Consider the following 56,174-nt stretch of genomic DNA (forward strand, 5'->3'; position numbering starts at 1 on the left):
CCGAGGAGTACTCCCACCCCGGGGACAACATCCCGCCGCTGCTCGCCGTCGCGCAGCACGCCGCCGCTCGCGGCCTCAGCGGCGCGGACCTGCTCCACGGCCTCGTCACCGGGTACGAGATCCAGATCGACCTCGTGAAGGCGATCAGCCTGCATCGCCACAAGATCGACCACGTCGCTCACCTGGGGCCCAGCGCGGCGGCGGGCATCGGCACGATGCTCGGCCTTCCGACCGAGGTGATCTTCCAGGCGATCGGCCAGGCACTGCACACCACGACCGCGACCCGACAGTCCCGCAAGGGCGAGATCTCGTCGTGGAAGGCGCACGCGCCGGCACTCGCGGGCAAGCTCGCGGTGGAGGCGATCGACCGCGCGATGCGCGGGCAGACCTCGCCGACTCCCATCTACGAGGGCGAGGACGGAGTCATCGCGTGGTTGCTCGGCGGCTTCGACGCCCGCTACGAGGTGCCGCTGCCCGAGCGCGGCGAGACCCGCCGGGCGATCCTCGACTCGTACACCAAGGAGCACTCGGCGGAGTACCAGTCGCAGGCGTGGATCGACCTGGCGCGCAAGCTGCACCGCGAACGCCCCGACGTCGCCGACCCCGCCAACGTCGAGCGGATCGTGCTCGCGACGTCGCACCACACCCACTACGTGATCGGCAACGGCTCGGAGGACCCGGAGAAGTTCGACCCTCGCGCCTCGCGGGAGACGCTCGACCACTCGCTGCCGTACATCTTCACCGTCGCGCTTCAGGACGGCGGCTTCGACCACGACAGGTCCTACCTCCCCGAGCGCGCAGCGCGGCAGGACACCGTCGACCTGTGGCAGCGCATCAGCACCGTCGAGGACCCCGAGTGGACCCGCCGATACCACTCGAACGACCCGGCGGAGAAGGCGTTCGGCGGCTCCATCGAGATCCACCTGTCCGACGGATCCGTCGTGCGCGACGAGATCGCGGTGGCAGACGCGCACCCGCTCGGCGCGCGGCCCTTCGGCCGCGAGCAGTACATCGCCAAGTTCCGCACCCTCGCCGACGGCATCGTCGAGCCCGGTGAGGCCGAGCGCTTCCTCGACGCCGTGCAGCGTCTGCCCGAGCTCGCCGGCGGCGAGCTCGTCGGTCTCGGCGTCGCGGTGAGCGCCGAGGCTCGCGCTGCCGCCCCCCGCCCCGCCGGACTGCTCTAGGAGGCGCACGTGCTGTACTCGACCGCGACCCCCGCCGACAAGCGCGCCGCGTTTCGCGCGCGCCTCGCCTCGGGCGAGCTGCTGCGCTTCCCGGGCGCGTTCAACCCGCTCAGCGCACGCATCATCGAGCGCCACGGCTTCGAGGGGGTCTACATCTCGGGAGCGGTGCTCTCGGCGGACCTGGGCCTGCCGGACATCGGCCTCACGACGTTGTCGGAGGTCGCGGGCCGTTCGCGGCAGATCGCGCGGATGACCGAGCTGCCGGCGATCGTGGACGCGGACACGGGGTTCGGCGAACCGATGAACGTCGCCCGCACGGTCCAGGAGATGGAGGACGCCGGTCTCGCCGGGCTCCACATCGAGGACCAGGTCAACCCCAAGCGATGCGGTCACCTCGACGGCAAGGACGTGGTCGACGAGGCCACGGCCGCGCGACGCATCCGCGCGGCCGTCGACGGCCGGCGCGACCCCAACTTCCTCATCATGGCCCGCACCGACGTGCGCGGCGTGGAGGGCTTCGACGCCGCAGCGGACCGCGCGAGGGCGCTGGTCGACGCCGGCGCTGACGCGATCTTCCCCGAGGCGATGGCGACCCTCGAGGAGTTCGCCGCGATCCGTGCGGCGGTCGACGTCCCGATCCTCGCGAACATGACCGAGTTCGGGAAGTCCGAGCTGTTCACGGTCGACCAGCTGCGTGACGTCGGCGTGAGCATCGTCATCTGGCCGGTGTCGCTGCTGCGCCTGGCGATGGGAGCCGCCGAGCGTGGGCTCCAGGAGCTCACCGGGGAGGGAAGGCTCACCGCGAAGCTGGGCGAGATGCAGCACCGTGCGGACCTCTACGACCTCATCGACTACGAGGGCTACGCCCACTTCGACAGCGACATCTTCACGTTCGACGTCACCAAGGACTGACGACCCCACCACAGGAACGACCACCACCGCACCATCACAAGGGAGTGATCATGAGCGAGGACACCGAGATCAAGAAGGGCCTGGCAGGCGTCAAGGTCGACTACACCGCCGTCTCGAAGGTGAACGCCGAGACGAACTCGCTGCTGTACCGCGGCTACCCGGTCCAGGAGCTCGCGGCGACCAAGGACTTCGAGGAGGTCGCGTACCTCCTGTGGCATGGGGAGCTGCCCACGCCCGAGCAGCTGGCGAGGTTCGTCGCCCTCGAGCGGGCGCATCGGGCCCTCGACCCGGGAGCGAAGCGCCTCATCGACGGGCTGCCCAGCACGACGCACCCCATGGACATGGTGCGCACGGCCGTCAGCATCTTGGGTGCCGAGGACGCGACGGCCTGGAGCTCCGACCCCGACGACATCCTCGACAAGGCGTTGATCCTGTTCGCGAAGCTGCCGGCGATCGTCGCCTACAGCCAGCGCCGCAGCCGCGGTCTCGGGCTCGTCGAGCCCCGCCGTGACCTCGGCTACGCCGCGAACTTCCTGTGGATGACGTTCGAGGAGGAGCAGCCCGAGGTGGTGCGCAAGGCCTTCGACGTGTCGATGACTCTCTACGCCGAGCACTCGTTCAACGCCTCGACGTTCACCGCGCGCGTGGTGACCTCGACGCTGTCGGACTACTACAGCGCGATCGTGGCGGCGATCGGCGCGCTCAAGGGGCCCCTCCACGGCGGCGCCAACGAGGCCGTGATGCGCACCTTCGAGGAGATCGGCTCCGCCGAGGCCGTCGCGCCGTGGCTGGACGAGGCTCTCGCCGACAAGCGCAAGATCATGGGCTTCGGCCACCGCGTGTACAAGCGCGGCGACTCTCGCGTTCCCACCATGAAGGCCGCGCTCGACACCCTCGTCGACCACTACGAGCGGCCCGACCTCGCGGCGCTGTACGACACGCTCGAGTCCGAGTTCGTGTCGCGCAAGGGCATCTACCCGAACCTCGACTACCCCTCCGGACCGGCGTACCACCTCATCGGCTTCGACACGGAGATCTTCACGCCGCTGTTCGTCGCAGCGCGCGTCACCGGGTGGACCGCGCATATTCGCGAGCAGCTGGCGTCGAACGCGCTGATCCGCCCGCTGAGCGTCTACGACGGACCCGCCGAGCGACACATCGAGGGCTACGTGCCCGACGAGGCGCACCTCGCCGCCGCGGCACGGGAGGCCGAGAGCGTGCACTGACGCCGCAGTGAGGGGTGGGCGGAGGGTGTCGACCCCAAGGGAGCGTGCACACGGCCGATGCGCGCTCAGTCGTCGTCGACGTCCGCCTCCGCGGCTGGGACCGACGACAGCAGGGCGAGCACGCCGGCGTCCGTCGCGGGCGGCCGCTCCTCGTCGTACCAGGCACCCTCGAAGGTGGTCCCGGTGAGGTCGGCGTCGGTCAGGACGGCGTCCGACAGGTCCACCCCGGCGAGCGTGGCCTCGGTCAGGTCGGCGCCCGTGAGATCCGCGGCGGTGAGGTCAGCGCCGGTGAGGTCGGCCTCGGCGAGCGAGGCGGTCACGAGGCTCGAGCGCTTGAGCTCGGCGCCGCGCAGAGAGGCGTCCGCGAAGTCGGCATCGTCGAGCGGCAGCCCGCTCAGCTGCGCCCCGTCGAGCAAGAGCCCCGAGAACGGCAGGGTGGAAGTCTCGGCCATCACCGCCTGACGCACGAACAGCGAGTTCGACAGGGCCTCGCTGTGAGCGTTCTGGGCGTCCGTGCGGCGTGCGTCGAGCCCGAACATCACGCCGGAGACCGCGAACGCGAGCACCACGCCGCCGATGACCTCCAGCCACAGATCGTCGCGATTGCGGGCGATGAAGCCTCGCACCCCTCGCGTGGTCGTCGGCTCTGCCATGCCCACCCCCATGGACGTTCGCGCCGGTGCTGAGGCAGCGGCATGTGCCAGGCACGATACAGCACCGCGGCCGCACTCACCAGGGTGCTCCCGTGACCAAGGAGCGCTGACCTGGGAGCGCGTGCCAGCCCGCGCATCGGCCCTCCGCGTGCTTCGCCGGCGACGCGCCGCGCCCCTCGCGCGGGGGCGCGCGAGGAGGCCGCGAACTCTCAGAAAGTCTCATAGAACGCGAGTCAGGCTGGGAGATGCATACCGGCCGCAGTCGCCCGATTGCGGGTGGCCGGCCACGACCACGAGGACAGGAGACAGCATGCTGAAGAAGTCCATCGGCGCGGTCGCACTCGCGTGCGGCGCCATCGCGCTGACTGCGCCGGTCGCAGCCGCCGGCCAGGATCATGGCGGCAAGGACCGTGAGGGCCGCGGTGGCTCGTCCATCGAGCGGCTCCTCGACCGCGTCGACGCCGAGGGCGCCTACGAGCACCTCGAAGCCTTCCAGGAGATCGCCGAGGCCAACGGCGGCAACCGCGCGTCGGGCTTCGCCGGCTACGACGCGTCCGCCGACTACGTCGCCGAGCGCATGCGCAAGGCGGGCTACCGCGTGAGCGTCGAGGAGTTCACCTTCGACTCCTTCGAGGAGCTCTCGGAGGCCGAGCTCGAGCAGGTCTCGCCGGTGCCCACCGTCTACGAGAACCTGGGCGAGCCGGGCTTCGCGACCATGGAGTACTCGGGCTCGGGCGACGTCACCGCGACCGCCGAGGCCGTCGACATCATCGACCCCGCGGGCACCGAGGCGAACACGTCGTCCTCCGGGTGCGAGGCCGAGGACTTCGCTGGCTTCACCGCGGGCAACATCGCCGTCGTCCAGCGCGGCACCTGCGGCTTCGCCGACAAGGCCGCCAACGCCGAGGCGGCGGGCGCCGTGGGCGTCGTCATCTTCAACGAGGGCCAGGAGGGCCGCACGGACAACTTCGCCGGCACCCTGGGCGGCACCGGCATCACCATCCCGGTCGTAGGCGCGTCCTACGCCGTGGGAGCCGAGCTCGCCGCGGGCGGCGTCGAGGTCCGCGTGTCCGTCGACGCCCAGACCGAGACCCGCGAGACGTCCAACGTCATCGCCGAGTCGCGCTGGGGCGACGAGGACAACGTCGTCATGGCCGGCGCCCACCTCGACTCCGTGGCGGAAGGGTCCGGCATCAACGACAACGGCTCTGGCTCTGCGGCGCTGCTCGAGGTCGCGGAGGCCCTGGGCAAGTCCAAGAAGGGCAACAACCAGGTGCGCTTCGCCTGGTGGGGTGCCGAGGAGTCGGGCCTCATCGGCTCCTACGAGTACACCGGCGCCCTGACGGAGGAGGAGATCGACCAGATCGCTCTGTACCTCAACTTCGACATGGTCGCCTCGCCCAACCACATCTTCGGCATCTACGACGGCGACGGGTCGGACTTCGGCCTGACCGGTCCCGAGGGCTCGGCGGACGTCGAGGCCACCTTCGAGGAGTTCTACGAGTCCGCGGGCGAGCCGTTCCAGGGCACCGAGTTCTCCGGACGCTCCGACTACGCCGGGTTCATCGACGTCGGCATCCCCGCCGGCGGTCTGTTCACCGGAGCCGAGGGCATCAAGACCGAGGAGGAGGCCGCGCTGTACGGCGGCACCGCTGGCGAGGCGTACGACCCGTGCTACCACTCGGCGTGCGACGACCTCAGCAACCTCAACCTCGAGGCACTCGACACCAACGTCGACGCGATCGCCTACGCGCTGGCCACCTACGCGCACAGCACGGAGGACGTCAACGGCGTGGTGCCCGACAAGGGCCACGGCTGGGGCCACGGCAAGGACAAGGACGGCAAGGACAAGGGCCGCGACGACTGGAAGCGCAAGGGTCACGGCAAGGGCGACCAGCGCCCCGGCCGCAGCGGCTGGGACGACTGAGCGCGAGCATCGGCGCACGGTAGAACTGGTGCGCTGACCGATCGGCGCAGTGTGTGATCGGCGCAGTGTGTGATCGGCGCTGAGCAAGGGGAGGGCGCGGTCCTGCGGGGCCGCGCCCTTCCGCGCGCCTCATGCCCGCGCCAGGAGGTGCTGAGCGCACGTGCGCGCTCGCAACGTGAGCTCAGCACCTCGTGGGGCCCGTGAGCGCGACGCACGTGGTCATGAGGGCCGCCTGCGCTGACGTACCCTTGGGCGGTCCCACGGGCGCCACCCGGCGCCCAACCCTCACACGACGCGGTGTGAGCCGGCGCTGACGGCCTCCCGCGTGACTGGAGCTGCCACCGCATGCCGCGCAAGCGCACCATCGCCCTTCTGTCGGTCGTCATCCTCGGCGCCGGAGTCGCCGCCGCGTACATCTACGCGCGGCCGCTCCTCATCACAGGCACCGGCTACGCCGCACACAACGCATGCGCCGTCGAGTCGATCGCGGGACGCACGGATCCCGAGACGGACCTGCCGGCGAACCCGCTGGTGCCGGTGCTGCGCGTGAGCACGACACCCGACAGCGATGGCGCTCGGGCATCGATCCTTGGCGTCGCGGCGAGCCAGACCGCGTGGCAGATCCCAGGGTTCGGCTGCACCCTCGCACCCGACCGTCCCGACGCTTGGGGTGAGGCCACCGCCGTCAGCACGGAGGCGAACCCCTACGCGGCGCTCCCGCTGACGCCGGGCGACGACGAGGCCGTCACGGACGCGCTCGCGCACGGGTTCGGAGACGACCTGGGCGAGGAGGACCGCCAGGCGCTGGGCACGCGAGGCATCGTCGTGCTCAAGGGCGGCGAGCTCGTCGCCGAGCGCTACGCGGAGGGCTTCGACCGGGCCACTGCGCAGCTGGGCTGGTCGATGAGCAAGAGCGTCACGGACCTGCTCGTGGGCCGCTACGTCGCCCAAGGTGAGGTGTCGCTCGACGACGATCACCTGCGCGAGGAGTGGACCGATGCGCGCGCCGGCATCACCGTGCGGCACCTGCTGCAGATGACGAGCGGCCTGGAGTGGGACGAGACCTACGACCTCGGCACGCCCATCACCCAGATGCTCTACGCCGAGCCGGATATGGGCGCCTACGTGGCGTCGCAGGATCTCGCGCACGCGCCAGGGGAGTACCTCCAGTACTCGAGCGGCAGCACGACGGTGCTGTGCGACATCGTGACCGAGGGGCGCGGCGGGGCTGACGCGCCGCGTCGGGAGCTGTTCGCACCGCTGGGACTTGCGAGCGCGGTGATGGAGGCCGACGCCACGGGGACGCCGGTGTGCAGCTCCTACATGTGGGCGACCCCGCGGGAGTGGGCGTCGATCGGGCAGCTCGCGCTGCAGGACGGCGAGTGGAACGGCGAGCGGCTGCTGCCCGAGGGATGGATCGCGCAGTCGACGCTCCCCGTCGACACGGAGGTGGAGCCCGGCTCCGACGGCTACGCGACCGGCTGGTGGGCGAACACCCGAGCAGACGGCACCGTCATCGATCCCGCGCTTCCGGCTGACGCGTTCCGCGCCAGCGGCCACGACGGCCAGTGGGTGCTCGTGGTGCCGTCGGAGGACCTCGTGATGGCTCGCCTGGGCTTCACCCCGGAGGCCGACGACAAGCGCCTGAGCTCGACGGCGGCGTTGCTGATCGACGCGCTGCGCTGACCTGCGCGCGTCGCTCGGCCTGCGTCCCGTGAGGCACTGAGTGCCGATTCCGAACCGAGAACGGCACTCAGTGCCTTCCAGCGCGCAGTGTGAGGAGCCAGGCGGGACTCGCGCACCATGCAAGGCGCGAGCGAACGACGAAGGGCCGCCCCCTCGCGGGAACGACGCTTCGTGCGTCTGCGCTACGACCTAGCCGCCGTAGCAGCCGGCGTCCGACAGCGCGGCGTGGATGTAGGTGAGCACCTCCGCCGTGAAGTCTCGAGTGCGGTCGTCGAGCGTCAGGTCCTGATCGAGGGCAGCATCCGCGTAGAGGTCGAAGGCCTTCTGGAGCGACTTGCAGTCACGCTCGGCGGCGGCCTGGTCGATGGAGTCCTTGAGGACTTCGCCGTCGCGAGTGGGGGCGTCGTCCCAGAATGTTGCTTCGCCGTTCTCGCGTGTCGCGTCGGCTGAGCACCCTGCCACAGCGATGGCCAGGATTGCGATGGCGATTGCGCGCTTCACGATTCCCCTTCGTGCCTCGTGCCTCGCGCTCGGGCGTCGCGAATGGAGACACGGTACCGAACGTGGCGCGACTCCCAGGAGGAAGGACGCGCCACATTCCTGACACACGGCCTGCGTCCTGTGAGGCACTGAGTGCCGATTCCGCGCCGAGAACGGCACTCAGTGCCTTCCAGCGCGCTCTGGGAGGAGCCATGCGGGAGGCGCGCGGTTGCGTACGAACGACGAAGGGCCGCCCCCTCGCGGGGACGGCCCTTCGTGTGTCTGCGCTACGGCTTAGACGTCGTAGTACAGCTCGAACTCGTGCGGGTGCGGACGGAAGCGCAGCGGGTCGATCTCGTTGGAGCGCTTGTAGTCGATCCACTCGGCGATCAGGTCCTCGGTGAACACGCCGCCCTCGGTGAGGAACGCGTGGTCCTCCTCGAGCTTGTCGAGCACCTTGGAGAGGCTGTCCGGCACCTGCGGGATCTGGGCGTGCTCCTCGGGGGGCAGCTCGTACAGGTCCTTGTCGATCGGGGCCGGCGGCTCGATCTTGTTCTTGATGCCGTCGAGGCCCGCCATGAGCAGCGCCGCGAATGCGAGGTAGGGGTTGCCCGAGGAGTCAGGCGCGCGGAACTCGATGCGCTTGGCCTTGGGGTTGGTGCCGGTGATCGGGATGCGGACCGCGGCGGAGCGGTTGCGAGCCGAGTACACCAGGTTGACGGGGGCCTCGTAGCCGGGCACCAGGCGGTGGTACGAGTTCACCGTGGGGTTGGTGAACGCGAGCAGCGAGGGTGCGTGCTTGAGGATGCCGCCGATGTACCAGCGGGCGACGTCCGACAGGCCGCCGTAGCCGGCCTCGTCGTAGAACAGCGGCGAGCCGTCCTTCCACACCGACTGGTGCACGTGCATGCCCGAGCCGTTGTCGCCGAAGAGGGGCTTGGGCATGAAGGTCGCGGTCTTGCCCGCGTTCCAGGCCACGTTCTTGACGACGTACTTGAACTTCATGATGTCGTCCGCCGCGTGCAGCAGCGTGTTGAAGCGGTAGTTGATCTCCATCTGGCCGGCGGTGCCGACCTCGTGGTGCGCACGCTCGAGCTCGAGGCCCACCTGGCCGAGCACGGTGCAGATCTCGTCGCGCAGGTCGGCCATCTGGTCGCCGGGCGAGACGGGGAAGTAGCCGCCCTTGTAGCGGGTCTTGTAGCCGAGGTTCGGCGAGCCGTCGAGCTCGGTCTCGGCGCCGGTGTTCCACCAGCCCTCGGAGGACTCGATGTGGTAGTAGCCCTCGTGCTGGTTGGTGTCGAAGCGCACCGAGTCGAAGATGAAGAACTCGGCCTCGGGCGCGAAGAACGCGGTGTCGCCGATGCCGGTCGACTTGAGGTACTCCTGGGCCTTCATCGCGACGTTGCGCGGGTCACGGGAGTAGGGCTCGTCGGTGAACGGGTCGACCACCGAGAAGTTGATGACGAGGGTCTTCGCCTTGCGGAACGGGTCGACGTACGAGGTCGCGAGGTCCGCGATCAGCTTCATGTCGGACTCGTTGATGGCCTGGAAGCCACGGATCGAGGAGCCGTCGAACGCGGCACCGTCCTCGAGGACGGTCTCGAACTGGGCCGCGGGAACGTTGACGTGCTGCATCGCGCCAGGAAGGTCGCAGAAGCGGATGTCGATGTACTCGACCGCCTCATCCTTCACGAACGCGATTGCCTCTTCGGCAGTCTTGAACATCCGGTTGCTCCTTGCAATGTGATAGGTGCCAGGGATAGCAGTGCCCACCATAGGGGCCGGCAGTTTCACCCAGATTCAAGACGTGTTACGAAACTGTTTCATGAAGTCCGAGCGCAGCACGAGGCTGCCTCCGGCGGTCCCCAGGCGACGCAACTGACCCTAGCGGAACCGTCGTTACGATGGAACGGTGACGGACGCGACCACTCAGGGCGCACGCGCATCGGTGGGTCGAAGGCTGCTCGGCGTCGGCATCGACTGGGTGCTGTGCCTCCTCATCTCCTCAGCCTTCTTCGCCGTCCCCGGCGCCGCGGACCTGACGCCGCCCGAGCGGGTGCTCGTGGCCGGCGAGCCGATCGCGACGCTCGGCATCTGGGCCGTGCAGCACCTCATCCTGGTGGCGACGCTCGGCACGACGGTGGGGCACCGCCTCATGGGCCTGCGCGTGGTGCGGGAGGACGGCACGCCGTACGTGGGCGTCGTGAAGGCCGCGATCCGCACCGTGCTCCTCGGGCTGGTGCTGCCCGCGGTGGTGTGGGACAACGAGGGGCGCGGCCTCCACGACAGGGGAGCGGGCACGCGGGTGGTCCTCACCCGCCGAGGGGCCGATGCGTGAGCTGAGGGTCCGTGCCGTCCTGTGCGACATGGATGGCACGCTCGTGGACTCGAACGCCCTGGTCGACGAGATGTGGAACGGCTTCGCCGACGAGCTCGGGTTGGACGCTACCGAGGTGCGCGCGTTCGCGCACGGCCGGCCGTCGCGAGCCACCATCGCGCGCTACGTGTCTGACCCCAGCGAGATCGACGGATGGCTCGACCGGATCCACCAGATGGAGGCGAGCCGCTTCGACGCGGTCGTCGAGATCGCCGGCGCGGCCGCGTTCACGTCTGCGTTGCCGACGGGCCGGTGGGCGGTCGTGACGTCCGCGCTCGCGCGGCCCGCCCGCGCTCGGCTGGAGGCCGTCGGCATCACGCCCCCGTCGATCCTCATCGGCGCCGACGACGTCGCCGCCGGCAAGCCCGATCCCGAGGGCTTCGCGCGCGCGGCGCGCGAGCTGGGCGTCGAGGGCCGGGACTGCGTGGTCTTCGAGGACACCGACGCCGGCGTGCGCGCGGGTCAGGCCGCCGGCTGCACCGTCGTCGTGGTCGGGCCGAACCGCTCGGAGGCGACGGCCGGGCTGCCGCGGGTCGCCGACATGACGCAGATGCACGCGCGCACCGAGGGCGAGCGCATCGTCCTCACCCTGCCGTCGGGGGACTGAGGCGGGAAGCCGGCGCGCGCATCGGCGCTCCGAACGCGCGACGGCGCGGGAGGTCGAGCAGAGCCGAACGGCTCAGCGGCCGCGCATCGCCTTGCGGTCGGGGCGCGCACGCATGGGGTCGACGCCCTTGGGCACGGGAAGCTGCTGGCCGCCGATCGCGTCGAGGCGCGCCGTGACGGCCGCGCGCTCGCTCTTCGACAGCGCCTTCTTGTTCTTGCGGATCGCCTTGGGCACGTTCTTGAGGGGCACCTCGCCCTCGCGCGTGCCGACGTAGATCGTGTTGACCGGCACGCCGGGAACCAGCTTGTTGATGCGACGGGTCGCGGCGGTGACCTGCTTCTGGGCCGCCGTCCCGCCCTCGGCGAGCAGGACGACGCCGCCCTTGCCGACGCCGCGGAACACGATCGACTTGCCGCGCGGGTCCACCGAGATCGGGTCGTCGTGGAACTGCCAGCCCGAGCGCATGCCCTGGGCGATGGACAGCGATGCGCCCATCTGGCCCTCCATGCGGCGGTACATGACCTTCTCGAAGCGGCGCGTCAGCGTGAACATCGCGGCCAGCGCGGCGGACAGCACACCGAAGATGATCAGGTAGATCAGCACGATGGTCGAGAACTGCAGGCCGATCACGACGAACGCCGCGATGATCACCACCGGGATGCCGATCAGCAGCGGCAGCAGCCACTTGTCCTCGGGGGCGGTGAACTTGTACGCCTGCGCGATCAGCTTGTACCAGCGCGGCTTCTTCTCGGGTTCCTTAGCCATGATGGCGCCAAGTCTAGTCGCTCGGACGGGCAGCGCCGATGCGCGGGCTGGGCCCTCTCAGCAGGACGGGCGAGCGGTGCGGTTGAGCAGGTACGACGCCTCCTGGCGCGCCTCCATCGGCTCGCCCAGGTGCGCGAGCGCCTCGGGGATCGGGCGGCCCTTGCTCGTCATGGCCTGGCCCCAGAGACGGCCCGCGCGGTAGCTCGAGCGCACCAGCGGGCCCGACATGACTCCCAGGAAGCCCATCTCCTCGGCGGCCTCGGACAGCTCGACGAACTCCTCGGGCTTGACCCACCGCTCCACGGGATGGTGGCGGGGGCTGGGGCGCAGGTACTGGGTGATGGTGATGAGGTCGCAGCCCGCGTCGTGCAGGTCCTGCAGCGCCTGGACGGCCTCCTCGAACGTCTCGCCCATGCCGAGGATGATGTTCGACTTGGTGACCAGCCCATCCTTCTGGGCCTCGGTGATGACCTGCAGCGAGCGCTCGTAGCGGAACGCGGGACGGATGCGCTTGAAGATGCGCGGCACCGTCTCGACGTTGTGCGCGAGCACCTCGGGGCGGGAGGAGAACACCTCCGCGAGCTGGTCGGGCTCGGCGTTGAAGTCGGGGATCAGCAGCTCGACGCCGGTGCCGGGGTTGAGCTCGTGGATCTTGCGCGTGGTCTCCGCGTAGAGCCAGGCGCCGCCGTCGTCCAGGTCGTCGCGCGCGACGCCCGTGACGGTCGAGTACTTCAGCCCCATCTGCTTGACCGAGTTCGCCACCTTGGTGGGCTCCATGCGGTCCAGCGGCGACGGCTTGCCGGTGTCGATCTGGCAGAAGTCGCAGCGGCGCGTGCACTGAGCGCCGCCGATGAGGAACGTGGCCTCGCGGTCCTCCCAGCATTCGAAGATGTTGGGGCAGCCCGCCTCCTCGCACACCGTGTGCAGGCCCTGGCCGTGGACGCGCTCCTTCATGTCCCGGTACTCGGGGCCCATGGTCGCCTTGGTCCGGATCCACTCGGGCTTGCGCTCGATGGGCGTCTCGGCGTTGCGGGCCTCGACGCGCAGCATCCTGCGGCCCTCGGGTGCGATGGTCACACGGTCTCCTTGGGGTGATCGGGAACGCGACCGGCGTCACCTGTGGGCGACGCCGTCTCCCAGCGTACGGGGGCGAGCGCGGTTTCCAGGAATCCGACCATCGCCTCGCGCACGTCCGCGATGCCCACGGGACGGCCGAGCTCGCGCGACAGCGACGTCACGTCGGCGTCCGAGATGCCGCACGGCACGATGCGGTCGAACTCCGCGAGCGCCGGGTCGCAGTTGAGCGCGAAGCCGTGCATGGTGACGCCCTTGGCCACGCGCACGCCGATCGCGCAGATCTTGCGCTCCTGACGGTCCGCGGTGGCCGGCAGCCACACGCCGGAGCGGTCCTCGACGCGCACGGTGTCGAGGCCGTAGGTGGCGCACAGGTCCATGACGGCCTGCTCGAGCGAGCGGACGTAGCGGACCACGTCGATGGGCTCGGCGAGCCGGACGATGGGGTAGCCGACGAGCTGGCCGGGGCCGTGCCAGGTGATGCGGCCGCCGCGGTCCACGTCGACGACGGGCGTGCCGTCCACCGGGCGGTCCCAGCTCGCGGTGCGTCGGCCCGCGGTGTAGACGTCCTCGTGCTCGACCAGGAGCACGGTGTCGGAGCGCTCGCCCGCGACCCGCTGGGCGTGCAGGGAACGCTGCAGATCCCAGCCCTCCTGGTACGGCACCAGGCGCGAGCCGAGGTCGACGTCGATGATGTCCATAGGCTCCCAGGCTAACCCGGCGGAATACCGGCGCATTCCCGGCGTTAGGGCACGATATGAGAATGTCCTCACGCACGTGGCTGCGGCCGCTCATCGTCCTCGCGATCGTCGTCGCCTGGCTCGCCATCGGCGGCGCCGGCGGCCAGACCTTCGGCAAGCTCTCGGAGGTGCAGGAGAACGATGCCGCGGCGTTCCTGCCGTCGTCCGCGGAGTCCACGCAGGCGGCCGAGCTGCAAGCCGAGTTCATGCCCGCGCAGGCCGTGCCGGGCATCTTCGTGGTCGACGGGATCTCCGGGCCGGAGGACATCGCGACCGTCGAGGAGTTCGTCGCCGACGTGGTGGCGACGCCCATCGAAGGCGACGAGCAGGGGCGCACCGTGGGGGACGTCCTGTCGCCTCCCGCCAGCCAGGTCGCGCCGCAGGTGGTGCCGTCCGAGGACGGCGAGGCTGTGCTCGTCGCCTTCAGCATGGACTCCGAGCTCGTGGGCGAGACCGCCGGCGAGGACGCGCTCGGCGAGCTCGTCGCGCAGACGATCCGCGCCACCTGGGCCGAGGTCGACACGGACCTCGACGGGCACCTCACGGGAGCGCTGGGCGTGCTCGCGGACCTGCTCGAGGCGTTCGCGGGCATCGACGGCATCCTGCTGCTGGTCGCGCTCGCCGTCGTGCTCGTCATCCTGCTCATCGTCTACCGCAGCCCGGTGCTGCCGTTCCTCGTGCTGTCCACGGCGTTGATCGCGCTCACCGGCGCGATCCTCGCCGTCTTCGCCCTGGCAGACGCGGACGTCATCACGCTCAACGGCCAGTCGCAGGGCATCATGTTCATCCTCGTGGTCGGCGCCACCACCGACTACGCGCTGCTGCTCGTCGCGCGCTACCGCGAGGAGCTGCTGCGCACGCAGTCTCCGTACGACGCCCTCGCTCACGCGTGGCGGCGCTCGCTCGAGCCCATCGCCGCGTCGGCCGGCACCGTCATCCTGGGTCTGCTGGTGCTGCTGCTCAGCGACCTGAAGTCGAACGCCGCGCTCGGCCCGGCCGGAGCGATCGGCATCGCGAGCGCGCTGCTCGCCGCGCTCACGCTGCTGCCGGCGCTGCTGCTCATCGGCGGCAAGCACGCCCGCGGCGTGTTCTGGCCCGCGATGCCGCGCTACGCGGGCGACAGCGCCGAGGTGGACGCCGACCCCTCGCAGGGCAAGGGCTTCTGGCCGCGGCTCGCACGCAGGGTCGACGCGCACCCGCGGCGCACCTGGGCGCTGGCGGCTCTCGGCCTCGTCATCGCGGCCGCGTTCCTGCCCACCTTCAAGACCGGCGGCCTGGGGGAGGGCGACGTGTTCACCGGACGCGTCGACTCGGTCCAGGGCACCGCGGTGCTCGAGGACCACTTCGATGCGGGCGCGACGTCGCCCATCCGCATCTTCGTGCCCGAGGACCAGGCTGACGCGGCCGTGGAGGCCACCGCCGCGGTCGAGGGCGTCCAGGACGCCTACCTGCTGACCCCCTCCGTCGCCGAGGGCGCGCCTCCGGGCGTGGCAGGGCCCGAGGAGCCCGTCGTGATCGACGGGATGGTCGAGGTCGTCGCGATCACGCAGGTCTCGTCCAGCTCGGCGGAGGCCGCCGACATCGTGCAGGACGTCCGCGACGCGGTGCACCCGCTCGACGATTCCGTGCTCGTCGGCGGTCAGGCCGCCGAGCAGCTCGACACGCGCCTGACGACGCAGCGCGACACCCTGGTGATCATCCCGACCATCCTCGCAGTGATCTTCGTGGTGCTCGTGATGCTGCTGCGGTCGATCGTGGCTCCGGCGCTGATCGTGCTGGCGAACATCCTGTCGTACGCCGCGACCATCGGCATCTCGGCGATCCTGTTCAACTACGTCTTCGACTTCCCGGGATCGGATCCTGCGGTGCCGTTGCTCGGGTTCGTCTTCCTCGTCGCCCTCGGCGTCGACTACTCGATCTTCCTCATGTCGAGGGCGCGCGAGGAGTCGTTGCAGCACGGCACGCGCGAGGGCACGCGTCGCGCGCTCGCCGTCACGGGCGGCGTCATCACCTCGGCCGGCATCGTGCTCGCCGCGACGTTCGCGGCGCTCGGCGTGATCCCGCTGATCTTCCTCGCGCAGATCGCCGTGATCGTCGGCCTGGGCGTCCTCGTGGACACCTTCGTGGTGCGATCGCTGCTGGTGCCGGGGCTCGTCGGCGACATCGGCCGTCCCGTGTGGTGGCCGTGGGCGCGTCGCATCCCCGCGGACACCGCCGACTGACCCTGTGGAAAACGCCCACCGTGCCTCGATCCGGGGCACGGTGGACGCATGGATCTGTCAGCCCCGCGCAGCCGCCCGCCGCTTCGGCGCGTCGTCGGCACGGGACCGGAGCTCCTCGCTCGGGTAGGGCAGAGGGCCGATGCGCTCGCTGGCTTGGGCACGCCGACCGTCCTTGCGCCCTCGGCGGTGGCGGCCGATGCGCGGGGCCGGGTGGTCGTCGAGCTCCCCGCGGTCGACGGCATGGACCTCGCCGAGCTCGCGACGTCTCGCGCGCCGCTGAGCGCGGCGGAGTGCGCGTGGCTCGCGCGCCGGCTCGGCGACGCGCTGACCAGCATGCATGCCGCCGGCCTCGCCCACGGTGACATCGCGCCGGCGAACGTCGCGCTCACCGCGCACGGGGTCGCCCTGCTGGACACCATCGGCGGCTGCCTCGACGACGAGCGCGGCACGCCAGGGTTCCGAGCCCCCGAACGTGATCGCGGAGCGACCCTGCCCGGCGACGTGTACTCGCTCGGCGCGCTCCTGCGGTGGGCCGTGTGCGAGCGGGACCGGCCGTTGGTCGAGGCCTGGACGAGCCCGCTCCTCGTTCCCGACCCGGCCGAGCGCCCGCCCGCGCAGGTCGCGGCACGCGCGCTCTCTCGGCTCGCGCCCGAGGTCGCTCCGGCCCGACCGGCGTCGGCTGACGTCGCGGCCGCCGCCCGGGCGCGCGCGGCTCCGCGCACGGAGCGCATCCCGGCGGGGAGATGGTGGCGCGCGCGACGCCACGTGGAGCGCGCCGGAGCCGTGCTGGGCGTCACGGTAGGCGCGGCGGCGATCATCCTCGGCGTGCCGCGCCTGGTCGACGGGGCGCTCGCCGAGCCCGCCTCGATCGAAGCGGGGAGCTTCGCGGCGGGAGGTTCCGACGCTATGGTGTCCGACGCCATGGTGTCCGATGTCGACGGTTCCGAGGGCGCGGGCTCCGACGTCGTGAGGTCCGGTGCGCCAGCCTCCGAGAGTGCTGACGGACCCGAGCGCCCCGGGCATCTTCGGTCGGTGACCGACGGCTGGGCCGTGCCGGCGGCGGTGTCCGTCGCAGCCGACCTCGCGGTGGTGACGAGGCGCGACGACCCCATGGCGGCCGCGGTCGCGCTCACCGAGGCGCGCATCGACGCGCTGAGGCGGGCCGATGGCGATGCGCTGCGAGGACTCGTGAGCAGCTCGCCTCCGGCAGCGGAGCTGACGGCCACGATCGGTGCGTTGGCCTCCCGGCTCGACGCCGGGACGCTGCGCTACGCCGGCCTCGACCTTGAGATCCAGTCAGCACTCGTGAGGCGCCACGACGAGGGTGAGACGACCGTCGCCCTGACCTACCGCATCGGCCCCCACACCGTCGAGGAGGATGGCGCGGTCACCCGTGTCGCAGGCCGCATCGAGCGCGTGCTGATGGCGCTGAGGTGGGAGGGGAGGTGGACCGTGGCGTCCGTCACTGCGGACGCATGACCCAGCGGGCGGCGGCGTCGATGTAGGGGTGATCCCACGCGAAGCCCAGGCGAGCGAGCACCCCAGGCGTCGCCTTCTGGCTCGACAGGAGGTCCTCGGCGGCGGGGCCGATCGCGAGCCGCAGCGCCCACGCCGGAACAGGCAGGCCCGGCTTGTGGCCGGCGGCCTCCGTCATCGCGCGGATGAGGTGGGCGTCCCGCACCGAGGCGGGGGCGATCGCGTTGACGGGTCCGCGGTGGTCGCTGTCGACGAGGAAGCGCAGCACGCGGATGTGGTCGTGCAGCGTGATCCACGCGTGCCACGCATCGCCCGGCCCGAGCGACCGCAGCAGTCCGCGGCTCACGAGCGGAAGCAGCCGCTCGGCGAAGCCTCCGTGGGGTGCGAGCACGAGGCCGGTGCGCGCGAAGACCGTGCGGATCCCCGCGTCCACGGCAGGCTGAGCGGCGGCCTCCCACTGGGAGACGATCGACGCCAGCAGCGTCGTGCCGGCGCCGGAGCGCTCCGTGAGGCTCTCCTCGCCGCGGTCCCCATAGAAGCCCATAGCCGAGCCCTGGAGCAGGACGCCGTCGAAGGAGACGTCGACGAGCGCGCGCGCGAGCGTGCCGGTGGCGTCGAGGCGCGACTGGAGGACGACCTCGGCGTAGGAGTCCGTCAGCCGCTTGTCTCCGATGGATGCGCCGGCGAGGTTGACGACGACATCCGCGGATGAGAGGAGGTCTCGATCGACCGTGCCCGCGCCGGGATCCCACGAGGACTCGTGCGGTCCCTTCGCCTCGCGGCGCACCAGCGCGATGACGTCGTGGTCGTCGGCCTCAAGCGACTCCTTGAGTGCCGTGCCGATGAGGCCGGACGAGCCGGCGACCACGACGCGCATGCAGGCTCCTTAGAGACCCAGCTCGGACTCGAACTCCCCGGCCTCGATGATGCGCTTGACCGTCTGCAGGAAGCGGGCGGCGTCCGCGCCGTCCACGATGCGGTGGTCGTAGCTCAGCGGGAGGTAGCACATGGGGCGCACGGAGATGACGTCCTCGCCATCGGGACCCTTGACGACCACCGGCTTCTTGACGATCGCGCAGGTGGCGAGGATGCCGACCTGAGGCGACGGCACGATGGGCGTGTCGAACAGGGTCCCGCCCGAGCCGGTGTTGGTCACCGAGAAGGTGCCGCCGGAGATCTCGTCGGAGGACAGACCGCCGTCGCGCGCCTTCGTGGCGAGGTCGACGATGCCCTTGGCGTGGTCGACGATCGTCTTCGAGTCCGCGTCCTTGAGCGTCGGGAGCATCAGGCCCTTGGGGGTGTCCACCGCGAGCGACAGGTTGACCGACGGGTGGTAGACGATGCTGCCCTCGTCGACCGATGCGTTGAGGAACGCGTGCTCCTGCAGCGCGATCGCCGTCGCACGAGTGAAGAACGGCAGGAACGTGAGGTTCACGCCGTGCTTCTCGGAGAACGCCGCCTTCGACTTCGCGCGCAGCGCCCAGATCTTGGTGCAGTCGACCTCGATGACGGACGTCAGCTGCGCCATGCCGTGCAGCGACTCCATCATCTTGTCCGCGGTGATCTTGCGGATGCGCGTCATCTTCACGGTCTGGCCGCGCAGCTCGGAGACCTCGACCTCGTTGGCCGACGTCGCGGGTGCAGCAGCGGCGGACGGCGCCGCGGCGGGAGCGGAGGCGGCCGGGGCCGGGGCCTCCGCCGCGCTCAGCACGTCCTCCTTGCGGATGCGGCCGCCCACGCCGGTGCCGGTGACGGCGGCGAGGTCGACGCCGCGCTCACGGGCGAGCTTGCGGACGATCGGGGTGACGTAGCCCGAGCCGGTGGACGCCTCGGCGGACGTCGCGGCCGGAGCCGACGCTGCCGCGGACGCAGGCGCAGGTGCGGAGGCGGGCGCCGACTCCTGCTGCGCGGGCGCGACGGCCTCTGCGGCAGGGGAGGACGCGGGCTCGGCCTGCGGTGCGGCCTCGGCGGTGGGCTGCGGCGCAGGAGCGGACTCCTCGGCGGGCGCCGATGCCTCGGCGGGAGCGGAAGGCTCTGCAGGCGCGGAGGCGGGCTCGGGAGCCGCGGCGGACTCCGGTGCCGGCGCGGACGCGGGCGCTGCACCTGCCTCGCCGATGCGGGCGAGCACGGCGCCGACCTCGGCCTCCTCGTCCTCCTGGACGAGGATCTCGGTCAGGGTGCCGGCGAAGGGCGAGGGGATCTCGGTGTCGACCTTGTCGGTCGAGACCTCGAGCAGCGGCTCGTCGACCTCGACGGTGTCGCCGACGGACTTCAGCCAGCGGGTGACGGTGCCCTCGGTCACGGACTCGCCGAGCGCGGGGAGCGTGACGTCCTGGCCGCCGCCCGACGGGGCGGGCGCCGAAGCCTCGGCAGGAGCTGAGGCCGGCGCGGGGGCCGATGCGGGTGCCGACTCCTGAGCGGGAGCGGACTCCGGCGCAGGGGCGGAGGCCTCGGCAGGTGCGGACGCCTCAGCCGGAGCCGACGCCTCGGCGGGCGCAGACGCCTCGGCCGGAGCCGACGGCTCGGAGGAGGCCTCACCAGCCTCGCCGATGCGGGCGAGCACGGCGCCGACCTCGGCCTCCTCGTCCTCCTGGACGAGGATCTCGGTCAGGGTGCCGGCGAAGGGCGAGGGGATCTCGGTGTCGACCTTGTCGGTCGAGACCTCGAGCAGCGGCTCGTCGACCTCGACGGTGTCGCCGACGGACTTCAGCCAGCGGGTGACGGTGCCCTCGGTGACGGATTCGCCCAGGGCCGGAAGTGTGACGTCATTGCTCATGATGGGAATTGTCTCCGATGATCAGTCGTGGGCGTGAAGCGGCTTGCCGGCGAGCGCGAGGTGCGCCTCGCCCATGGCCTCGTTCTGGGTGGGGTGGGCGTGGATCAGCGGAGCCACGTCGTCGGGGTGCGCCTCCCAGTTGACGATGAGCTGCGCCTCGCCGATCTGCTCGCCGACGCGAGCACCCAGCATGTGGACGCCGACCACGGGGCCGTCCTTGACCCGGACCAGCTTGATGAAGCCCTGGGTGGCGAGGATCTGGCTCTTGCCGTTGCCGCCCAGGTTGTACTCGAGGGTCTCCACCGCATCGTCGCCGTGGAGCTCCTTCGCCTTGGCCTCCGTGACACCCACCGAGGCGACCTCGGGCTCGCAGTAGGTGACGCGCGGGATGCCGGACTCCTCGATCTGCTGGGGCGCGAGGCCCGCGATCGTCTCGGCGACGAAGATGCCCTGCTGGAAGCCGCGGTGCGCGAGCTGCAGGCCGGGGACGATGTCGCCCACGGCGTAGATGTTCGCGACGCCGGTGTGGAGCTTGTCGTCGGTCAGCACGAACCCGCGGTCGACGCGGATGCCCTGCTCCTCGTAGCCCAGGCCCGAGGTGCGCGGGCCGCGGCCGACGGCGACCAGCAGCAGGTCGGCCGAGATGGTGGTGCCGTCCTCGAGGGACACGGTCACGCCGGAGTCGTTCTGCTCGACGCCCTGGAAGCGCACGCCCAGCTTGAAGTCGATCTTGCGCTTGCGGAACGCGCGCTCGAGGCCCTTGCTCAGCGCCTCGTCCTCGTTGGGCACGAGGTGGGGGAGCGCCTCGACGATCGTGACGTCGGCGCCGAAGGACTTCCACACCGAGGCGAACTCGACGCCGATGACGCCGCCGCCGAGCACGATGGCCGACTTGGGGACGTAGTCCATCGCGAGGGCCTGGTCGGAGGTCATCACGCGACCGCCGATCTCGAGGCCCGGCAGCGAGCGGGCGTACGAGCCGGTCGCGAGGACGATGCTCTTCGCGGTGTAGCGCTCGCCGCGCACCTCGATGGCGTCGGGGCCCACGAGCGTGCCGTGGCCCTCGATGACGACCACCTTGCGCGACTTCACGAGGCCCTGGAGGCCCTTGTAGAGGCGGTCGATGACGCCCTGCTTGTAGGAGTTCACGACCGTCATGTCGATGGACTCGAGCGTCGAGTTGACGCCGAACTTCGATCCCTCGCGAGCATTGTCGGCGAGCTCGGCGGCGTGGAGGAGGGCCTTGGTGGGGATGCAGCCGTTGTGGAGGCACGTGCCACCCACCTTCGACTCCTCCACGAGGCCGACCGTGAGGCCGAGCTGGGCGGCGCGGAGCGCGGCGGCGTATCCGCCGGAGCCTCCACCGAGAACGAGCAGGTCAAACGAGCGAGGGGTGGACTCGGTCACTATGAGTTCTCCTTGTGAGGAAGTCGGTCTCTCCCATCTTGCCACCTGTCAGCGGTGACGCGAACCGGAGGGCGTGACTACCCTGGGCCCATGAGCTTCTTCTCGAAGATGTTCGGCTCCAAGGGCGCCGAGTCATCCTCCAACGGCGCCGCGTCCAAGGAGGCGCGCTCGGAGACCATCACCCACCTCAAGGAGTTCGTCCGCGGGCATCAGGGCTGCGAGGCGTTCATCGAGCCGCCCACCCGTGTCACGCAGACCACCATGGTGATCGTCGCCGACACCGGCGAGTGGACGCGACGGCGCGTGCCGGACCCCGCCACGGCGCGCAAGGTCGCGAAGCAGCTCGGGGTGCCCGCATTCGACGTGAATCTGTCGGGATACCCGTCGCGTATGCGCGAGTGGAACGAGAAGCAGCGCAAGCAGCGCTAGCAAGCCCGCGCATCGGCCCTCGCCCGGCCGCACTCGCCCTGCCGCACCCACCCTGCCGCCCCGTACCGCTCAACACACAGCGGTGACTCGTGGGGAGCGTGGGGCTCGCGTGACGCACCACGTGCCGCATCCGTCACCTGCGTCCCAGGTGTGTGGTGAGCGGTACGCCCACCGCGCCCTGACAGTGCGAACCACTCCGGCGCCGACACGCCGGCACGGCCCACGCATCGGCGCGCTTCGACCGGCGCGTCTCACCTCAGTTGGTTCACACTGTCGGAGGAGTGGGTGGTGTGACGCCCACCCGACACCTCCGAACATCTCCGGCGCGACACGCGGTGTCGTCCGCCGCATCGGCGCTCACGGCTCGGCGTGTCGCGCCGGAGATGTTCGGAACTGTCGGCGTGGGCGAGCGGACGGAGGGCCGATGCGCTGGCCGGGACAGCACGAAGGCCCGGCCCCCGCGTGGGGACCGGGCCTGCGCGGCAGCGGGGCCTAGAGGCCCGCGCGCTTCTCGAGGAAGCGGAACATGGTGCGCACCGAGGCGCCGGTGCCGCCCGCGGGGGTGAAGCCGTAGGGCTTGCCCTCGTTGAACGCGGGGCGGGCGATGTCGAGGTGCGCCCACGGCACGTCGCCGCGGAACTCCTGGAGGAACAGGCCAGCCGACAGCATGCCGCCCGCGGGCCCGGCGATGTTCTGCAGGTCCGCGATCTTGGAGTCGAGCTCCTCGCGCAGGTGCGCGGGCAGCGGCATGGGCCAGAACGCCTCGTCGACCTCGCCGGCGGCGTCCACGACCTCGGTGCGGATCGCCTCGTCGCCCATGACGCCCGAGGTGCGGGTGCCGAGCGCGACGCCCTGGGCGCCGGTGAGGGTCGCGATGTCGAGGACCACGTCGGGCTCCTCCTCGATCGCGCGGGCGAGGCCGTCGGCCATGACGAGCCGGCCCTCGGCGTCGGTGTTGAGCACCTCGACGGTCTTGCCGCCGTAGTGGCGGATGACGTCGGACGGGCGCTGCGCGGTGCCCGAGGGCATGTTCTCCGCGAGGCACAGCCAGCCGGTCACGGCGATGGGCAGCTTCGCGCGCGCCGCGGCGAACACGATGTTCATCACGGCGGCCGCGCCGGACATGTCCGACTTCATGGTCTCCATCGACTTCGGCGGCTTGAGCGAGATGCCGCCGGTGTCGAACGTGATGCCCTTGCCGACCAGCGCGACGGTCTGGGTCGCGCCCTCCGGCTTCCAGGACAGGCGCACCAGGCGCGGCAGGCGGGACGAGCCCATGCCCACCGCGAGGAGTCCGCCGAAGCCCTGCTCGGCGAGCTGCTGCGGCTCCCAGGTCAGCGCCTCGACGCCCAGCTGGCCGGCGTACTCGTGGGCGATCTCCGCGAACGAGGCGGGGAACAGGTCCAGCGGCGAGGTGTTGGTGAGGTCGCGAGTCGACGCGACGGCGGCGGCGATGATGGTCGCGCGCTCGACGGCGGCGTCCGAGGCGCCGGCGACCAGCCAGGCGGTCGAGTGCGGCTCCGCCTCGTCCTCGGAGGACTTGTAGTCGGTGAAGGTGTAGGCGCCCAGCAGCGCGCCCTCGGCGACGGCGGCGGCCTTGAGGTCCGAGTCGGCGGGGATCGCGACGACGACGGTCGACGGCTTCTTGCCGGTCGCGCGCGCGGCGGCGCCGGCGGCGAAGCGCAGGTCGCCCTCGGTCGCGTCGCCCAGGCCGACCAGGACGATGCGGGTCGCGGCCACGCCGGTGCCCGGCAGGACCACGGTCGAGCCGACCTTCGCGGACGGCTCGAGGGCCGATGCGGTCTCCGCGATGGCGGCGCGCACGTCCTCGGGAAGCTGGGGGTGGGAGGCGACGTCGCCGTCGAAGCCCAGGATCAGGGCGTCGGCGTCGAGCGTCGAGACGGTCTCGCTTGTGGCGTTCAGTGAGGTCATGAAACGAGCCTATCCCGCGCTACGTTGGTGCCGTGTACCGGCTGTTCTACGACAACCTGGTCGTGCGTGTGGACGCCGAGCGCGCCCATCGCTTCGGCATCCTGGCGTTCCGCTGGGGCGGCTGGGCGTTCCGGCTGGGGCGTGCGCTGCGCGTGATCCCGCGGCCCGCCAGCGGCGTGAGCGCGATGGGGATCGACTTCCCCGGACGGGTCGGCCTCGCGGCGGGCATGGACAAGAACGCCGAGGCGGTCGTGGGCCTTGCCGCCGCGGGCTTCGCGTTCGTCGAGGTGGGCACCATCACCGCGCAGGGTCAGCCCGGCAACGAGCGCCCGCGCTCGTGGCGCGAGCTCGACGTGCACGGGCTGCGCAACCGCATGGGCTTCAACAACGAGGGCGCCGATGCGGTCGCATCCCGCCTCGCGGGCCTGCGCGGCACGCGCCGCGGCCGCGACGTGGTGCTGGGCGTCAACATCGGCAAGACCAAGGTGACGCCGCCCGAGCAGGCCGCCGACGACTACGCGTACTCGGCCCGCACCCTGGCTCCCTTCGCGGACTACCTCGTGGTCAACGTCAGCTCGCCCAACACGCCCGGACTGCGCGACCTGCAGTCGACGGAGGCGCTGCGACCCATCCTCACGGCGGTGCGCCAGGCGGCGGACGAGGCGGTGCGCCGGCACGTGCCGCTGCTCGTGAAGATCGCTCCCGACCTGGCGGACGAGGACGTCGACGCGGTGGCCGATCTCGCCGTCGAGCTGCGCCTCGACGGCATCATCGCGACCAACACCACGATCGCCCACGACCGCGGACCCGGTGGCCTGTCCGGTCCGCCGGTGCGCAGGCGAGCCGTCGAGGTGGTCACCCGACTGCGCGCGCGGGCCGGCGACGGGCTGACGATCATCGGCGTCGGCGGCATCGAGACCGAGGCCGATGCGCGCGCCCTCCTGGACGCCGGCGCGACGCTGCTGCAGACCTACACGGGCTTCGTGTACCTGGGCCCGGGCTGGGTGGCTCGCCTGAATCGCGACCTCGCCGCCTAGCCGAGTCCGAGCAGGTCCCGCACCTCGTCGTCCGAGGTCTGCGCGAAGTCGTCGTACCACTGGCCGACCGCGGCGAACGGCTCGGCGGTGAGCGCGGCGACCGCCACGTCCGCCTCGCGACCGATGAGCGCCAGGATGTCCGGCGGGCACGCACCGACGGCGGCGACGATGCGCTCGGCACCCAGCCGCCGCGCGACGGCGACCGCGGCACGCGCCGTGGCGCCGGTGGCCGAGCCGTCGTCGACGATGACCGCCGTGCGCCCGGTGAGGTCGAGCTCGTCGCGCCCCGGACGGTAGGCGCGGCTGCGCCGGTCGAGCTCGGCGCGCTCGGTGTGCTCGACAGCGTCCACCTCGTCCTGCGTCAGGCCCGCGGCGGCGACGATCCTCGGGTCCACGACGGCGACACCGCGCTCGCCAATCGCGCCGAACGCGTACTCGGGATTGGCGGGCACGCCGAGCTTGCGCACGACGAGGACGTCGAGGTCCGCCTCGAGCGCGCGAGCCACGGACGCCGCGACGGGAACTCCGCCGCGCGGCAGCGCGAGCACCAGGGGAGAGCCGAGGTCCATCGCGCCCAGGCGGGCCGCGAGCAGCTCGCCCGCGTGACGCCGGTCCCTGAGCCGCGGCAGCGCCGCGCGGTGCGCTGCGGTGTCGGGCACCGCTGCGGCGTCCGCGCGCCCGTGCACCGGTGCGCCGGAACTGTGCACCCCCGAACTGTGCGCCCCGGAACTGTGCAGCCCGGAACCGTGCAGCCCGGCATCGTGCGCAGCGGACTGGTGCGCAGCGGCGGCAACGGTGGCGTCGGTCATCTCGCTGGACCAACGGGCGAGGGCGCCGAGGTGCTCCCGATCCTTGTCCCGGCCCAGGCGCCGCTTGTAGGCGATGAGGTCGGGAAGGGACAGCACGAGGAGCCCGTCGATGCGCCGGGCGCGCGCGAACACCTCGGAGGCCGGCGTGCCGTGCCACCCCGAGAACGCCTGGACGCCTCCGGGGAGGTCGACCACCAGGTCTCCGAGCTCGCCCGAGCGCACCTGCCCGCGTCGTGCCAGCGCGTCCCACGCGCCGCCGCGGGCGACCAGGTCGACGTCGCCCGCGGCGTCGATCGCGCCGACCGCGACCAGGGGAGCGCTGCCCGCGAGGAGGACCTCGGCGACATCCACGCCGAGGCCTTCCACCGTCGCGCGCACGGCCGCCCAGTCGAGGCTCATCTCGTCACCGTAACGCGGGAACGTCGCGGGAGCGCGGCGCGTTCTGTGAGTGTGCGCCTGTCGCAAGCGGACGCATTGTTTTCTCCTTTGATGCGCGTCGGCCCCGGAACCTCAGCGGTTCCGGGGCCGACGTGTGTCTACGGGCGGCGACGCCTCAGACGGGGCGCTCCTGCGGGTTGGTCTCGACCGTCTTCGCAGGGTCACGCTCGACGATGGTGCCGAGCGCCTCGTCGATGCGCCCCATGAGCTCCGCGGGGATCTCGACGCCGGAGGCCTTGGCGTTCTCGGTGACCTGCTCCGGGCGCGACGCGCCGATGATCGCCGCGGACACGTTGGGGTTCTGCAGCACCCACGCGATCGCGAGCTGCGCCATCGTCAGGCCCAACTCGTCGGCGATCGGCTGGAGCGCCTGGACGCGGGTGAGGACGTCGTCGTTCATGAAGCGCTTGATCATGTTCGCACCGCCCTTCTCGTCCGTGGCGCGCGAGCCGGCGGGCGGCGCCTCGCCCGGCTTGTACTTGCCGGTGAGGACGCCCTGGGCGACGGGGGACCAGACGATCTGGCTGACGCCGGACTCCTCGGAGGCGGGCACGACCTCGTCCTCGATGACCCGCCACAGCATCGAGTACTGCGGCTGGTTCGAGATGAGCTGGATGTTCCGCTCGTCGGCGAGCTTGACGCCCTCGCGGATCTGGTCTGCCGTCCACTCGCTCACGCCGATGTAGAGCGCCTTGCCCTGGCGCACGATGTCCGCGAACGCGGTCATCGTCTCCTCGAGGGGCGTCTCGTGGTCGTAGCGGTGCGCCTGGTAGAGGTCGACGTAGTCGGTCTGCAGGCGGGTCAGCGAGCCATTGATCGACTCCATGATGTGCTTGCGCGACAGGCCGGTGTCGTTGGGGCCCTTCGGGCCGGTCGGCCAGTAGACCTTGGTGAAGATCTCGAGGCTCTCGCGGCGCTCGCCCTTGAGGATGTCTCCGAGGACGGTCTCCGCGGCGGTGTTCGCGTAGACGTCGGCCGTGTCGAACGAGGTGATGCCGACGTCGAGGGCGGCCTTCACGCAGGCCGCAGCCTGCTCGTTCTCCACCTGCGAGCCGTGGGTGAGCCAGTTGCCGTAGGTGAGCTCGGTGATCTTGAGCCCGGAGTTGCCGAGATAGCGGTAGGTGATCATGCCGACCACCCTAGGGGCGCAGCGGCGCGTTGTCCTACCGAGTGGTCAGGCGGGGTACTCGCCGCGCTTGACCTTGGGCTTGGGCACGCGGAACCGGCGCATGTTGAGCGCGCGCGAGATGACGTAGAACGTCCAACCGCGGGGTAGCTTCATCTCGCCGAACTTCGCGATGAACGCCTTCTTGAGCCGGCGCACCGTGATGAAGGTCTCGATGCCCGCGGCGAGCACGATCACGTAGAAGAACAGCACCATGAGGAAGCTCGCGGGGCCCAGCTGGTTCATGAACAGCGACAGCAGGACGAACACGATCGCGAGCGGCAGCAGGAACTCGCCGACGCTCGTGCGCGCGTCCACGTAGTCGCGCAGGAAGCGACGCTCCGGGCCGCGGTGCTCGAGCGGCATGTTCCGCTCGTCGCCCTCGCGCATCGCCTTGTACTCCGCCTCGCGACGGGCCCGGTCCTTGGCCTTGCGCTCCTTGGCGTCGGCTTTCATGTCGACCACGAGCCCGCGCTTGTTGGCGGCCTCCTGGTCCTTGCGCTTGGGGGTGGGCCGGCCCTTGCCGACGGCGACCTCGTCCTCGGGGACCTCGACGGCGGGGTCCGGCGTGGCGGGGGTCTCGGGGGTGTTCTTGTTCATTGCTTCCTTGCGGCCGATGCGGTGGCCGGCTTCAGTCCTTGGCGGTGTTCTTGGCGGGCAGGGCGAGCATGCGGTCGAGGGCCACCTTGGCCTCGGCCTGGGTCTGCTCGTCGACGACGATGCGGTTGACCACCTCGCCCGCGGCGAGCGACTCGAGCGCCCACACGAGGTGCGGCAGGTCGATGCGGTTCATGGTCGAGCAGAAGCACACCGTGTCCTCGAGGAAGTGGATGTCCTTGTCGGGGTGCGCGTTGGCGAGGCGGCGGACGAGGTTGAGCTCGGTGCCGATGACCCAGCTCGACCCGGGCTCGGCCGCCTCGATCTGCTTGATGATGTACTCGGTCGAGCCCACGTAGTCGGCGCGGGTGACGACCTCGTGCGAGCACTCGGGGTGCACGAGCACGTTGATGCCGGGCACCTTCTCGCGTGCCGCCTCGACGTTCTCCTTGCGGAAGCGACCGTGCACCGAGCAGTGGCCCCGCCACAGGATGACGCGCGCACGCTCGAGCTCCTCGGGCGTGTTGCCGCCGAAGGGCTTGCGGGGGTCGTACAGGACGCAGTCCTCGAGCTCGAGCCCCAGCTGCAGCACCGCGGTGTTGCGTCCCAGGTGCTGGTCGGGGAGGAACAGCACCTTGCCGTCGGCCTCGAGCCCTCCCACCTGGTCGTAGGCCCAGCGCAGGGCGACCTCGGCGTTGGACGAGGTGCACACCACGCCGCCGTTGCGGCCGCAGAACGCCTTGATCGCCGCGGTGGAGTTCATGTAGGTGACCGGCACGGTGCGGTCCGCGACGCCGGCCTCGGCCAGCTGCTCCCACGCGTCCTCGACCTGGTTGATGTTCGCCATGTCCGCCATCGAGCAGCCGGCGGCCATGTCGGGCAGCACGACGGTCTGGTCGTCCGAGGTGAGGATGTCGGCGCTCTCGGCCATGAAGTGGACGCCGCAGAACACGATGAACTCCGCCTCGGGGCGAGCGGCCGCGTCGCGCGCGAGCTTGAACGAGTCACCCGTGACGTCGGCGAACTGGATGACCTCGTCGCGCTGGTAGTGGTGACCCAGGATGAAGACGCGGTCGCCCAGCGCCTCCTTCGCGCGCGTCGCGCGCTCGACGAGGTCGGGATCGGACGGCGCCGGCAGGTCGCCGGGGCAGTCGACGCCGCGCTCGGACAGCGGGTCGCGGCGCTCCCCGAGGAGGAGCAGGGCGGGCGACGCGGACGGCTCGGTGAACGTCGTGGTCATGCGGTCATTGTCGCACGGCTCGCACGGCACACTAGAGGCCATGCGCATCGCGGTCCTCGCCCAGTCCTGGCCCGGCCCGGACGGGTCGGGGCTCGCCCCGCGCGCCGTCGCGAGCGTCGTGGAGGCGGCGTGGCTGGACGCTGTGCCGGGCTCGGCGATCGCGGCCGTCCCGGTCGGCGACGGGGGGCCGCGCAGCGCCGATGCGCTCGCCGGGTCGCGCTCGCCCGTGGGCGGCGTCGAGGCTACGGAGGCGGAAGGCGCGCTGGTGCTGGCCCCGGCCGGAGGTGCCCCGCGATGGGAGTCGCACGCGCTCGCCGCGGGCCTGCTCGGCCTCGCTGCCGAGCACGCTGATGCGCGCCACCCGCGCACCGTGGTCGTGCCCGTGGGCGACGAGGCGCCGGCGGGCGATGCCGCCGACCTGTGGCTGGGCGGGCTCGCGCAGATGCGCGCGGGCCTCGCGAGCCTCGACGTCGTCGCGGCGGTGTCGTCCTCGCGACCGCTCCTCGGGCTGCGGGGGATGAGCGCGGCCGTACGCGACCGGCGGGAGTCGGACGAGGCGCTCGCCATCGCGGCGCAGCGCCAGGAGGAGCGGTGGAGCGCCATCGCGCGAGGCGCTGACCCGCTCGCGGCCTCGGCGTCATTGCTGTCGACAGGACGCCTGTCCGACCAGCCCGGCTCCGGTGCGGCGGGCGGCCTCGCGTACTGCCTGGCCGCGGCCGGCGCGCGGCTCGCTCCTGCGGGACCGTTCCTCGCGAGCCTCGCCGGCGCCGAGCGAGCCGCAGCGGACGCCGCCGTGATCCTCGCCGTCGTGCCCTCCCTGGAGCCTCGGACGCTCGACGAGGGTGCCGTCCCCGCCGCGAGCGCCCTTGCGGCGGCCACCGGCGCCCCCTGCGTGGTCCTCGCCCCCCGCTCGCGCATCGGCCGTCGTGACCTGATGAACGCCGGGGTCGCCTCCGCTCACGAGGCCGCCGCCGGTGGGGACGGACTGGCGGACGGGATCGCCCGCATCGCGCAGACGTGGGGCCCGCGCGCCTGAGACATCCCGAAGGGCATTGCGGGAATGTCCCGGGCGGGGCGTACGCTAGAGGATACGAACGAGGAAAGGAGGCGGCCTATGACGGACACTGCCACTGAGACTGTTGCTCACGGAGTCGTCATCACCGATGCTGCCGCTGGGAAGGTCAAGAGCCTGCTGGAGCAGGAGGGTCGCGATGACCTTCGACTGCGACTGGCGGTCCAGCCCGGAGGCTGCTCCGGACTGATCTACCAGCTGTACTTCGACGAGCGCATGCTCGACGGCGACGCGATCCGCGACTTCGACGGTGTCGAGGTCGTCGTGGACAAGATGTCGGTGCCGTACCTTGACGGTGCGACCATCGACTTCGCCGACACGATCGAGAAGCAGGGTTTCACCATCGACAACCCGAACGCCGCGAGCTCCTGCGCCTGCGGCGACTCGTTCAGCTGAGCGACTGACTTACGCCGACGGGCGGCCTCGCACCTTCTCGGGTGCGGTGGCCGCCCGTTCGCGCGTCTGGGGGCCTTCACCCCGTCATCGAACGGCGCACGTCCTCCATCACGCGGGGGAGGGTGGCCAGGAACCGGTCGACCTCGTCGTCGCGCACGTCCGGGGTGAGCCCCAGGCGAAGGTTGCCGTGAGTCAGCGCTCCCATGGCCGCGAGCACCTGACTCGGCTCGAAGGTGTCCGAGCCGCACGCGGAACCCGATCCCACGGCGAACCCCTCACGGTCGAGGCGGCTGACGATCGGCTCGCCGTCGAGGTACATGAACGCGGCCGTGACGAGATGGGGGAGCCGCTCCTCCGGATCGCCCACGATCGTGACGCCCTCGAGCTGCGCGAGCCGGTCCCTGATCCTCGCCGTGAGCGCGTGCAGGCGCGTGCGCGTGGCCTCCAGGCTCTCGAGGCGCTCCTGCAGCGCGACGGCCGCCGCGAGAGCCAGCGGAATCGACACGCCGCCGGGAGCGAAGGCGTCTCCCGGCCAGGCGGGCAGCCAGCGCGTGCGCGGCCGCATCGCGACGACGCCGAGCCCGAGCGGTGCCCCCCAATCTGCCGGGTCGGCGACGAGCGCGTCCCAGCGCTCCGGCGGCTCGATGTGCCCGATGGTGGCGGACGCGTCCACGACGAGCGGCACCGCAGCGGCCGCGGCGGCGTCGCCGAGGGCGTCGAGGCGCTGGAGGGTGCCGATCTCGTGGTTGCCGTGCTGCACCAGTGCGAGGGCGACGGCGGGGTCCGCCACCTCACGCGCGAAGGACTCGGCGTCCAGGTGTCCGTCGCGGTCGACGGCGATGCGGGTCACCGCGCCCGGGGCCGCGTGCTCGGCGGCGTCGAGCACCGCCTGGCGCTCGATCGCGCCGGCCACGATGCGGTCCCGGCCGCGCCGTGCGCGGGCCACGCCCGCGACGGCACGGTCGAACGCGAGGTGCGCTCCCGAGGTCAGGTGAAGGTGCGCGGGAGAGGCGCCGAGCGCATCGGCGATCGCCTCCTTGGCGCCGTCCAGGACAGCCCGCGCGCGCCGCGACTCGGACGTCAGCCGCGCCGGATCCGCCCAGCCGTCGGCGAGGCCCGCGAGGAACGCATCGGCCGTCCGGGGCGTTACCGGAGAGCGCCCTGAGGCATCGAGGAACACGCGGCGTGCTGGCATGTCGCCACGGTATCGCGCGCTAGACTGACCGCGTGTCCAAGAAGCCACGCTTTGCCATGTCCCGAAACGCCCTCATCGGCGTTGGTGCGGTAGGCGCGTCGGCCCTGCTAGCAGGCTGCTCGCAGGGTATTGAGAACGGTGCCCTCCCGTCCACGCCCGAGATCACCAACCAGACCGGTCCCATCATCACGCTGTGGAACGGTTCCTGGATCGCCGCGCTCGTCGTCGGCGTGATCACGTGGGGCCTGATCCTGTGGTGCGTGGCGGTGTACCGCAAGCGCAAGGACGACACCAAGCTGCCCGTCCAGACTCGCGTGCACCTGCCGCTCGAGCTGATGTACACGCTCGTGCCGCTGATGGCCATCGGCGTGCTGTTCAAGTACACCGCCGAGGACATCGCGTTCCTGACCGACACCTCGGCCGATGCCGACGTCGAGATCCAGGTCGTGGGCAAGCAGTGGAGCTGGGACTTCAACTACCTGACGGACGACGTGTACGACCCGGGCGTCCAGGCCAACCTCACCGGTGAGGAGGGCGTCGAGGAGACGCTCCCGACCCTGTACCTCCCGGTCGACGAGACGGTCCACTTCTACCTGGACTCGCGTGACGTCATCCACTCCTTCTGGATCCCGGCCTTCCTCTACAAGGAGGACACGGTCCCCGGCAAGACGAACGAGTGGCAGGTGACGCCCACCGAGGTCGGCACCTACCAGGGCAAGTGCGCCGAGCTGTGCGGCGAGTACCACGCCTCGATGCTGTTCAACGTCGAGGTCGTCGAGCGCGCCGAGTACGACGCCTACATGCAGGAGCTGCGCGACCGCGGCAACGAGGGAGCGCTGGGCCTCGAGTACAGCCGCGACCAGGTCGTGCGCATCGCCGACGAGCACGGGGAGACTGAGTGATGGCCACCGTCGCATACGAGGACACCCGCACCGGCGAGGCGCCCGCGCTTCCCGCGGCGCCCACGCGTTCCGGCTCGGTGGTCGTGAAGTGGATCACCTCCACCGACCACAAGACCATCGGGTACATGTACCTGATCACGTCGTTCTTCTTCTTCATCATCGGCGGCGTGATGGCGCTGCTGATCCGTGCCGAGCTCTTCGCGCCCGGCATGCAGGTGGTGCAGTCGGCGGAGCAGTACAACCAGCTGTTCACCATGCACGGCACGATCATGCTGCTGCTGTTCGCGACGCCGCTGTTCGCGGGCTTCGCCAACGTGATCACGCCGCTGCAGATCGGCGCGCCCGACGTCGCCTTCCCGCGACTGAACATGTTCGCATACTGGCTGTACCTGTTCGGCGGCCTCATCGCGTCGGCCGGCTTCTTCACGCCGCAGGGCGCGGCGTCGTTCGGCTGGTTCGCGTACGCGCCGCTGTCGAACTCCGTGTACTCACCCGGCGTCGGCGGCAACCTGTGGGTCTTCGGCCTCGCGCTCGGTGGCTTCGGCACCATCCTCGGTGCGGTCAACTTCATCACCACCATCGTGACGATGCGCGCGCCCGGCATGACCATGTTCCGCATGCCGATCTTCACCTGGAACATCCTGGTGACGTCGATGCTCGTGCTGCTCGCGTTCCCGCCGCTGGCGTCCGCGCTGTTCGCGCTCGGCTCCGACCGCGTGCTGCACTCCCAGGTCTTCAACCCGGACAACGGGGGAGCGGTGCTGTGGCAGCACCTGTTCTGGTTCTTCGGCCACCCCGAGGTCTACATCATCGCGCTGCCGTTCTTCGGCATCGTGTCCGAGATCTTCCCGGTGTTCTCGAGAAAGCCCCTGTTCGGCTATCACGGGCTCGTCTATGCCACCATCGCCATCGCGGCGCTGTCGGTGACCGTGTGGGCGCACCACATGTACGTCACCGGAGCTGTGCTCCTGCCGTTCTTCGCGTTCATGACGATGCTCATCGCGGTCCCGACAGGCGTGAAGTTCTTCAACTGGATCGGCACGATGTGGAGAGGGAAGCTCTCCTTCGAGACGCCGATGCTGTGGTCGATCGGCTTCATCATCACCTTCCTCTTCGGTGGCCTGACCGGCGTCATCCTGTCGTCGCCGCCGCTGGACTTCGCGGTGTCCGACTCGTACTTCGTGGTCGCGCACTTCCACTACGTGGTCTTCGGCACCGTGGTGTTCGCGATGTTCGCCGGCTTCTACTTCTGGTGGCCCAAGTTCACCGGCAAGATGCTCAACGAGCGCTGGGGCAAGATCCACTTCTGGCTGCTGTTCATCGGCTTCCACACCACGTTCCTCATCCAGCACTGGCTGGGTGCGTCCGGCATGCCGCGTCGCTACGTGGACTACCTGCCCGAGGACGGCTTCACGTGGATGAACCAGGTGTCGACGGTCGGTGCGGTCATCCTCGCGCTGTCGACGCTGCCGTTCCTGTGGAACGTGTACATCACGTCCAAGCGCGCGCCCAAGGTCACGGTCGACGACCCCTGGGGCTACGGCAACTCGCTCGAGTGGGCGACCAGCTGCCCGCCGCCGCGCCACAACTTCACGTCGATCCCGCGGATCCGCTCCGAGCGTCCCGCCTTCGACCTCCACCACCCCGAGGCCGCGGCGCGCGATCACCACGCTCACCACGGCACGGACAGCGACCACGCTCCCGTCACCGCGGCCAACGGCAAGGAGGGCTGACCCATGCGCCTTGAGTCCAACATCTTCTGGATGCCGTCGGTGTTCTTCTTCGTGGCGGCGACGGCCTACGGGATCTTCACCGGCTGGGCCGAGTGGGTGGGCATCACCTGCATCCTGCTGACCGGCGGCATGTTCGTGATGGTCGGCATCTACTTCAAGATGCTCGAGAAGCGTCACGGCACCCGTCCCGAGGACGACAACAGCGCCGAGATCGCGGAGCTCTCGGGCGAGCAGGGCGTGTACGCCCCGTGGAGCTGGTGGCCCCTGGTCATCGCCGCGGGCGCCGCCCTGGCGTTCCTCGCGATGGCCGTCGGCTGGTGGATCATGGTCCCCGCCGTCATCATCGGCGTCGTCGGCCTCGTCGGCTGGGTGATGGAGTTCTCGACGGGCCTCCACGCCCACTGACCCACCCCCAACGCCGCGAGATGGATCCATCTCGCTGATCCACGTTCTGAGATCAGCGATTCGGATCCATCTCGCCGTTCTAGGCGAGGTCCTTGCGGCGGTCCCGTGCCGCCGAGCCGGCGACTCCCACGAGTCGCGCGATGACGACCGCGAGGAACAGCGTGCCCGTGACGGCCTCGAGCGTCCACAAGGATCGCGCCCAGTCGCTGACCGGCACGATGTCCCCGTAGCCCAGCGTCGACAGCGTGACGTAGCTGCCGTAGATGAGGTCGTGCCAGGGCAGGGGCGACACCTCGGCATGCGCGGTGTCGGCGAAGCTGCCCGGGCTCGCGAGCTCCATCTCCGCCGCTGCCGCGCCGAAGAAGCCTCCGAGCAGCAGATAGGCGCACACGGCCACGAGGAGCAGGTCGACCGTCTGCGCGCGCTCGGGCGGATTCAGCAGCGAGCCGCACAGGGTCACGAGCAGCGTGCCCTGCAGCAGCATCATGCCGAGCAGCATCCCGGCCGTCGCGCTGGGGCTGTCCTGCTGGATCGCGAACCAGGCGCCACCCCCGATGAGGAAGACGGCGGCGACGGCGATGGGCCAGTGGCGCCGGGGGTCGGCGGCCGCGATGCGCATGCCGTACCAGATCACGCCCGCGTAGACGCACAGGTAAAGGACCATGAGCCCGGGACCGTAGGTGGCGGCGGGGTAGCCGAACTGCAGCACCACCAACGAGCCGAGCAGCACCCACAGCGAGGGGCGGTGGTACGTCAGCAGGGTCCGTCGGCGGCGTTCGCGTGCGGCTTCCGTGGGCATGGCCCCAACGTAGCGTGCGGCGACGGCGTGGGCGTGGAGACACCAAGGGCGGGTCCCCTCCAAAGAGAGGACCCGCCCTGACAGGTGAGCGCCGTCGTTACTGGACGATCAGGCCCGTGGTGGCAGATGCGGTCGCGAAGCGGGCCTGGACGTTCGCCCAGTCCACGACGTTCCACCACGCCTTCACGTAGTCCGCCTTGACGTTCTTGTACTGGAGGTAGAAGGCGTGCTCCCACATGTCCAGCATGAGCAGCGGGATGAGGCCGACGGGGACGTTGCCCTGCTGGTCGTACAGCTGCACGATGACGAGCTTCTTGCCGATGGTGTCCCACGCGAGGATCGACCAGCCCGAGCCCATGATGGTCATCGCGTTGTTGGTGAAGTGGGCCTGGAAGCCGTCGAAGCTGCCGAAGTGCTCGTCGATGGCCGCAGCGAGCTCGCCGGTGGGCTTGTCGCCGCCGTCGGGCGACATGTTCGTCCAGAACACCGAGTGGTTGGTGTGGCCGCCGAGGTTGAAGGCGAGGGCCTTCTCGAGGCCCGCAATGGCTCCGAAGTCTCCCGACTCGCGTGCGCCGGCCATCTTCTCGAGCGCGGTGTTCGCGCCCGCGACGTAGGCGGCGTGGTGCTTCGAGTGGTGAAGCTCCATGATCTCGCCCGCGATGTGCGGGTCGAGGGCGCCGTAGTCGTAGCTCAGGTCAGGCAGGGTGTAGTCAGCCATGGTTCCTCCCGGTTCGGGCGTGGCATGGGGTAGCCACGCGGTGGTTGAGCAGGGTGACCATCCGAGCCTATCGCCGTGCGGTTCGGCCCGCAGTGTGCACCTGGGCGTGTCAACACGGAGAGATGCCAGGGGATTCCTGGTGCAGACACAGCGAGGGCCGGCTACCTGACGGTGGCCGGCCCTCGAAGGTGCGACGGGGGGAGTGTCAGCGCTTGGCGCCGTCCTCCAGCTCCTCCCACTCGGAGTCGAGGCGCTCGCCGGACTCCTCGGCCTCAGCGGCCTCGTGGGCGCCGTGGCTGTCGTGGTGGTGGCGCGCCTCCTCGAGCTCTTCGGGGGTGACGGGCTCGACCCGCTCCTCGAAGTAGAAGCGCGACAGGCGCTGCTTGAAGCGATCCCAGCGGTAGCCCTTGCGCGCGACGCCGTGGTCGTTGAGCTCGGGCTCGATCTCGAGGGGCTTGTGGTTGTCGTAGGACACGCGCAGCCACACCTCCTGCTCGTCGAGCGGGCGGTGGACCTCGACGTACTCGCCGTGGTCGTACCGCACGATCGTGCCGGTCTCGTGGCCGTGCAGCACGAGCTCCCGGTCCTTGCGCTGGAGGCCCAGGCAGATGCGCTTGGTGATCCAGAACGCGAGCGGAGGGATGATGAAGATTCCCCATTGGAAGAAGATCGTGATGTCGTTGAGCGACAGGTGGAACAGGTTCGCCACGATGTCGTTCGAGCCCTCGATCACGAGGATCACGTAGAACGAGATCATCGCGACGCCGATGCCGGTGCGGACAGGCACGTTGCGCGGGCGGTCGAGCACGTGCCGCTCGCCCTTGTCGCCCGTCGCCCACGCCTCGAGCCACGGGTACAGCGCGATGATCGCGAAGAAGATGCCGGGGACGATGACGGCGGGGATGAGGATGTTCCACGACAGCGTGTAGCCCCACAGCTCCCACTCGAGCGGGAAGACGCCAGCGATCCATCCGGGCATGAGGCGCAGCGCACCGTCGACGAAGAGGATGTACCAGTCGGGCTGCGTTCCTGCGGACACCGGGGACGGGTCGTAGGGGCCGTAGTTCCACACCGGGTTGATGGTGAACACCGACGCGACCAGCGCGATGATGCCGAAGACGACGAAGAAGAAGCCGCCGGCCTTGGCCGTGTACACGGGGAACAGGGGCAGGCCCACCACGTTCTTGTGGGACTTGCCGCCGCCCGGGTACTGCGTGTGCTTGTGCAGGAACACCAGGAACAGGTGCAGCGCGATGAGCGCGAGGATCAGTCCGGGCACCAGCAGGATGTGCATGGTGAACAGGCGGGGGATGATGTCCACGCCCGGATACTCGCCGCCGAACATCCAGTACGAGATGTAGCTGCCGATGAGCGGGATCGACTTCACCACGCCGTCGATGATGCGCAGGCCGTTGCCGGAGAGCACGTCGTCGGGCAGCGAGTAGCCGGAGAAGCCTGCGGCGAGACCCAGGATCATGAGGGTGAAGCCCACGAGCCAGTTGAGCTCACGGGGCTTGCGGAAGGCGCCGGTGAAGAACACGCGGCACATGTGCGTCATGATCGCCGCGAGGAACAGCAGCGCGGCCCAGTGGTGGATCTGACGGATCAGGAGTCCACCGGGGACCTCGAACGACGTCTTGAGCGTCGAGGCGAACGCCTCGGTCATCGCGACGCCGTGCATCGTCTCGAACGGTCCCTCGTAGTGGACCTCGGTCATCGACGGCACGAAGAAGGCCGTCAGGAAGACGCCCGACAGCAGCAGCACGATGAACGAGTACAGCGCGATCTCGCCCAGCATGAAGGACCAGTGGTCCGGGAACAGCTTGCGTGCGAAGAACTTGACGAAGCCACCGATCGAGGTGCGCTCGTCGACGTAGTTCGCCGTGCCGGCGGCAGCGGAGTTCAGCTTGGTGCCCATCAGTGGCTGACCTCCTCAGCGGTCGTGTCGTCGCCGCCCTTGAGGCGGTCCCAGTACGACGGGCCGATGGGCTCGTCGAAGTCGGCCTGCGCCACGATGTAGCCCTCGTCGTCCACCGCGATGGGGAGCTGGGGCAGGGGGCGCTTGGCCGGGCCGAAGACCACCTTGCAGCCATCCGACACGTCGAAGGTCGACTGGTGGCACGGGCACAGCAGGTGGTGGGTCTGCTGCTCGTACAGCGCCACGGGGCAGCCGACGTGCGTGCAGATCTTGGAGTACGCGACGATGCCGTCGAATGACCAGTCCTCGCGGCCCTCCTGGACCTTCAGGTCCGCAGGGTCGAGGCGCACGAGCAGCACCACGGCCTTGGCCTTCTCGGAGATCAGGTGGTGGTGGTCGAGGTCGTTGAGGCCGTCGGGGATGACGTGGAACACGGAGCCGATCGTCACGTCAGCGGCCTTGATGAGGGCGCCGTCGGGGTCGCGCGCGAGGCGGACGCCGGGACCCCACAGGGTGTGGCGGAACTTCGAGATGTTCCAGTCGCTGCCCATGTTGCCGATCTGGGGCACCAGCACGGCGAGCGGGGCGACGGCGAGCGCGGTGATGAGCGAGCCCTTGAGGACGCTGCGGCGCTTGGGCCCGCCGAGGCCGGAGTCCTCGACGCCGTCCTTGAGGTTCTGGATCGCGCCCTCGCGGGCCTCGTCGGAGCTGCGCAGCTCGTGACGGTCCTCGACCATCTCGTGGTCGCGCATGAGGGTCTTCGCCCAGTGGATCGCGCCGAGGCCGATGCCGATCATGGCGAGGAAGATGCCGATGCCGATCCACATGTTGACCTGGCGGATCTGGGCGATGTCGCCGGGGTCAGCGTCGTTCAGCGTGAAGTAGGCGACGAGGGCGATGATCGTGCCGACGATCGAGATGCCGAACAGGGCGGCGGTCTGGCGCTCGGCCTTCTTGTCCGCCTTGTCGTCGATGTCCGCCTTGCGGGGGCGGTGCTCCCCGAGGCCGGGGTTCTCGAACCCGTTCGCCGGGTCGAGCTCGGATCCTGTGCTGTGTTCGGGGGCGCTCATGAGGAACGGGCTCCTACCCAGATGGTGCTGGCGATGATCAGGCCGAGGAGGATGAGCCACGCCCACAGTCCCTCGGAGACGGGGCCGATGGCGCCGAGGCTGAGGCCACCCGGCGAGCCATTGCTCTGGAAGTCGAGGTAGGCGATGACGTCGCGCTTGTGCTCGGGGGTGATGTTCGCGTCGTTGAACACGGGCATCGACTGGGGACCGGTGAGCATCGCCTCGTAGATGTGCTCGGGGGTGGTCTCGAGCAGCGAGGGCGCGAACTTGCCCTGCGTCAGCGCGCCACCGCCACCGATGGAGCCGTGGCACATCGCGCAGTTGGTGCGGAACACCAGCATGCCGTTCGCGGCGTCGCCGAGAGCGGGGTCGACCTGCTCCGGGGTGGGGATCGCCGGTCCGGCGCCCAGCGAGGCGACCCAGGCGGCCAGCTGGTTGATCTCGTCCTGGTCGAACTGGACGGGCTTGGCGGGCGCCTGCGGGCCGGACGCCTGCATCGGCATGCGGCCCGTGCCGACCTGGAAGTCGACCGCCGCGGCGCCGACGCCCACGAGCGACGGCGCGACGCCGTCCTGACCCTGGGCATCGAGTCCGTGGCAGGACGCGCAGTTGGCGGCGAAAAGGCGCTCACCGGCGGCGACGTCGTCGGCAGACGCCTCGGTCGAGGCGGTGGCGGCACTGGGGGCAGCGACGGCGGCCACGCCAGTGATGAGTGCGAGCAGCGCCAAGACCAGCAGCAGGGGCGCTGCGCGGTGGTGACGCCTGCGGGCGATTGCGTGCATCGTGCGTTGTATCCCTACTGAACCAGGTAGATCACGGCGAACAGGGCGATCCACACCACGTCGACGAAGTGCCAGTAGTACGACACGACGATGGTGGTGGTGGCCTCATGAGTGCCGAACTTCTTGGCGGCGAACGAACGCCCCAGGACGAACAGCATGGCGATGAGTCCGCCGATCACGTGGAGGCCGTGGAAGCCGGTGGTGAGGTAGAACACCGAGCCGTACGGGCTGGACGAGATGGTCAGTCCGTGGGAGACGAGCTCCGCGTACTCGAACACCTGGCCGGCGATGAAGATCGAGCCCATGATGTACGTCAGCACGAACCACTCATGCATGCCCCAGGCGCGGACGTTCCAGATCGATCCCTCGCGTCGGCGCTGATAGCGCTCGGCCGCGAACACGCCCGCCTGCGCCGTGAACGACGACAGCACCAGGACGGTGGTGTTCGCCAGCGCGAAGGGGACGTTCAGCAGCTCGGTCTGCTCGGCCCAGACCTCCGGCACCTGGGCGCGGAGCGTGAAGTACATCGCGAACAATCCCGCGAAGAACATCAGCTCCGAGCTGAGCCAGACGATGGTTCCGACCGCGACCTGGTTCGGTCGAGTCGCGTGAATGGGGGACGGCACAGTCGTCGTCGCGTGGGACATGGCACCCATTATTGCCTAAGACTTTGGTCCTAGGAGCCAGAACGCGCGGGCCCTTGGAGAGGTTCCCTTGGAGAGCGCCGATGCGGGGGAGAGTTCGTGCCAGAATGGGCGTCATGACTGGCAGCAGTGACGTGGCGAAGAGCGGCGCGAGCGCCGTGGGATCCGCCAAGGCCCGCATCCTTCTCTACAGCGACGACCGCAACGTGCGCGAGAAGGTTCGCTTCGCGGTGGGGTCCGCGACGCACGGCCGCCAGATCGAGTGGCTCGAGACCGCGACGCACGACGCCGTCATCGACGCCGTCGACAACCAGCGTTTCGACCTGCTCATCCTCGACGGCGAGGCGGCGAAGTCGGGTGGCATGGGGATCTGCCGCCAGATCAAGCACGAGATCTACCACTGCCCGCCCATCATGCTGCTCGTCGGGCGCCCGGGTGACGCGTGGCTCGCGACCTGGTCGGAGGCGGACGCTGCCGTCGCCCACCCCCTCGACCCGTTCGCCGTGCGCGACACGGTCGACTCGTTTTTCGCGCCCGCGTCCCAGAACGCCTGAGACGGTTCGCGAGCGGTCGTCCATCACTGACCCGCCACTGAGGAGGCGCCGTGGCCACCCTGCAGGACCTGCTGTCCCGACTCGTCGAGCATGAGGACCTGACCGCGGAGGAGACGGCCGCCGTCATGGATGACGTCCTCACCGATGCGGCGTCGCCGGTGCAGGTCGCCGGATTCCTCGCCGCGCTCCGAGTCAAGCGCGAGACCGCGGCGGAGGTCGCGGGTCTCGCCTCCGCGATGCTCGATCACGCGGTGCGGTTCGAGGTGCCGGGCCGGACCGTGGACATCGTCGGCACGGGCGGCGACGGCGCGCACACCGTCAACATCTCGACCATGGCGTCGATCGTGATCGCCGGCACGGGACTGACCGTCGTCAAGCACGGCAACCGCGCTGCGACGTCGAAGTCGGGCAGTGCCGATGTGCTGGCCGCCCTGGGCGTGAACCTCGACCTCCCGCCGGAGAGGGTCGCGGAGCTGGCCACCGAGGTGGGCATCACCTTCTGCTTCGCCCAGGTCTTCCACCCCTCGATGCGCTACGCGATGCCCATCCGCAAGGAGCTGGGCGTGCCTACGACGTTCAACATCCTGGGGCCGCTCACGAACCCCGCGCAGCCGCAGGCGACAGCGATCGGCTCGTCGAGCATGCGCGTGTCGCCCGTCATCGCGGGCGTGATCGCTTCGCAGGGACGCGAGGCGATCGTGTTCCACGGAGACGACGGGCTCGACGAGCTCGCGCCGACGGCGCCGTCGACGCTGTGGGAGGTCCGTGGCGGCGAGGTGCTCGAGATGCGCCTCGACCCGGTGGCGGATCTCGGTCTGGCCGCGATCACGCTCGAGGACCTGCGCGGCGGGGAGGCATCCGAGAACGCAGCCGTCGCGCGCGACGTGCTGGGCGGCGCTCAGGGACCGGTGCGCGACACCGTCCTGCTCAACGCCGCCGCGGGTCTGGTCGCCGACGCCGCGCTCGACGGCACGCGGTCCGGGACGATCGCCGAGCGGTTCGAGGCCGCCATCGTGCACGCGGCGCGTTCGATCGACTCCGGAGACGCCGCAGCCGCCCTCGATCGCTGGGCCGCGGCCTCCCAGTCCTGACGCGCGGGCTCTCCAGTCCTGACGTGCGGGCACTGGAAGCCTCCGCGCTCAGAAGACCGTCGCATCCCGCTGCGGGCTGGAGTCGGCGCGGCGCGCCTCCACCCAGCGCAGGTGGCTGCCCGCGCTGCCCACGGGCGACGCCCACTCGCCGTCCACGTGGAGGAGGCGGGTCCCCGGGCGCTCGAGCCAGCGCAGCACGAGCTCCTGCTCCTCGATGAGGACGTGGTCGCCGATCTCGAGGCGGTGCCAGCTCGACCGCAGCTCGTCCGCGGCCGCCCACACGCCTTCGTCGACGCGCGCTGCGCCGGTCAGCGCGCCGCCCGAGGTGGCCATCAGCTCCCAGCGGTCGTCGATGCGCCGGACCGCGACGATGCTGCAGGCGGCCAGGCTGCGCAGGCGCTCCTGGCGTGCTGCGGCGTCCACCACGGCGCTCAGCGCGTCGCGCACCTCCTTGGCGCGTTCGTAGTCGAGCCGCTCGGCGTGGTGGGCGACGGCTGCCTCGAGCGCGTCGACCACGAGGGAGACGTCTCCGTCGAGAGCGGCGCGGGCTCGGTCCGCCGTCTCCGAGTAGCCCGACTCGGATCCGCGCACGCACGGAGCGAGGCACGCCCCGGTGTCCTTGAGGATGCAGGCGCGGGCGTGCGCGCGTGGCTCGATCGTGAGTCGCGTGGTGCAGGTGCGGACCCCCAGCGCGTCCTGCAGCGCCTCGATCGCCTCGCGGGCCGCGGAGCCGGAGCGCATCGGGCCGAGCCAACCGTCGCGACCAGCGGCGGCCTTGGTGATGGACAGGCGTGGGTAGCGCTCGTCCGTCAGGCGAACCCATGCGGCGTGCTCGGGCCGTGTCGACTTGCGGTTGTAGCGAGGGCGCAGCTGGTCGATCATCCGAATCTCGAGGACGTTGGCCTCGAGCTCGCTCGCGCACACGGTCGTGTCGACGTCGGCGGCGAGCTCGAGCATCTCGCGGATGCCGCGCCGGGTCTCGCCGCGCGTGAAGTAGGACTTGACGCGCGACCGCAGGTTGCGCGACGTGCCGACGTACAGGCTCTCTCCGCGCGGACCGCGGAACACGTACACGCCGGGCTTCGAGGGCACCTTGTCCGCCATGGTCGCCTTGCGACGCAGGGTGCTCGGCACGGGGTTGCGCAGGGCGTCGAGGTCCTCGCGGTGCGTGATGCCGAACGCGGCGAGCCGTTCGAGCATCCCGTGCAGGACCTCGGACGTCGCTCGGGCGTCCTCGAGCGCTCGGTGGTTGGGCGTCACTGCGGTGCCGAACACGCGAGCGAGGGTCGACAGCTTCTTGTTGGGCGCCTCCTCCTTGGTGGTGGCGCGCCGAGCGAGGGTCACCGTGTCCACGATCTCGGGGCGTGGCCAGTCGTAGCCCTCCGCGGCGCACGCCGCCTTGAGGAAGCCCACGTCGAAGCGCGCGTTGTGCGCCACGAGGACCGCGTCGCCGAGGAACTCGAGGAACGACGGCATTACCTCGCCGATGCGCGGTGCGGCGGTGACCATCGCGTCCGTGATGCCCGTGAGCGCGACGATCATGGGTGGGATCGCCGCGCCGGGGTCGACGAGCGTCTGGTACTCGCCGATCACCTCGCCGCCGCGCGTCTTGACCGCGCCGATCTCGGTGATGCCGCAGTCGCGAGGAGACGCCCCCGTGGTCTCGAGGTCGACCACCACGAAGGTGGTCGCGGAGAGCGGTTCGCCGATGTCGGCGAGCGTCGCCTGCGCGGATGCGGTCATGGTGACGACGGTACGCCCGGCCCCTGACAGCGATCGCCGGCGGCGGCGATGTCAGAGGGTGTCCCTAGCGTGAGACGCATGATCATCGACTGCGATTCATGCGAGGTCCGCGGCAAGGCGTGCGGCGACTGCGTGGTGTCCTTCCTGACGATCCCGGTGCGACAGCCCGAGCCCGTCGAGATGGACGACGACCAAGCAGCAGCCGTCGACGCCCTGGTGCAGGGAGGCCTCGTGCCGCCGCTGCGCCTGGTGTCATCCGAGCGCCCCACCCGCGGCATCCGCGCCAGCTGAGCGCGCATCGGCCCGTGTGGGCGCCGGCTGTTGGGCGTGCCCCCGTGGGCACACGCCCTTTGGCAACCGCCGACCGGGCACGTCGGCGCGCCGGGTCCGAGCCGAGGCGCGCCCAACGGCGACCCGCCCTGAGCGTGGCTCAGCTGTGCGAGTGCTTCGACGAGTAGATGCCGTCGATGACGTCGGCGTACTCCTCGAGCACGCGCCCGCGCTTGACCTTCATGGACGGCGTGAGCATCCCGTTGTCGATCGTGAGGTCGTCGCTCAGGATGCGGAAGGTACGCACCGACTCGGCCTTCGACACGGCGGTGTTCGCGCGATCGATCGCCTTCTGGACACGCGACAGGATGCGCTCGTCCGTGGCCGCCTGCTCGACGGTCATCGGCTCGAGACCCTTGCTCTTCAGCCAGCCGGGGAGGGCCTCCGCGTCGAGGGTCACGAGCGCAGCGATGAAGGGCTGGGCGTCTCCGACCACGACGCACTGGCTCACCAGCACGTAGGAGCGGATCCGGTCCTCGAGCTCTGCCGGAGCGACGTTCTTGCCGCCCGCGGTGACGATCAGCTCCTTCTTGCGGCCCGTGATGGTGAGGTAGCCGTCCTCGTCCTGGGTGCCGATGTCGCCCGTGTGGAACCAGCCGTCGGCGATGGCCTCCGAGGTCGCGTCGGGGTTGCGGTGATAGCCCTCGAACAGCTGCTCGCCGCGCATCAGCACCTCGCCGTCCGCGGCGATCGAGACCTCGATGCCGGGCAGCGGCGGGCCGACGGTGCCGATCTTCGACAGCTCGGGCAGGTTGACGTGCGACGCGGCGTTGGTCTCGGTGAGCCCGTAGCCCTCCAGCACCGTGAGCCCGAGGCCGCGGTAGAAGTGACCGAGGCGGTCGCCCAGCGGCGCGGAGCCGGAGATCGCCCAGTGCGCCTTGCCGCCGAGCACCTCGCGGATCTTGGACAGCACGAGGCGGTCGGCGACGGCGTGGCGCACCTTGAGCGGGAGCGACGGCCCGCCGGTGTCCAGCGACTTCGAGTAGTCGATCGCCTGCTTGGCTGCCCAGCGGAAGATCTTGACCTTGCCGCCCTCCGCGGCCTTCTGCTCAGAGGAGTTGTACACCTTCTCGAACACGCGCGGCACGGCGAGCACGAGGGTCGGGTGGAACGACTGCATGGCGGGCACGAGCTTGCTGGGGTCGGGGCAGAAGCCGATCACCATGCCGGACGCGACCAGCGCGATCTCGACCAGGCGCGCGAGCGAGTGCGCGAGCGTGAGGAACAGGACGGTCGAGGCGCCCTCCTCGAACAGGACGGCGCCCATCTTGTCCTGGATGCCGGTGATGTGTCGCACGTAGGAGAAGTGGGTGAGGCGGACGCCCTTCGGCCGCCCTGTTGTGCCGGAGGTGTACATGATCGTCGCCAGCGACTCGTGGGTGAGGGTCGCGGTGCGCGCGGCGAGCACGTCGTCGGTGACCGATGCACCCTGTGCGGCGAGCGCGTCGACGGCGCCCTCGTCGATGGTGAGCACCGTCTCGATGGGGCTCTCCTCGTCCTGTGCCGCCGCGCGGGTGCGCGCTGCGTGCTCGGGCGTCTCGGCGACCACCACCTTCACCTCGGCGTCCGAGGTGATCCAATCGATCTGCGACTCGGAGGACGTGTCGTAGATCGGGACCGGGATCGCGCCCGCGGACATGATCGCGAAGTCGAGGACCGTCCACTCGTAGCGCGTGCGCGACAGGATCGCGACTCGATCGCCGGCCTCGACGCCCATCGCGATGAGGCCCTTGGCGACGTCGTTGACGTGCTGCTGCGCCTGCGCACCGGTCACGTCCACCCACGCGTCGTTCGCGTCGGGGTAGCGCATGACCACCCTGTCGGCGTGCTGGGTCCACGCGGCGGACACAAGCGCGATGATGCTGGGCGGATAGTCGGTCGCGGGGCTTCCCATGGTGTCTCCATTGGCAGTCAGGACGGTGACGCTCACGATACTCTCTTGGGTGAGCCACCACCGACCCTGGGAGAACCCTTCATGCATGCGATTGGCGTAGACATCGGCGGCACCAAGATCGCGGTCGGTGTGGTCGACGCGGAGGGCGCCATCGTCGAGAAGGTGCGCCGCAAGACGCAGCCGGAGAACGCCGCGAGCATCGACGCCGCCATCGCCGACGCGGTCGCCGAGCTGTCCGAGCGTCACGAGTTCCACCACGTGGGACTCGCCGCCGCGGGATTCGTCTCATCGGACCGCCGCCGAGTGCTGTTCGCCCCGAACATCGCGTGGCGCGAGTACGACCTCGCGGACAAGGTCGAGGCGCTCATCGGACGTGACGACATCCAGGTGGTCGTCGAGAACGACGCGAACGCCGCCGGCTGGGGCGAGTACCGCTTCGGGGCCGGCCGCGATGTCAGCCACATGATCATGCTCACGATCGGCACGGGCCTGGGCGCGGCGATCATCGCCGAGGGGCAGCTGGTGCGTGGCGCCTACGGCTTCGCCGCCGAGCTGGGTCACCTCCGCGTCAAGCCCGGCGGACACCCGTGCGGGTGCGGTCATCGCGGGTGCTGGGAGCAGTACGCCTCGGGCTCCGCGCTCGTGCGCGAGGCGCGCCGCGCCGCCGCCGAGCGGTCGGTGCGCGCCGCTGGCCTCATCGAGCGTGCCGGCGGAGATCCGGCCAAGATCACCGGCCCGCACGTGACCGCAGCGGCGGAGGACGGAGACGAGCTCGGCATCGAGCTGCTCGCCGAGCTGGGGGAGTGGATCGGCGCCGGTTCGGCTTCGCTTGCCGCGGTGCTCGATCCGGAGGCGTTCGTCGTCGGCGGCGGGGTCATCGGCGCGGGCGAGATGCTCCTGGCGCCGGCACGTGAGTCGTACCTCGAGCATCTGCCTGCGCTCGGCCATCGGCCCGTGGCGCCCATCGTCGCCGCCGCCATGGGCAACGATGCGGGAATCGTGGGAGCCGCGGCGCTGGCTCGCGAGGCCGCGCCGTTGCAGGGCTGAGGGAAGCGAGGAGCCGTCCAGGCATGAGCGCCTACTACACGCTGTTCAAGCACGTGCTGATCGGACCCCCGCTCAAGGGCTACTACCGCCCGTGGGTCGAGGGGGAGGAGCACGTGCCTCCGACCGGCGGCGCGATCCTGGCGTCGAACCACCTCGCGGTCTCCGACTCCTTCTTCCTTCCCCTCGTGATCAAGCGCAAGGTCGTCTTCCTGGGCAAGTCCGAGTACTTCACCGGCAAGGGCGTCAAGGGCTACGCGACGCGCTCGTTCATGGAGGGCGTCGGCACCATCCCGGTGCACCGCGGCGGCGGCCGCGCCTCCGAGGCGGCGCTGCGCACGGGACTGCAGGTGCTCCAGGGCGGCGAGCTGCTCGGCATCTACCCGGAGGGCACGCGCAGCCCCGACGGCCGCCTCTTCCGCGGCAAGACGGGCGTCGCACGCATGGCCATCGAGGCCGGCGTGCCCATCATCCCTGTGGCCATGATCGGCACGGACGTCGCCCAGCCCATCGGCCAGGTCGTGCCCAAGCGCACGGACATCGGCGTGCGCATCGGCCCGGCGGTGCGCCTCGAGGCGTACGCCGGCCGTCAGGACGACCGCGACGCGTTGCGGGAGGTCACCGACCACGTGATGGGCGCCATTCAGGAGCTGTCGGGACAGGAGTACGTCGACCGCGACTCTGCGCAGTACAAGCGCGAGCTCGACCGCGGCGCCAAGGGCTCCGGTCCCGGAGCCTGACCCCCGACCGCGCCCTATGATGGGCGGGTCATCCCTCCACCACGAAAGGTTCACCATGTCGGTCCGTCGTGTCGCTCTGCTCACCGCAGGCGGTTTCGCCCCGTGCCTGTCCTCCGCTGTGGGCGGTCTCATCGGTCGCTACACCGAGATCGCGCCGGAGGTCGAGATCATCGCGTATCAGCACGGCTACTGGGGACTGCTGCAGGGCAAGTACGTGACGGTGTCCGAGGAGGTCCGTGAGAAGGCCGGCATCCTCCACGACTTCGGCGGATCGCCCATCGGCAACTCGCGCGTCAAGCTCACCAACGCCGCGGACTGCGTCAAGCGCGGGCTCGTCGAGGAGGGCCAGAACCCCCTCGAGGTCGCGGCCAACCAGCTCAAGGCCGACGGCGTTGACGTCCTCCACACGATCGGTGGCGACGACACCAACACGACCGCTGCCGACCTGGCCGCCTACCTCAAGGACAACGGCTACGACCTCACCGTCGTGGGCCTGCCCAAGACGATCGACAACGACGTCGTGCCCATCAAGCAGTCGCTCGGCGCCTGGAGCGCGGCCGAGCAGGCCAGCGTCTTCGCGCAGAACGTCATCGGCGAGCACCGCTCGGGCCCGCGCATGCTCATCGTGCACGAGGTCATGGGCCGCGCGTGCGGCTGGCTGACGGCGGCGTCCGCGCTCAAGTACCGCCAGTGGCTCGACGGGCTCGAGTTCGTGCCCGAGATCGGCCTGTCGCGCGAGCGCTGGGAGATCCACGGCCTGTACGTGCCCGAGCAGTCGATCGACCTCGACGCGGAGGCCACCCGCCTCAAGGCCGTGATGGACGAGGTGGGCAACGTCAACATCTTCCTGTCGGAGGGTGCCGGCGTCCCCGAGATCGTCAAGGAGATCGAGGAGTCCGGCGGCGAGGTCGCGCGCGACCCGTTCGGCCACGTGCGCCTCGACGACATCAACCCCGGGCAGTGGTTCGCCAAGCAGTTCGCCGAGCGCATCGGCGCGGAGAAGGTCATGGTCCAGAAGTCGGGCTACTTCTCGCGCTCCGCGCGCGCCAACGCGCAGGACCTGCGCCTCATCAAGTCGATGACCGACTACGCCGTCGAGTGCGCCTTCAAGGGCGAGGCGGGCGTCATCGGCCACGACGAGGAGGACGGCGGCCGCCTCAAGTCGATCGCGTTCCCGCGCATCGCCGGTCACAAGCCGTTCGACACCACCACCCCGTGGTACACCCGCACCCTGAGCGAGATCGGCCAGGCCTGACCGCATGAATGAGGAAGCGCTCCAGGCAGCTGGAGTGGATTCGTACCGCGCCTGCACGGCTCTCCAGCAGCCGACCTGGCCGGACGCCGACGCTCTCGCCAGCGTCACGGACAGGCTGGCGAAGGTCCCGCCGCTCGTGTTCGCGGGCGAGGCCGACGTGCTGCGCGAGCACCTCGCGGCCGCCGGCCGTGGCGAGGCGTTCGTGCTGCAGGGCGGCGACTGTGCGGAGATCTTCGAAGAGGCCACGGCCGATCGGATCCGCAACAAGATCAAGACCATCCTGCAGATGTCGGTGATCCTCACCTACGGCGCCTCGACGCCGGTGGTGAAGATCGGGCGCATGGCGGGGCAGTACGCCAAGCCGCGCTCCTCGGACACCGAGACGCGCGACGGCGTCACCCTGCCCGCCTACCGCGGCGACATCGTCAACGGCTCGGCGTTCACCGCCGAGGCGCGCGTGCCGGACCCCGAGCGCATGCTCGAGGCGTATCACGTGTCCGCGTCCACGCTGAACCTCATCAGGGCGTTCACCCACGGGGGCTTCGCCGACCTGCGCAGCGTGCACTCGTGGAACAAGGGCTTCGCCGCCAACCCGGCGTACGCCAAGTACGAGCAGATGGCGACGGAGATCGACCGGGCCGTGCGCTTCATGGGCGCCGCCGGGGGAGACTTCGACGCTCTCCGGACCGTCGACCTGTTCGCGAGTCACGAGGCGCTGCTGCTCGACTACGAGCGTGCGCTCACGCGCATCGACTCGCGGTCGGGCCTCGCCTACGACACGAGCGCGCACTTCGTGTGGATCGGCGAGCGCACCCGTCAGCTGGACGGTGCGCACGTCGAGTACATGTCGAAGATCTCCAACCCCATCGGCGTGAAGCTCGGCCCGACGGCTCAGCCGGCCGAGGCGATCGCGCTCGCCGAGCGTCTCAACCCTGACAACATCCCGGGCCGGCTCACGCTCGTCGTGCGTCAGGGTGCGGACAAGATCCGTGACAACCTGCCGCCGCTGGTCGAGGCCGTGCGGGACGCGGGCGTCGTGGTCACGTGGCTGTCCGACCCGATGCACGGCAACACCTTCACGTCGGAGTCGGGCTACAAGACCCGCCGCTTCGACACCATCCTCGACGAGGTCACGGGCTTCTTCGAGGTGCACCAGGCGGCGGGCACCGTCCCGGGCGGCCTGCTGGTGGAGCTCACGGGCGACGACGTCACCGAGATCCTCGGCGGCACCGAGGAGATCGACGAGGCGTCGCTGGCGCTGCGGTACGAGACCAAGGTCGACCCGCGCCTGAATCACCAGCAGTCGCTGGAGCTGGCGTTCAAGGTCTCGGAGCTGCTCAGCGCCCGCTGACCTGACGACGGACACGGCGGAGGGCCGATGCGCGGGCGACCAGCGCATCGGCCCTCACCTCGTACTGGGGGAGAGCGCGCCTGCGCGCCCGCTGAGCCGAGCTCAGTACTCGAGGTAGACGTTGCTTCCTGGCTCGACCTCGGAGTTGGGCGACGGGTTCATGTTGAACACGACGGTGGAGAAGTTCCACGGGTTGTCGTCGCCACTCACCGTCAGCCCGAGAGCCTGCAGCTCGGCGCGCGCGTTCTCGAACGACTGGCCGCGCACGTCGGGGACGGTGACGAGCGGCAGCCCCTCGGAGACGGTGATGGTCATCTCCTGCGTGCGCACGCCATCGGACCCGCCCTCGGGGTCCTGCAGGTACACCTCGCCCGTCTCGACCGCGTCGGTGCGCCCGTACTCGACCTGCGGCTCGATGGCGAAGTCCGCCAGCGCGGCGAGCGCGGCCTCTTCGCTCATGCCCGTGAGGTCGGGGATGACGATGGGCTCGGGACCGTTCGACACCTCGAGGATCACCTCGGTGTCGTGGCGGACCGTCTCGCCCTGCGCCGGCGTGGACGACATGACCTCGCCTTGCGGCACGGTGTCCGAGTAGGTGAGGACCGTGTCGCCGACGGGGAAGCCGACGTCGCCCAGCGCGGCGAGCGCGTCCTGCTCGGTCGACCCGACCACCTCGGGGACGGTCTCCTGCCGGGCGCCCTGCGACACGAGGAGGACGATCTCGGAGCCGTCTGGCGCGCGCGACTGCGCTCCGGGCTCGGTGCCGATCACCAGGCCCGCCGCCACGTCGTCGTGGAACTCGTACCGCGGCTCGACCTCGAAGCCGAGTGCGGTCAGGGTGTTCGTCGCCGCCTCCTCGGTCTCGGTCTGGACGTCGGGCACGGTCGTGAACGCTCCGGGGCCCACGGAGTGGTACCACCAGAAGCCAAGTCCGCCGAGGACCAGGAGGGTCGCGAGCAGCGCGCCGAGCCACCAGCCGGCACGGTGGCTCGGCGTCTCGGGCTCGATGGCGTCCGGGTCGTCGTCGAGCAGCTCCGCGTCCAGGACGTCGACCGCGAGCGCGTCGCCCCCGAGGCCGATCGGCAGGGCGACCGTCGAGCCCGAGGGGGCGTCGTTGAGGACGGTGGTCGCGCCCGAGTCGGGCCCTACCGGCACCGCGCCGCTCGGCGGGTCCGCCCGGCGGTCGAGGGTGGGGTCGTCGATGAGCGCGCGGGTCTGGCGGATCGCCGCGAGGGCGACGCCGGCATCGGCGGGGCGCAGCGCGGCGTCCCGTGCCGTCAGGGTGGCGATCAGGTCGTCGAGCTCGCCGGGCAGCCACGGCACCGCGGCCGATGCGGGGGGCACGTCCTCGTGGACGTGGCGCGACGCGACGCCCAGCGCGGTCTCGGCGGTGAACGGCTGACGTCCGGTCACCATCTCGTACAGGAGGATCCCGCACGAGTAGACGTCGGCGCGAGCGTCCGCGTCGCCATCGGCGACGAGCTCCGGAGCGAGGTAGGCGACCGTGCCGAGCAGCATCCCCGTCGAGGTGCTCGTGACCTCGGTCACCGCGCGAGCGAGGCCGAAGTCGGCGAGCTTGGGCTGCTCGGTGTCGTCGAGCAGGACGTTCTCCGGCTTCACGTCGCGGTGGACGAGCCCCTTGCGGTGTGCGGCGGCGAGCGCGTCGAGCACGCACTCGGTGATGGTGAGCGCCTCGCCCACGGCGAGCGTGTGCTCCTGGCGCATCCGCTCGCGCAGGTTCTCGCCCTCGACGTACTCCATCGTGAGGTACGAGACGGCGCCGTCGACGCCCTGGTCGTAGACGCGCACCATGCCGGGGTGGGTGAGGCGAGCCGCGGCCTTCGCCTCGCGCTGGAAGCGCGCCACGAAGTCCGCCTCGGACGCGTCGGCGGCCAGGTGGGGGTGCATGACCTTGAGGGCGATGTCCCGCTCGAGGCGCTGATCGTGAGCGACGTAGACCGTGGCCATGCCGCCTGCGGCGACGCGTTCGCGCACCTCGTAGCGGCCGTCGATGAGACGGCCGATCAGCGGGTCGGTCATCGTGTCGGACACAGTGAGCATTCTATGCGCCTCGGGCTGCGGATCCGGCGACGCGCGCCGGGTTCGTCGTCGCTCAGGAGAAGCGGTTCATGAGGGCGAGGACGGAGGCGACGTACTGACGCGTGTCGGGGTGCATCCCATACTTCTTCACGCCAGCCTCGCCCTGGTAGTAGCCGGCGATCGCCGTCTCGAGGGCTCGTCCGTCGCGCTGCAGGTGCCTCAGCAGGGCGACGCCTGCGGTCACGTTGTCCTGCGGGTCGAGCAGGTTGAGGTCGCGACCCACGACCTCCGACATCCACGCACCGGTCGAAGGGATCACCTGCATGGCTCCCACGGCGTTGGCGGGGGAGACGGCGCGCATGTTGAAGCCGGACTCCTGGTAGGCGATCGCCTGGGCAAGCGCGGGGTTCACGCCGTACTGCTTCGCGGTGGAGACGATGAGCGCCTGCATCTGCGCGCGCGAGGGCACCTGCGTGGCGTTCAGCGTCGCCTTGTTCTGGTTGGCGGCTCCGACGACGCCGGCTGAGTAGGTGCGGCCCGCGAAGGTGTCGCCCACGAGCCCGGTGGGCACGCCGCCGGGGACCGTGAGCCGCTGGCCGACGCGGATGAGCGACGGGTTCTTGATGCCGTTCGCCGACACGAGGGACGAGGCCGACACCCCGAAGCGGTTCGCGATCGCTGCGAGCGTGTCCCCGGCGGCGACGGTGTACGTCTGCGTGGCGCCTCCGAAGTCGGACAGGTTCGCGTCGGTGGCGAGCTTGGTCGAGGACGAGGACGAGGACGAGGACGAGGCCGTGGTCGTGGCGGCGGTGTTCCCGGCGCTGCTCGCGCCCGGGATGCGCAGGCTCTGGCCGATGCGGATGACCGCGGACGAGCCGAGGTCGTTCGCCTGGGTGATGGACGACACCGAGACGCCGTACCGGCGCGCGAGCGCCCAGACCGTGTCGCCGGACGCGACGGTGTGCGTGGCGGTGGACGTCGTGCTGGTGGTGGCCTTCGCGGCCGAGGCGTTGCCGGCGCCCGGGATCGACAGCTTCTCGCCGATCCGGATCAGGGACGGGTTGGACAGCCCGTTGGCGGACACGATCGCGGAGACCGTCGTGCCGTAGGCGCGCGCGAGGCTCGACACCGTGTCGCCCGGGGCCACCGTGTGGGTCGCGGCGGACGCCGACGACGTCCGCGCGGGCGCGGCGGAGCCTTGAGTGGGGATGACGAGCGTCTGGCCGATGAGGATCACGGCGCGCGCGTTGAGGTCGTTGGCGCGCACGATCGCACCGACGGAGGAGTCGTAGCGGTGAGCGAGCGCGCTCACGGTGTCCCCAGGCTGCACCCGGTGGCTCTGGTCGGCCGCCGCGGGCAGGGCCGCGAACGCGGTCACGGACATGGCGGCGGTGGCGGCGAGCGCGGCGGTGCGCAGCGTTCGGGTCGCGACGGTTCGACGTCCCACTGGAATCTCCTCGCTGAGACAGAAGTGTCTCATGTGACAGATGTGACAGATGTGACTGTAACCCCGCCCGACTCTCAGACGCAAGGGTGTTCATGTGGCGTTCAGGCGTGCACGACGGTGCGAGCGGCCGGCCCGCGCTTTGTACGCTGGTGTCGTGACTGAGCAGACCGCATGGCTGACCGTGCCCGACTTCGCCGATGCGCTGGGCGTCGCGGCATCCGACGTTCGGGAGATGATCCGGCAGCGGCAGATCATCGCCGTACGGCGGGGCCCGAGCGACGCGTGGCACGTCCCGGCGGGGTTCATCCACGACCACGAGGGTGAGGTCCGCGTGCTGCCCACGCTCCCCGGCACCATCACGGTCCTGACCGACGCAGGCCTGTCGGATGACGAGAGCATCGAGTGGCTCCTCACCGAGAACGAGGAGCTTGACACGACGCCGCTCGCTGCGCTGCGCGAGGGCCGTCGCGCCCCGGTGCGCCGCGCGGCGCAGACGCTGTTCTAGCGGACGCCGGCCCCGACGGGGGCGCGTCGAGCGCGCCGGCTCAGCTCGTGCGCGACACCGCCTTCGCGATGAGCTCGCGCAGCGTGCCCGTCGCCCCCGGGTCGAGCGATGCCTCGTCGAGCCGGCGCAGCGCTGTGCGCGATCGCTCGTCGATCTGCTCCTCGCACCAGCGCTCGGCGTCCGTCGCGGCCACGATTCCCGCCACATCCGCGACGGCGTCGTCTGACGCGTCCTTGTCCCCGAGGACCGCGCCGATGCGCGCGCGGCCGGTGTCATCCGTCTCGGTCCAGGCCCGCCACAGCACGAATGTCCGCTTGCCTTCGCGCACATCGTCGCCCGCAGGCTTTCCGGTCACCTCGGGCGAGCCCAGCAGTCCCAGCAGGTCGTCGCGGAGCTGGAACGCGATGCCGAGGTCGACCCCGATGGCGCGGACCCGCGAGATCGCTTGGTCGTCGCCGCCCGCCGCCGCAGCGCCGAGCGCGAGCGGGAACTCGCAGGTGTAGGACGCGGTCTTCGATCGCATGACGGCGAGGATCTCGTCGCGCTGACCGGCGATCGCCCCGAGCGGCTGCGCCGCAGCGCGCATGTCCGCGTACTGGCCTGCCGTCACGAGCTCGGCCATGTCGGAGAAGAGGGTGCTGACGCGCTCGCCGCGGTCATGGCCGAGCCGCGCCACGGCCTGGCCGAGCGCGCGCTGGCACGCCATCAGGGCGAGATCGCCGGCGAGCACGGCACCCGCGTCGCCGTAGGCGCGGGAGTCGCCGGACCAGGCGCGCTCCGCGTGGATGGACGCGATGGCACGATGCACGGAGGGCAGACCTCGGCGCGTGTCGGAGTCGTCGAGGACGTCGTCGTGCACCAGCGCCGCAGTCTGGAAGAGCTCGAGCGCGGTCGCCGCGTCGGTCGCCGCGTCGACGTCGTCGCCGCGGTGAGCCGCGTGGGAGGCGAGGAGCAGCAGTGCGCGCAGCCGCTTCCCACCACGGGCAGAGGCGAGCATCGGATCCGTGATCTCGGCGACGCCCGGACCCGCGGGTGCGGTGGCCGCGACGGTGCGCTCGAGCGTCTGCACGATGCGGGCGTCGACGGCCTCGCGCCACGCGGGCAGGGGAGTGGTCACGGGCTCCACCCTAGGGTGCCCCGTCCCCAGGACGGCACGGTGTTGCCGCCGTCCCCATCGCCCGCCGCGGATGCGTGCGCGGGAGACGCGGCGTCGCGAGGGTGGCGGCATGCACTCATCCGTCATCCGAGGCCCAGGCGAGCTCATCGCCACCATCCCCGACCTGCTCGGCTACTGGCCGCAGGAGTCTGTCGTCGCCGTCGGCATCGACGCACGCGGCGGGATCGCGCTGCTCGTGCGCGTCCATCGCGACGAGCTGCTGCTGGCCGA

The 56,174-nt window shown here is 70.6% G+C and carries 51 protein-coding genes (2 of these 51 cut by a window edge); 25 read left to right on the forward strand and 26 right to left on the reverse strand.

The window, feature by feature from the left end; all coding sequences use genetic code 11:
- The 3 genes in view from B7K25_RS01070 to B7K25_RS01080 are tightly spaced (at most 50 nt apart) and all read left to right on the forward strand, a layout consistent with a single transcriptional unit that may run on beyond the window.
- Window positions 1–1,184, forward strand: the 3' portion of a protein-coding gene (locus B7K25_RS01070) for an MmgE/PrpD family protein (protein ID WP_084103424.1). It extends 349 nt beyond the left edge of the window; 1,184 of the gene's 1,533 nt are visible here — the last part of the coding sequence; its start codon lies beyond the left edge, outside the window; the stop codon is at window positions 1,182–1,184.
- A 9-nt stretch (window positions 1,185–1,193) separates the two neighbouring features.
- On the forward strand, window positions 1,194–2,096 hold the full coding sequence (gene prpB / locus B7K25_RS01075; RefSeq protein WP_084103426.1) for a methylisocitrate lyase: 903 nt from the start codon (window positions 1,194–1,196) through the stop codon (window positions 2,094–2,096).
- A gap of 50 nt (window positions 2,097–2,146) precedes the next feature.
- Window positions 2,147–3,322, forward strand: a complete 1,176-nt coding sequence (locus B7K25_RS01080; RefSeq protein ID WP_084104480.1) for a bifunctional 2-methylcitrate synthase/citrate synthase — start codon at window positions 2,147–2,149, stop codon at window positions 3,320–3,322.
- 65 nt (window positions 3,323–3,387) lie between these two features.
- On the opposite strand, the gene B7K25_RS01085 is transcribed toward B7K25_RS01080, so the two are convergent.
- Complete coding sequence (locus B7K25_RS01085) at window positions 3,388–3,975, reverse strand: pentapeptide repeat-containing protein (RefSeq protein WP_159450078.1); 588 nt, start codon at window positions 3,973–3,975, stop codon at window positions 3,388–3,390.
- A gap of 310 nt (window positions 3,976–4,285) precedes the next feature.
- Between B7K25_RS01085 and B7K25_RS01090 the strand changes: the two genes are divergently transcribed.
- Complete coding sequence (locus tag B7K25_RS01090; protein WP_144018792.1) at window positions 4,286–5,902, forward strand: M28 family metallopeptidase; 1,617 nt, start codon at window positions 4,286–4,288, stop codon at window positions 5,900–5,902.
- A 345-nt stretch (window positions 5,903–6,247) separates the two neighbouring features.
- Window positions 6,248–7,588, forward strand: a complete 1,341-nt coding sequence (locus tag B7K25_RS01095; RefSeq protein WP_084103430.1) for a serine hydrolase — start codon at window positions 6,248–6,250, stop codon at window positions 7,586–7,588.
- Between the two features lie 189 nt (window positions 7,589–7,777).
- On the opposite strand, the gene B7K25_RS01100 is transcribed toward B7K25_RS01095, so the two are convergent.
- Entirely contained in the window at window positions 7,778–8,089 is a 312-nt protein-coding gene (locus B7K25_RS01100; RefSeq protein WP_084103432.1) for a hypothetical protein, read from the reverse strand.
- Between the two features lie 273 nt (window positions 8,090–8,362).
- Window positions 8,363–9,793: a type I glutamate--ammonia ligase gene (glnA, locus tag B7K25_RS01105; RefSeq protein WP_084103434.1), complete on the reverse strand. Its 1,431-nt coding sequence runs from the start codon at window positions 9,791–9,793 to the stop codon at window positions 8,363–8,365.
- A gap of 187 nt (window positions 9,794–9,980) precedes the next feature.
- On the opposite strand from glnA, the gene B7K25_RS01110 reads away from it, so the two are divergent.
- Both B7K25_RS01110 and B7K25_RS01115 read left to right on the forward strand, forming a co-directional pair.
- Entirely contained in the window at window positions 9,981–10,406 is a 426-nt protein-coding gene (locus B7K25_RS01110; protein WP_084103436.1) for an RDD family protein, read from the forward strand.
- On the forward strand, window positions 10,399–11,052 hold the full coding sequence (locus B7K25_RS01115; protein ID WP_084103438.1) for an HAD-IA family hydrolase: 654 nt from the start codon (window positions 10,399–10,401) through the stop codon (window positions 11,050–11,052). The genes B7K25_RS01110 and B7K25_RS01115 overlap by 8 nt, the downstream gene beginning before the upstream one ends.
- A 72-nt stretch (window positions 11,053–11,124) precedes the next feature.
- On the opposite strand, the gene B7K25_RS01120 is transcribed toward B7K25_RS01115, so the two are convergent.
- The 3 genes from B7K25_RS01120 to lipB are packed head-to-tail and all read right to left on the reverse strand — an operon-like array spanning window position 11,125 to window position 13,592.
- On the reverse strand, window positions 11,125–11,817 hold the full coding sequence (locus B7K25_RS01120) for a DUF4191 domain-containing protein (RefSeq protein ID WP_084103440.1): 693 nt from the start codon (window positions 11,815–11,817) through the stop codon (window positions 11,125–11,127).
- Between the two features lie 57 nt (window positions 11,818–11,874).
- Window positions 11,875–12,894 (reverse strand): lipoyl synthase, encoded by a 1,020-nt coding sequence (gene lipA / locus B7K25_RS01125; protein WP_084103442.1) that lies wholly within the window; start codon window positions 12,892–12,894, stop codon window positions 11,875–11,877.
- Entirely contained in the window at window positions 12,891–13,592 is a 702-nt protein-coding gene (gene lipB, locus B7K25_RS01130; RefSeq protein ID WP_084103443.1) for a lipoyl(octanoyl) transferase LipB, read from the reverse strand. Before lipB ends, lipA begins: the two co-directional genes overlap by 4 nt.
- 62 nt (window positions 13,593–13,654) lie before the next feature.
- Here lipB and B7K25_RS01135 point away from each other — a divergent pair, with 62 nt between their 5' ends.
- Together B7K25_RS01135 and B7K25_RS13480 are read left to right on the forward strand one after the other, a co-directional pair.
- Window positions 13,655–15,853, forward strand: coding sequence for an efflux RND transporter permease subunit (locus tag B7K25_RS01135; protein ID WP_084103444.1), 2,199 nt, complete (start codon window positions 13,655–13,657; stop codon window positions 15,851–15,853).
- Window positions 15,854–15,901: 48 nt separating this feature from the next.
- Window positions 15,902–17,332 (forward strand): hypothetical protein, encoded by a 1,431-nt coding sequence (locus B7K25_RS13480; RefSeq protein WP_144018793.1) that lies wholly within the window; start codon window positions 15,902–15,904, stop codon window positions 17,330–17,332.
- On the opposite strand, the gene B7K25_RS01155 is transcribed toward B7K25_RS13480, so the two are convergent.
- From B7K25_RS01155 to lpdA, 3 genes are read right to left on the reverse strand one after another with little or no spacing between them, the layout of a single operon-like run.
- On the reverse strand, window positions 17,316–18,206 hold the full coding sequence (locus B7K25_RS01155) for a TIGR01777 family oxidoreductase (RefSeq protein WP_084103452.1): 891 nt from the start codon (window positions 18,204–18,206) through the stop codon (window positions 17,316–17,318). The genes B7K25_RS13480 and B7K25_RS01155 overlap by 17 nt on opposite strands.
- A 9-nt stretch (window positions 18,207–18,215) precedes the next feature.
- Window positions 18,216–20,105: a 2-oxoglutarate dehydrogenase, E2 component, dihydrolipoamide succinyltransferase gene (gene sucB / locus B7K25_RS01160; RefSeq protein WP_084103454.1), complete on the reverse strand. Its 1,890-nt coding sequence runs from the start codon at window positions 20,103–20,105 to the stop codon at window positions 18,216–18,218.
- A 21-nt stretch (window positions 20,106–20,126) separates the two neighbouring features.
- Window positions 20,127–21,512 (reverse strand): dihydrolipoyl dehydrogenase, encoded by a 1,386-nt coding sequence (gene lpdA, locus B7K25_RS01165; protein ID WP_084103456.1) that lies wholly within the window; start codon window positions 21,510–21,512, stop codon window positions 20,127–20,129.
- Window positions 21,513–21,602: 90 nt separating this feature from the next.
- Here lpdA and B7K25_RS01170 point away from each other — a divergent pair, with 90 nt between their 5' ends.
- Window positions 21,603–21,941 (forward strand): oxidoreductase, encoded by a 339-nt coding sequence (locus B7K25_RS01170; RefSeq protein WP_234988020.1) that lies wholly within the window; start codon window positions 21,603–21,605, stop codon window positions 21,939–21,941.
- Between the two features lie 492 nt (window positions 21,942–22,433).
- Here B7K25_RS01170 and B7K25_RS01175 read toward each other — a convergent pair whose 3' ends face one another.
- Window positions 22,434–23,873, reverse strand: a complete 1,440-nt coding sequence (locus B7K25_RS01175; RefSeq protein ID WP_084103458.1) for a leucyl aminopeptidase — start codon at window positions 23,871–23,873, stop codon at window positions 22,434–22,436.
- A 32-nt stretch (window positions 23,874–23,905) separates the two neighbouring features.
- Between B7K25_RS01175 and B7K25_RS01180 the strand changes: the two genes are divergently transcribed.
- On the forward strand, window positions 23,906–24,910 hold the full coding sequence (locus B7K25_RS01180; RefSeq protein ID WP_084103460.1) for a quinone-dependent dihydroorotate dehydrogenase: 1,005 nt from the start codon (window positions 23,906–23,908) through the stop codon (window positions 24,908–24,910).
- On the opposite strand, the gene B7K25_RS13890 is transcribed toward B7K25_RS01180, so the two are convergent.
- From B7K25_RS13890 to nadA, 4 genes are all read right to left on the reverse strand, one after another.
- Window positions 24,907–26,118 (reverse strand): phosphoribosyltransferase, encoded by a 1,212-nt coding sequence (locus B7K25_RS13890; RefSeq protein ID WP_234988021.1) that lies wholly within the window; start codon window positions 26,116–26,118, stop codon window positions 24,907–24,909. The two genes, B7K25_RS01180 and B7K25_RS13890, sit on opposite strands and share 4 nt — an antisense overlap.
- Before the next feature lie 154 nt (window positions 26,119–26,272).
- On the reverse strand, window positions 26,273–27,286 hold the full coding sequence (locus B7K25_RS01190) for an aldo/keto reductase family protein (protein WP_084103462.1): 1,014 nt from the start codon (window positions 27,284–27,286) through the stop codon (window positions 26,273–26,275).
- A 45-nt stretch (window positions 27,287–27,331) separates the two neighbouring features.
- The gene (locus tag B7K25_RS01195; RefSeq protein ID WP_084103464.1) at window positions 27,332–27,922 is read right to left on the reverse strand and encodes a DUF3043 domain-containing protein; all 591 of its coding nucleotides are present in this window, start codon (window positions 27,920–27,922) and stop codon (window positions 27,332–27,334) included.
- Window positions 27,923–27,953: 31 nt separating this feature from the next.
- Window positions 27,954–29,159, reverse strand: a complete 1,206-nt coding sequence (gene nadA, locus B7K25_RS01200; protein WP_084103465.1) for a quinolinate synthase NadA — start codon at window positions 29,157–29,159, stop codon at window positions 27,954–27,956.
- Between the two features lie 40 nt (window positions 29,160–29,199).
- Between nadA and B7K25_RS01205 the strand changes: the two genes are divergently transcribed.
- Both B7K25_RS01205 and erpA read left to right on the forward strand, forming a co-directional pair.
- Complete coding sequence (locus tag B7K25_RS01205) at window positions 29,200–30,195, forward strand: glycerate kinase (RefSeq protein ID WP_084103467.1); 996 nt, start codon at window positions 29,200–29,202, stop codon at window positions 30,193–30,195.
- A gap of 78 nt (window positions 30,196–30,273) precedes the next feature.
- A complete protein-coding gene (gene erpA, locus B7K25_RS01210; protein WP_084103469.1) occupies window positions 30,274–30,627 on the forward strand; it encodes an iron-sulfur cluster insertion protein ErpA in 354 nt (117 codons plus the stop codon).
- 76 nt (window positions 30,628–30,703) lie between these two features.
- On the opposite strand, the gene B7K25_RS01215 is transcribed toward erpA, so the two are convergent.
- Window positions 30,704–31,822, reverse strand: coding sequence for an aminotransferase class V-fold PLP-dependent enzyme (locus B7K25_RS01215; protein ID WP_084103471.1), 1,119 nt, complete (start codon window positions 31,820–31,822; stop codon window positions 30,704–30,706).
- A gap of 56 nt (window positions 31,823–31,878) precedes the next feature.
- On the opposite strand from B7K25_RS01215, the gene coxB reads away from it, so the two are divergent.
- The 3 genes from coxB to B7K25_RS01230 are packed head-to-tail and all read left to right on the forward strand — an operon-like array spanning window position 31,879 to window position 34,862.
- On the forward strand, window positions 31,879–32,724 hold the full coding sequence (gene coxB / locus B7K25_RS01220; protein WP_084103473.1) for a cytochrome c oxidase subunit II: 846 nt from the start codon (window positions 31,879–31,881) through the stop codon (window positions 32,722–32,724).
- Complete coding sequence (gene ctaD / locus B7K25_RS01225; protein ID WP_084103475.1) at window positions 32,724–34,457, forward strand: cytochrome c oxidase subunit I; 1,734 nt, start codon at window positions 32,724–32,726, stop codon at window positions 34,455–34,457. The genes coxB and ctaD overlap by 1 nt, the downstream gene beginning before the upstream one ends.
- A 3-nt stretch (window positions 34,458–34,460) precedes the next feature.
- Complete coding sequence (locus B7K25_RS01230) at window positions 34,461–34,862, forward strand: cytochrome c oxidase subunit 4 (protein ID WP_084103477.1); 402 nt, start codon at window positions 34,461–34,463, stop codon at window positions 34,860–34,862.
- A 79-nt stretch (window positions 34,863–34,941) separates the two neighbouring features.
- Here B7K25_RS01230 and B7K25_RS13820 read toward each other — a convergent pair whose 3' ends face one another.
- The 6 genes from B7K25_RS13820 to B7K25_RS01260 all read right to left on the reverse strand — a co-directional run bounded on the left by B7K25_RS13820 (window position 34,942) and on the right by B7K25_RS01260 (window position 40,796).
- Window positions 34,942–35,661 carry a potassium channel family protein gene (locus B7K25_RS13820; RefSeq protein WP_084103479.1) on the reverse strand — a complete coding sequence of 240 codons (720 nt, stop codon included), beginning with the start codon at window positions 35,659–35,661 and terminating at the stop codon, window positions 34,942–34,944.
- Window positions 35,662–35,758: 97 nt separating this feature from the next.
- Entirely contained in the window at window positions 35,759–36,379 is a 621-nt protein-coding gene (locus tag B7K25_RS01240) for a superoxide dismutase (protein ID WP_084103481.1), read from the reverse strand.
- A 205-nt stretch (window positions 36,380–36,584) separates the two neighbouring features.
- Window positions 36,585–38,297, reverse strand: coding sequence for a cytochrome bc complex cytochrome b subunit (locus tag B7K25_RS01245; protein ID WP_084103482.1), 1,713 nt, complete (start codon window positions 38,295–38,297; stop codon window positions 36,585–36,587).
- Window positions 38,297–39,367, reverse strand: coding sequence for a ubiquinol-cytochrome c reductase iron-sulfur subunit (locus tag B7K25_RS01250; RefSeq protein ID WP_084103484.1), 1,071 nt, complete (start codon window positions 39,365–39,367; stop codon window positions 38,297–38,299). Before B7K25_RS01250 ends, B7K25_RS01245 begins: the two co-directional genes overlap by 1 nt.
- Window positions 39,364–40,149, reverse strand: coding sequence for a c-type cytochrome (locus B7K25_RS01255; protein WP_084103486.1), 786 nt, complete (start codon window positions 40,147–40,149; stop codon window positions 39,364–39,366). Before B7K25_RS01255 ends, B7K25_RS01250 begins: the two co-directional genes overlap by 4 nt.
- 14 nt (window positions 40,150–40,163) lie before the next feature.
- Window positions 40,164–40,796, reverse strand: coding sequence for a heme-copper oxidase subunit III (locus B7K25_RS01260; protein ID WP_084104483.1), 633 nt, complete (start codon window positions 40,794–40,796; stop codon window positions 40,164–40,166).
- 113 nt (window positions 40,797–40,909) lie between these two features.
- Here B7K25_RS01260 and B7K25_RS01265 point away from each other — a divergent pair, with 113 nt between their 5' ends.
- Window positions 40,910–41,347: a response regulator transcription factor gene (locus B7K25_RS01265; protein WP_084104484.1), complete on the forward strand. Its 438-nt coding sequence runs from the start codon at window positions 40,910–40,912 to the stop codon at window positions 41,345–41,347.
- Window positions 41,348–41,397: 50 nt separating this feature from the next.
- Window positions 41,398–42,438: an anthranilate phosphoribosyltransferase gene (gene trpD / locus B7K25_RS01270; RefSeq protein WP_084103488.1), complete on the forward strand. Its 1,041-nt coding sequence runs from the start codon at window positions 41,398–41,400 to the stop codon at window positions 42,436–42,438.
- 48 nt (window positions 42,439–42,486) lie between these two features.
- On the opposite strand, the gene B7K25_RS01275 is transcribed toward trpD, so the two are convergent.
- On the reverse strand, window positions 42,487–44,181 hold the full coding sequence (locus B7K25_RS01275; protein WP_084103489.1) for a DEDD exonuclease domain-containing protein: 1,695 nt from the start codon (window positions 44,179–44,181) through the stop codon (window positions 42,487–42,489).
- Between the two features lie 78 nt (window positions 44,182–44,259).
- Here B7K25_RS01275 and B7K25_RS01280 point away from each other — a divergent pair, with 78 nt between their 5' ends.
- Window positions 44,260–44,472 (forward strand): hypothetical protein, encoded by a 213-nt coding sequence (locus tag B7K25_RS01280; protein ID WP_084103491.1) that lies wholly within the window; start codon window positions 44,260–44,262, stop codon window positions 44,470–44,472.
- Window positions 44,473–44,611: 139 nt separating this feature from the next.
- Here B7K25_RS01280 and B7K25_RS01285 read toward each other — a convergent pair whose 3' ends face one another.
- Complete coding sequence (locus B7K25_RS01285; RefSeq protein ID WP_084103493.1) at window positions 44,612–46,405, reverse strand: long-chain fatty acid--CoA ligase; 1,794 nt, start codon at window positions 46,403–46,405, stop codon at window positions 44,612–44,614.
- A gap of 81 nt (window positions 46,406–46,486) precedes the next feature.
- Here B7K25_RS01285 and B7K25_RS01290 point away from each other — a divergent pair, with 81 nt between their 5' ends.
- The 4 genes from B7K25_RS01290 to B7K25_RS01305 are packed head-to-tail and all read left to right on the forward strand — an operon-like array spanning window position 46,487 to window position 50,795.
- Window positions 46,487–47,452 (forward strand): ROK family glucokinase, encoded by a 966-nt coding sequence (locus tag B7K25_RS01290; protein WP_084103495.1) that lies wholly within the window; start codon window positions 46,487–46,489, stop codon window positions 47,450–47,452.
- A gap of 23 nt (window positions 47,453–47,475) precedes the next feature.
- Window positions 47,476–48,189 (forward strand): 1-acyl-sn-glycerol-3-phosphate acyltransferase, encoded by a 714-nt coding sequence (locus B7K25_RS01295; protein ID WP_084103497.1) that lies wholly within the window; start codon window positions 47,476–47,478, stop codon window positions 48,187–48,189.
- Window positions 48,190–48,244: 55 nt separating this feature from the next.
- The gene (locus B7K25_RS01300; protein WP_084103499.1) at window positions 48,245–49,444 is read left to right on the forward strand and encodes a pyrophosphate--fructose-6-phosphate 1-phosphotransferase; all 1,200 of its coding nucleotides are present in this window, start codon (window positions 48,245–48,247) and stop codon (window positions 49,442–49,444) included.
- A gap of 4 nt (window positions 49,445–49,448) precedes the next feature.
- A complete protein-coding gene (locus B7K25_RS01305; RefSeq protein ID WP_084103501.1) occupies window positions 49,449–50,795 on the forward strand; it encodes a class II 3-deoxy-7-phosphoheptulonate synthase in 1,347 nt (448 codons plus the stop codon).
- 102 nt (window positions 50,796–50,897) lie between these two features.
- Here the strand turns inward: B7K25_RS01305 and pknB are convergent, their stop codons facing one another.
- The gene (pknB, locus tag B7K25_RS01310) at window positions 50,898–52,847 is read right to left on the reverse strand and encodes a Stk1 family PASTA domain-containing Ser/Thr kinase (RefSeq protein ID WP_159450079.1); all 1,950 of its coding nucleotides are present in this window, start codon (window positions 52,845–52,847) and stop codon (window positions 50,898–50,900) included.
- Between the two features lie 61 nt (window positions 52,848–52,908).
- Window positions 52,909–54,282, reverse strand: coding sequence for a LysM peptidoglycan-binding domain-containing protein (locus B7K25_RS01315; protein WP_234988022.1), 1,374 nt, complete (start codon window positions 54,280–54,282; stop codon window positions 52,909–52,911).
- 154 nt (window positions 54,283–54,436) lie between these two features.
- Here B7K25_RS01315 and B7K25_RS01320 point away from each other — a divergent pair, with 154 nt between their 5' ends.
- Window positions 54,437–54,787, forward strand: a complete 351-nt coding sequence (locus B7K25_RS01320; protein WP_234988023.1) for an Rv2175c family DNA-binding protein — start codon at window positions 54,437–54,439, stop codon at window positions 54,785–54,787.
- Window positions 54,788–54,827: 40 nt separating this feature from the next.
- Here B7K25_RS01320 and B7K25_RS01325 read toward each other — a convergent pair whose 3' ends face one another.
- Complete coding sequence (locus tag B7K25_RS01325; RefSeq protein ID WP_159450080.1) at window positions 54,828–55,904, reverse strand: polyprenyl synthetase family protein; 1,077 nt, start codon at window positions 55,902–55,904, stop codon at window positions 54,828–54,830.
- A 109-nt stretch (window positions 55,905–56,013) separates the two neighbouring features.
- Here B7K25_RS01325 and B7K25_RS01330 point away from each other — a divergent pair, with 109 nt between their 5' ends.
- Window positions 56,014–56,174, forward strand: partial view of a DUF4192 family protein gene (locus B7K25_RS01330; RefSeq protein ID WP_159450081.1) — the 5' portion only. Its footprint extends 880 nt past the window's final position; only the first 161 of its 1,041 coding nucleotides appear in the window; it begins with the start codon at window positions 56,014–56,016; the stop codon falls past the right edge of the window.

Origin of the sequence: Demequina sp. NBRC 110056 (assembly GCF_002090155.1) — a bacterium.
Lineage (GTDB): Bacteria > Actinomycetota > Actinomycetes > Actinomycetales > Demequinaceae > Demequina.

What these genes read in the sequence shown, in the direction of transcription:
- B7K25_RS01230 (WP_084103477.1), top strand. Translation starts at nt 34,461, where the DNA reads ATGCGCCTTGAGTCCAACATCTTCTGGATGCCGTCGGTGTTCTTCTTC.
- lipB (WP_084103443.1), bottom strand. Translation starts at nt 13,592, where the DNA reads ATGGACATCATCGACGTCGACCTCGGCTCGCGCCTGGTGCCGTACCAG.
- B7K25_RS01135 (WP_084103444.1), top strand. Translation starts at nt 13,655, where the DNA reads ATGTCCTCACGCACGTGGCTGCGGCCGCTCATCGTCCTCGCGATCGTC.
- B7K25_RS01170 (WP_234988020.1), top strand. Translation starts at nt 21,603, where the DNA reads ATGAGCTTCTTCTCGAAGATGTTCGGCTCCAAGGGCGCCGAGTCATCC.
- B7K25_RS01240 (WP_084103481.1), bottom strand. Translation starts at nt 36,379, where the DNA reads ATGGCTGACTACACCCTGCCTGACCTGAGCTACGACTACGGCGCCCTC.
- B7K25_RS01300 (WP_084103499.1), top strand. Translation starts at nt 48,245, where the DNA reads ATGTCGGTCCGTCGTGTCGCTCTGCTCACCGCAGGCGGTTTCGCCCCG.
- B7K25_RS13890 (WP_234988021.1), bottom strand. Translation starts at nt 26,118, where the DNA reads ATGAGCCTCGACTGGGCGGCCGTGCGCGCGACGGTGGAAGGCCTCGGC.
- B7K25_RS01250 (WP_084103484.1), bottom strand. Translation starts at nt 39,367, where the DNA reads ATGAGCGCCCCCGAACACAGCACAGGATCCGAGCTCGACCCGGCGAAC.
- erpA (WP_084103469.1), top strand. Translation starts at nt 30,274, where the DNA reads ATGACGGACACTGCCACTGAGACTGTTGCTCACGGAGTCGTCATCACC.
- B7K25_RS01080 (WP_084104480.1), top strand. Translation starts at nt 2,147, where the DNA reads ATGAGCGAGGACACCGAGATCAAGAAGGGCCTGGCAGGCGTCAAGGTC.
- B7K25_RS01260 (WP_084104483.1), bottom strand. Translation starts at nt 40,796, where the DNA reads ATGTCCCACGCGACGACGACTGTGCCGTCCCCCATTCACGCGACTCGA.
- B7K25_RS13820 (WP_084103479.1), bottom strand. Translation starts at nt 35,661, where the DNA reads ATGCCCACGGAAGCCGCACGCGAACGCCGCCGACGGACCCTGCTGACG.
- B7K25_RS13480 (WP_144018793.1), top strand. Translation starts at nt 15,902, where the DNA reads ATGGATCTGTCAGCCCCGCGCAGCCGCCCGCCGCTTCGGCGCGTCGTC.
- B7K25_RS01265 (WP_084104484.1), top strand. Translation starts at nt 40,910, where the DNA reads ATGACTGGCAGCAGTGACGTGGCGAAGAGCGGCGCGAGCGCCGTGGGA.
- B7K25_RS01295 (WP_084103497.1), top strand. Translation starts at nt 47,476, where the DNA reads ATGAGCGCCTACTACACGCTGTTCAAGCACGTGCTGATCGGACCCCCG.
- B7K25_RS01245 (WP_084103482.1), bottom strand. Translation starts at nt 38,297, where the DNA reads ATGGGCACCAAGCTGAACTCCGCTGCCGCCGGCACGGCGAACTACGTC.
- B7K25_RS01115 (WP_084103438.1), top strand. Translation starts at nt 10,399, where the DNA reads ATGCGTGAGCTGAGGGTCCGTGCCGTCCTGTGCGACATGGATGGCACG.
- B7K25_RS01085 (WP_159450078.1), bottom strand. Translation starts at nt 3,975, where the DNA reads ATGGCAGAGCCGACGACCACGCGAGGGGTGCGAGGCTTCATCGCCCGC.
- B7K25_RS01205 (WP_084103467.1), top strand. Translation starts at nt 29,200, where the DNA reads ATGCGCATCGCGGTCCTCGCCCAGTCCTGGCCCGGCCCGGACGGGTCG.
- B7K25_RS01305 (WP_084103501.1), top strand. Translation starts at nt 49,449, where the DNA reads ATGAATGAGGAAGCGCTCCAGGCAGCTGGAGTGGATTCGTACCGCGCC.
- B7K25_RS01285 (WP_084103493.1), bottom strand. Translation starts at nt 46,405, where the DNA reads ATGGGAAGCCCCGCGACCGACTATCCGCCCAGCATCATCGCGCTTGTG.
- nadA (WP_084103465.1), bottom strand. Translation starts at nt 29,159, where the DNA reads ATGACCACGACGTTCACCGAGCCGTCCGCGTCGCCCGCCCTGCTCCTC.
- B7K25_RS01195 (WP_084103464.1), bottom strand. Translation starts at nt 27,922, where the DNA reads ATGAACAAGAACACCCCCGAGACCCCCGCCACGCCGGACCCCGCCGTC.
- B7K25_RS01215 (WP_084103471.1), bottom strand. Translation starts at nt 31,822, where the DNA reads ATGCCAGCACGCCGCGTGTTCCTCGATGCCTCAGGGCGCTCTCCGGTA.
- B7K25_RS01120 (WP_084103440.1), bottom strand. Translation starts at nt 11,817, where the DNA reads ATGGCTAAGGAACCCGAGAAGAAGCCGCGCTGGTACAAGCTGATCGCG.
- B7K25_RS01090 (WP_144018792.1), top strand. Translation starts at nt 4,286, where the DNA reads ATGCTGAAGAAGTCCATCGGCGCGGTCGCACTCGCGTGCGGCGCCATC.
- ctaD (WP_084103475.1), top strand. Translation starts at nt 32,724, where the DNA reads ATGGCCACCGTCGCATACGAGGACACCCGCACCGGCGAGGCGCCCGCG.
- B7K25_RS01155 (WP_084103452.1), bottom strand. Translation starts at nt 18,206, where the DNA reads ATGCGCGTCGTGGTCGCCGGCTCGTCCGGCCTCATCGGCACGGCACTC.
- sucB (WP_084103454.1), bottom strand. Translation starts at nt 20,105, where the DNA reads ATGAGCAATGACGTCACACTTCCGGCCCTGGGCGAATCCGTCACCGAG.
- coxB (WP_084103473.1), top strand. Translation starts at nt 31,879, where the DNA reads ATGTCCCGAAACGCCCTCATCGGCGTTGGTGCGGTAGGCGCGTCGGCC.
- B7K25_RS01275 (WP_084103489.1), bottom strand. Translation starts at nt 44,181, where the DNA reads ATGACCGCATCCGCGCAGGCGACGCTCGCCGACATCGGCGAACCGCTC.
- B7K25_RS01255 (WP_084103486.1), bottom strand. Translation starts at nt 40,149, where the DNA reads ATGCACGCAATCGCCCGCAGGCGTCACCACCGCGCAGCGCCCCTGCTG.
- B7K25_RS01290 (WP_084103495.1), top strand. Translation starts at nt 46,487, where the DNA reads ATGCATGCGATTGGCGTAGACATCGGCGGCACCAAGATCGCGGTCGGT.
- B7K25_RS01280 (WP_084103491.1), top strand. Translation starts at nt 44,260, where the DNA reads ATGATCATCGACTGCGATTCATGCGAGGTCCGCGGCAAGGCGTGCGGC.
- B7K25_RS01190 (WP_084103462.1), bottom strand. Translation starts at nt 27,286, where the DNA reads ATGATCACCTACCGCTATCTCGGCAACTCCGGGCTCAAGATCACCGAG.
- B7K25_RS01175 (WP_084103458.1), bottom strand. Translation starts at nt 23,873, where the DNA reads ATGACCTCACTGAACGCCACAAGCGAGACCGTCTCGACGCTCGACGCC.
- B7K25_RS01095 (WP_084103430.1), top strand. Translation starts at nt 6,248, where the DNA reads ATGCCGCGCAAGCGCACCATCGCCCTTCTGTCGGTCGTCATCCTCGGC.
- glnA (WP_084103434.1), bottom strand. Translation starts at nt 9,793, where the DNA reads ATGTTCAAGACTGCCGAAGAGGCAATCGCGTTCGTGAAGGATGAGGCG.